The organism is Pseudomonas sp. UMAB-40 (assembly GCF_900095275.1).
Classification (GTDB): domain Bacteria; phylum Pseudomonadota; class Gammaproteobacteria; order Pseudomonadales; family Pseudomonadaceae; genus Aquipseudomonas; species Aquipseudomonas mandelii_B.
Genome location: NZ_LT607562.1, coordinates 82,911 through 138,834 on the forward strand (window position 1 = coordinate 82,911; position 55,924 = coordinate 138,834).

55 protein-coding genes, 3 tRNA genes and 3 pseudogenes (1 of these 61 running past the window's edge) are annotated in these 55,924 nt (G+C 57.9%); 37 read left to right on the plus strand and 24 right to left on the minus strand.

Annotation, left to right across the window (positions count from 1 at the left end):
* The first annotated feature begins 103 nt into the window (after positions 1–103).
* The 4 genes from K0F88_RS17750 to K0F88_RS17765 all read left to right on the plus strand — a co-directional run bounded on the left by K0F88_RS17750 (position 104) and on the right by K0F88_RS17765 (position 4,378).
* A tRNA-Asp gene (locus tag K0F88_RS17750) sits at positions 104–180 on the plus strand.
* Between the two features lie 250 nt (positions 181–430).
* Entirely contained in the window at positions 431–940 is a 510-nt protein-coding gene (locus K0F88_RS17755; RefSeq protein WP_094471622.1) for a sigma-70 family RNA polymerase sigma factor, read from the plus strand.
* The gene (locus K0F88_RS17760; protein ID WP_094471623.1) at positions 937–1,887 is read left to right on the plus strand and encodes a FecR domain-containing protein; all 951 of its coding nucleotides are present in this window, start codon (positions 937–939) and stop codon (positions 1,885–1,887) included. Before K0F88_RS17755 ends, K0F88_RS17760 begins: the two co-directional genes overlap by 4 nt.
* A 67-nt stretch (positions 1,888–1,954) precedes the next feature.
* Complete coding sequence (locus K0F88_RS17765) at positions 1,955–4,378, plus strand: TonB-dependent receptor (RefSeq protein ID WP_219095901.1); 2,424 nt, start codon at positions 1,955–1,957, stop codon at positions 4,376–4,378.
* A 142-nt stretch (positions 4,379–4,520) separates the two neighbouring features.
* On the opposite strand, the pseudogene aldA reads toward K0F88_RS17765, so the two are convergent.
* From aldA to K0F88_RS17785, 4 genes and pseudogenes are all read right to left on the minus strand, one after another.
* Positions 4,521–5,954 (minus strand): annotated as a pseudogene (aldA, locus tag K0F88_RS17770) (aldehyde dehydrogenase).
* A gap of 20 nt (positions 5,955–5,974) precedes the next feature.
* Complete coding sequence (locus tag K0F88_RS17775; RefSeq protein WP_094471625.1) at positions 5,975–6,775, minus strand: aldolase/citrate lyase family protein; 801 nt, start codon at positions 6,773–6,775, stop codon at positions 5,975–5,977.
* Positions 6,776–6,789: 14 nt separating this feature from the next.
* Complete coding sequence (gene rhmD, locus K0F88_RS17780; protein WP_094471626.1) at positions 6,790–7,974, minus strand: L-rhamnonate dehydratase; 1,185 nt, start codon at positions 7,972–7,974, stop codon at positions 6,790–6,792.
* A gap of 16 nt (positions 7,975–7,990) precedes the next feature.
* Positions 7,991–9,286 carry an MFS transporter gene (locus K0F88_RS17785; RefSeq protein ID WP_094471627.1) on the minus strand — a complete coding sequence of 432 codons (1,296 nt, stop codon included), beginning with the start codon at positions 9,284–9,286 and terminating at the stop codon, positions 7,991–7,993.
* A gap of 125 nt (positions 9,287–9,411) precedes the next feature.
* Here K0F88_RS17785 and K0F88_RS17790 point away from each other — a divergent pair, with 125 nt between their 5' ends.
* The 5 genes from K0F88_RS17790 (at position 9,412) to K0F88_RS17810 (ending at position 16,112) form a co-directional block, all read left to right on the plus strand.
* A complete protein-coding gene (locus K0F88_RS17790; protein WP_094471628.1) occupies positions 9,412–10,353 on the plus strand; it encodes a LysR family transcriptional regulator in 942 nt (313 codons plus the stop codon).
* A gap of 184 nt (positions 10,354–10,537) precedes the next feature.
* On the plus strand, positions 10,538–13,369 hold the full coding sequence (locus K0F88_RS17795; RefSeq protein WP_094471629.1) for a xanthine dehydrogenase family protein molybdopterin-binding subunit: 2,832 nt from the start codon (positions 10,538–10,540) through the stop codon (positions 13,367–13,369).
* Positions 13,362–13,901: a (2Fe-2S)-binding protein gene (locus tag K0F88_RS17800; protein ID WP_094471630.1), complete on the plus strand. Its 540-nt coding sequence runs from the start codon at positions 13,362–13,364 to the stop codon at positions 13,899–13,901. The genes K0F88_RS17795 and K0F88_RS17800 overlap by 8 nt, the downstream gene beginning before the upstream one ends.
* Before the next feature lie 2 nt (positions 13,902–13,903).
* Entirely contained in the window at positions 13,904–15,139 is a 1,236-nt protein-coding gene (locus K0F88_RS17805) for a cytochrome c (protein WP_094471631.1), read from the plus strand.
* Between the two features lies 1 nt (position 15,140).
* A complete protein-coding gene (locus K0F88_RS17810) occupies positions 15,141–16,112 on the plus strand; it encodes an XdhC family protein (protein ID WP_094471632.1) in 972 nt (323 codons plus the stop codon).
* A 118-nt stretch (positions 16,113–16,230) separates the two neighbouring features.
* On the opposite strand, the gene K0F88_RS17815 is transcribed toward K0F88_RS17810, so the two are convergent.
* On the minus strand, positions 16,231–17,514 hold the full coding sequence (locus K0F88_RS17815; protein WP_219095903.1) for an FAD-binding oxidoreductase: 1,284 nt from the start codon (positions 17,512–17,514) through the stop codon (positions 16,231–16,233).
* 183 nt (positions 17,515–17,697) lie between these two features.
* Here K0F88_RS17815 and K0F88_RS17820 point away from each other — a divergent pair.
* Positions 17,698–17,774: transfer RNA gene (locus tag K0F88_RS17820), tRNA-Val, on the plus strand.
* Between the two features lie 451 nt (positions 17,775–18,225).
* Here K0F88_RS17820 and K0F88_RS17825 read toward each other — a convergent pair.
* Positions 18,226–19,791 carry a PAS domain-containing methyl-accepting chemotaxis protein gene (locus K0F88_RS17825; protein WP_094471635.1) on the minus strand — a complete coding sequence of 522 codons (1,566 nt, stop codon included), beginning with the start codon at positions 19,789–19,791 and terminating at the stop codon, positions 18,226–18,228.
* A 191-nt stretch (positions 19,792–19,982) separates the two neighbouring features.
* Here K0F88_RS17825 and K0F88_RS17830 point away from each other — a divergent pair, with 191 nt between their 5' ends.
* The gene (locus tag K0F88_RS17830; protein WP_094471636.1) at positions 19,983–20,177 is read left to right on the plus strand and encodes a hypothetical protein; all 195 of its coding nucleotides are present in this window, start codon (positions 19,983–19,985) and stop codon (positions 20,175–20,177) included.
* Positions 20,178–20,244: 67 nt separating this feature from the next.
* Here K0F88_RS17830 and K0F88_RS17835 read toward each other — a convergent pair whose 3' ends face one another.
* Positions 20,245–20,997: a carbonic anhydrase gene (locus K0F88_RS17835; protein WP_219095905.1), complete on the minus strand. Its 753-nt coding sequence runs from the start codon at positions 20,995–20,997 to the stop codon at positions 20,245–20,247.
* A gap of 543 nt (positions 20,998–21,540) precedes the next feature.
* On the opposite strand from K0F88_RS17835, the gene K0F88_RS17840 reads away from it, so the two are divergent.
* Positions 21,541–21,996: a DUF2214 family protein gene (locus K0F88_RS17840; RefSeq protein WP_094471637.1), complete on the plus strand. Its 456-nt coding sequence runs from the start codon at positions 21,541–21,543 to the stop codon at positions 21,994–21,996.
* Positions 21,997–22,182: 186 nt separating this feature from the next.
* On the opposite strand, the gene csrA is transcribed toward K0F88_RS17840, so the two are convergent.
* Entirely contained in the window at positions 22,183–22,377 is a 195-nt protein-coding gene (csrA, locus tag K0F88_RS17845) for a carbon storage regulator CsrA (RefSeq protein WP_007938114.1), read from the minus strand.
* Positions 22,378–22,627: 250 nt separating this feature from the next.
* Here csrA and K0F88_RS17850 point away from each other — a divergent pair, with 250 nt between their 5' ends.
* The gene (locus tag K0F88_RS17850; RefSeq protein WP_094471638.1) at positions 22,628–22,993 is read left to right on the plus strand and encodes a penicillin-binding protein activator LpoB; all 366 of its coding nucleotides are present in this window, start codon (positions 22,628–22,630) and stop codon (positions 22,991–22,993) included.
* 100 nt (positions 22,994–23,093) lie between these two features.
* Positions 23,094–24,005, plus strand: coding sequence for a siderophore-interacting protein (locus K0F88_RS17855; protein WP_094471639.1), 912 nt, complete (start codon positions 23,094–23,096; stop codon positions 24,003–24,005).
* A 58-nt stretch (positions 24,006–24,063) separates the two neighbouring features.
* Here K0F88_RS17855 and K0F88_RS17860 read toward each other — a convergent pair whose 3' ends face one another.
* The 3 genes from K0F88_RS17860 to K0F88_RS17870 form a co-directional block, all read right to left on the minus strand.
* Positions 24,064–24,753 (minus strand): endonuclease, encoded by a 690-nt coding sequence (locus K0F88_RS17860; RefSeq protein WP_010455967.1) that lies wholly within the window; start codon positions 24,751–24,753, stop codon positions 24,064–24,066.
* A 4-nt stretch (positions 24,754–24,757) separates the two neighbouring features.
* Complete coding sequence (locus K0F88_RS17865; protein WP_042932723.1) at positions 24,758–25,048, minus strand: DUF1654 domain-containing protein; 291 nt, start codon at positions 25,046–25,048, stop codon at positions 24,758–24,760.
* 169 nt (positions 25,049–25,217) lie between these two features.
* The gene (locus K0F88_RS17870; RefSeq protein WP_219095907.1) at positions 25,218–26,306 is read right to left on the minus strand and encodes an asparaginase; all 1,089 of its coding nucleotides are present in this window, start codon (positions 26,304–26,306) and stop codon (positions 25,218–25,220) included.
* Between the two features lie 347 nt (positions 26,307–26,653).
* Here K0F88_RS17870 and K0F88_RS17875 point away from each other — a divergent pair, with 347 nt between their 5' ends.
* The 8 genes from K0F88_RS17875 to K0F88_RS17910 all read left to right on the plus strand — a co-directional run bounded on the left by K0F88_RS17875 (position 26,654) and on the right by K0F88_RS17910 (position 34,257).
* Positions 26,654–27,091 (plus strand): hypothetical protein, encoded by a 438-nt coding sequence (locus K0F88_RS17875; RefSeq protein WP_094471642.1) that lies wholly within the window; start codon positions 26,654–26,656, stop codon positions 27,089–27,091.
* Between the two features lie 188 nt (positions 27,092–27,279).
* A complete protein-coding gene (locus K0F88_RS17880; RefSeq protein ID WP_219095908.1) occupies positions 27,280–28,236 on the plus strand; it encodes a sugar ABC transporter substrate-binding protein in 957 nt (318 codons plus the stop codon).
* Between the two features lie 55 nt (positions 28,237–28,291).
* Positions 28,292–29,845 carry a sugar ABC transporter ATP-binding protein gene (locus K0F88_RS17885; RefSeq protein ID WP_219095910.1) on the plus strand — a complete coding sequence of 518 codons (1,554 nt, stop codon included), beginning with the start codon at positions 28,292–28,294 and terminating at the stop codon, positions 29,843–29,845.
* Entirely contained in the window at positions 29,842–30,819 is a 978-nt protein-coding gene (locus K0F88_RS17890) for an ABC transporter permease (RefSeq protein WP_010455954.1), read from the plus strand. Before K0F88_RS17885 ends, K0F88_RS17890 begins: the two co-directional genes overlap by 4 nt.
* 3 nt (positions 30,820–30,822) lie before the next feature.
* The gene (locus tag K0F88_RS17895) at positions 30,823–31,842 is read left to right on the plus strand and encodes a LacI family DNA-binding transcriptional regulator (RefSeq protein ID WP_219095912.1); all 1,020 of its coding nucleotides are present in this window, start codon (positions 30,823–30,825) and stop codon (positions 31,840–31,842) included.
* A 24-nt stretch (positions 31,843–31,866) separates the two neighbouring features.
* Positions 31,867–32,784, plus strand: a complete 918-nt coding sequence (rbsK, locus tag K0F88_RS17900; RefSeq protein WP_219095914.1) for a ribokinase — start codon at positions 31,867–31,869, stop codon at positions 32,782–32,784.
* Positions 32,781–33,185 (plus strand): D-ribose pyranase, encoded by a 405-nt coding sequence (rbsD, locus tag K0F88_RS17905; protein WP_094471648.1) that lies wholly within the window; start codon positions 32,781–32,783, stop codon positions 33,183–33,185. Before rbsK ends, rbsD begins: the two co-directional genes overlap by 4 nt.
* 43 nt (positions 33,186–33,228) lie before the next feature.
* On the plus strand, positions 33,229–34,257 hold the full coding sequence (locus K0F88_RS17910; protein ID WP_219095917.1) for a nucleoside hydrolase: 1,029 nt from the start codon (positions 33,229–33,231) through the stop codon (positions 34,255–34,257).
* Positions 34,258–34,289: 32 nt separating this feature from the next.
* On the opposite strand, the gene K0F88_RS17915 is transcribed toward K0F88_RS17910, so the two are convergent.
* Entirely contained in the window at positions 34,290–34,502 is a 213-nt protein-coding gene (locus K0F88_RS17915) for a hypothetical protein (RefSeq protein WP_094471650.1), read from the minus strand.
* 132 nt (positions 34,503–34,634) lie between these two features.
* Here K0F88_RS17915 and K0F88_RS17920 point away from each other — a divergent pair, with 132 nt between their 5' ends.
* Both K0F88_RS17920 and K0F88_RS17925 read left to right on the plus strand, forming a co-directional pair.
* On the plus strand, positions 34,635–34,940 hold the full coding sequence (locus tag K0F88_RS17920; protein WP_094471651.1) for a hypothetical protein: 306 nt from the start codon (positions 34,635–34,637) through the stop codon (positions 34,938–34,940).
* Between the two features lie 167 nt (positions 34,941–35,107).
* The gene (locus K0F88_RS17925; protein ID WP_219095919.1) at positions 35,108–35,428 is read left to right on the plus strand and encodes an I78 family peptidase inhibitor; all 321 of its coding nucleotides are present in this window, start codon (positions 35,108–35,110) and stop codon (positions 35,426–35,428) included.
* Positions 35,429–35,500: 72 nt separating this feature from the next.
* Here K0F88_RS17925 and K0F88_RS17930 read toward each other — a convergent pair whose 3' ends face one another.
* Entirely contained in the window at positions 35,501–35,713 is a 213-nt protein-coding gene (locus K0F88_RS17930; protein WP_007905882.1) for a cold-shock protein, read from the minus strand.
* 290 nt (positions 35,714–36,003) lie between these two features.
* A complete protein-coding gene (locus K0F88_RS17935) occupies positions 36,004–36,306 on the minus strand; it encodes a hypothetical protein (protein WP_094471653.1) in 303 nt (100 codons plus the stop codon).
* A gap of 373 nt (positions 36,307–36,679) precedes the next feature.
* Here K0F88_RS17935 and thrS point away from each other — a divergent pair, with 373 nt between their 5' ends.
* The 9 genes from thrS (at position 36,680) to K0F88_RS17980 (ending at position 44,135) form a co-directional block, all read left to right on the plus strand.
* Entirely contained in the window at positions 36,680–38,602 is a 1,923-nt protein-coding gene (gene thrS / locus K0F88_RS17940; RefSeq protein WP_010455934.1) for a threonine--tRNA ligase, read from the plus strand.
* Positions 38,602–39,153, plus strand: a complete 552-nt coding sequence (infC, locus tag K0F88_RS17945) for a translation initiation factor IF-3 (protein ID WP_176469887.1) — start codon at positions 38,602–38,604, stop codon at positions 39,151–39,153. The genes thrS and infC overlap by 1 nt, the downstream gene beginning before the upstream one ends.
* 60 nt (positions 39,154–39,213) lie before the next feature.
* Positions 39,214–39,408: a 50S ribosomal protein L35 gene (gene rpmI / locus K0F88_RS17950; protein ID WP_008145659.1), complete on the plus strand. Its 195-nt coding sequence runs from the start codon at positions 39,214–39,216 to the stop codon at positions 39,406–39,408.
* Between the two features lie 27 nt (positions 39,409–39,435).
* The gene (rplT, locus tag K0F88_RS17955; protein WP_007905879.1) at positions 39,436–39,792 is read left to right on the plus strand and encodes a 50S ribosomal protein L20; all 357 of its coding nucleotides are present in this window, start codon (positions 39,436–39,438) and stop codon (positions 39,790–39,792) included.
* Between the two features lie 109 nt (positions 39,793–39,901).
* The gene (pheS, locus tag K0F88_RS17960; protein ID WP_007905876.1) at positions 39,902–40,918 is read left to right on the plus strand and encodes a phenylalanine--tRNA ligase subunit alpha; all 1,017 of its coding nucleotides are present in this window, start codon (positions 39,902–39,904) and stop codon (positions 40,916–40,918) included.
* A 26-nt stretch (positions 40,919–40,944) separates the two neighbouring features.
* Positions 40,945–43,326 (plus strand): phenylalanine--tRNA ligase subunit beta, encoded by a 2,382-nt coding sequence (pheT, locus tag K0F88_RS17965; RefSeq protein WP_219095921.1) that lies wholly within the window; start codon positions 40,945–40,947, stop codon positions 43,324–43,326.
* 3 nt (positions 43,327–43,329) lie between these two features.
* Positions 43,330–43,632 carry an integration host factor subunit alpha gene (gene ihfA / locus K0F88_RS17970; protein WP_002553164.1) on the plus strand — a complete coding sequence of 101 codons (303 nt, stop codon included), beginning with the start codon at positions 43,330–43,332 and terminating at the stop codon, positions 43,630–43,632.
* Complete coding sequence (locus K0F88_RS17975; protein ID WP_219095931.1) at positions 43,613–43,969, plus strand: MerR family transcriptional regulator; 357 nt, start codon at positions 43,613–43,615, stop codon at positions 43,967–43,969. The genes ihfA and K0F88_RS17975 overlap by 20 nt, the downstream gene beginning before the upstream one ends.
* Before the next feature lie 89 nt (positions 43,970–44,058).
* A tRNA-Pro gene (locus tag K0F88_RS17980) sits at positions 44,059–44,135 on the plus strand.
* A gap of 353 nt (positions 44,136–44,488) precedes the next feature.
* Here the strand turns inward: K0F88_RS17980 and K0F88_RS17985 are convergent.
* Complete coding sequence (locus K0F88_RS17985) at positions 44,489–45,358, minus strand: NmrA family NAD(P)-binding protein (RefSeq protein WP_094467274.1); 870 nt, start codon at positions 45,356–45,358, stop codon at positions 44,489–44,491.
* A gap of 114 nt (positions 45,359–45,472) precedes the next feature.
* Here K0F88_RS17985 and K0F88_RS17990 point away from each other — a divergent pair, with 114 nt between their 5' ends.
* On the plus strand, positions 45,473–46,393 hold the full coding sequence (locus tag K0F88_RS17990; RefSeq protein WP_094467275.1) for a LysR family transcriptional regulator: 921 nt from the start codon (positions 45,473–45,475) through the stop codon (positions 46,391–46,393).
* Positions 46,394–46,482: 89 nt separating this feature from the next.
* On the opposite strand, the gene K0F88_RS17995 is transcribed toward K0F88_RS17990, so the two are convergent.
* From K0F88_RS17995 to K0F88_RS18035, 9 genes and pseudogenes are all read right to left on the minus strand, one after another.
* Positions 46,483–47,022, minus strand: a complete 540-nt coding sequence (locus tag K0F88_RS17995) for a cytochrome P460 family protein (protein WP_219095941.1) — start codon at positions 47,020–47,022, stop codon at positions 46,483–46,485.
* 135 nt (positions 47,023–47,157) lie between these two features.
* Positions 47,158–47,934: an alpha/beta fold hydrolase gene (locus K0F88_RS18000; RefSeq protein WP_219096011.1), complete on the minus strand. Its 777-nt coding sequence runs from the start codon at positions 47,932–47,934 to the stop codon at positions 47,158–47,160.
* Positions 47,935–48,222: 288 nt separating this feature from the next.
* Positions 48,223–48,884 (minus strand): annotated as a pseudogene (locus K0F88_RS18005) (carbonic anhydrase).
* 38 nt (positions 48,885–48,922) lie between these two features.
* The gene (locus tag K0F88_RS18010) at positions 48,923–49,171 is read right to left on the minus strand and encodes a DUF2790 domain-containing protein (RefSeq protein WP_219095942.1); all 249 of its coding nucleotides are present in this window, start codon (positions 49,169–49,171) and stop codon (positions 48,923–48,925) included.
* A 96-nt stretch (positions 49,172–49,267) separates the two neighbouring features.
* A complete protein-coding gene (gene cynS / locus K0F88_RS18015) occupies positions 49,268–49,735 on the minus strand; it encodes a cyanase (protein WP_219095944.1) in 468 nt (155 codons plus the stop codon).
* Positions 49,736–50,182: 447 nt separating this feature from the next.
* Positions 50,183–50,833 (minus strand): response regulator transcription factor, encoded by a 651-nt coding sequence (locus tag K0F88_RS18020; RefSeq protein WP_219095946.1) that lies wholly within the window; start codon positions 50,831–50,833, stop codon positions 50,183–50,185.
* A 35-nt stretch (positions 50,834–50,868) separates the two neighbouring features.
* Positions 50,869–52,206 carry an OprD family outer membrane porin gene (locus K0F88_RS18025; RefSeq protein ID WP_219095948.1) on the minus strand — a complete coding sequence of 446 codons (1,338 nt, stop codon included), beginning with the start codon at positions 52,204–52,206 and terminating at the stop codon, positions 50,869–50,871.
* 149 nt (positions 52,207–52,355) lie between these two features.
* Positions 52,356–52,499: pseudogene (locus K0F88_RS18030) on the minus strand (sulfite exporter TauE/SafE family protein); the annotation flags it as partial.
* Positions 52,500–52,569: 70 nt separating this feature from the next.
* A complete protein-coding gene (locus K0F88_RS18035; RefSeq protein WP_219095950.1) occupies positions 52,570–53,466 on the minus strand; it encodes an AraC family transcriptional regulator in 897 nt (298 codons plus the stop codon).
* 260 nt (positions 53,467–53,726) lie between these two features.
* Here K0F88_RS18035 and rclC point away from each other — a divergent pair, with 260 nt between their 5' ends.
* The 3 genes from rclC to gorA form a co-directional block, all read left to right on the plus strand.
* Entirely contained in the window at positions 53,727–54,302 is a 576-nt protein-coding gene (gene rclC / locus K0F88_RS18040) for a reactive chlorine resistance membrane protein RclC (RefSeq protein ID WP_219095953.1), read from the plus strand.
* A 257-nt stretch (positions 54,303–54,559) separates the two neighbouring features.
* Positions 54,560–54,793 (plus strand): hypothetical protein, encoded by a 234-nt coding sequence (locus tag K0F88_RS18045; protein ID WP_219095954.1) that lies wholly within the window; start codon positions 54,560–54,562, stop codon positions 54,791–54,793.
* Positions 54,794–54,839: 46 nt separating this feature from the next.
* Positions 54,840–55,924, plus strand: partial view of a glutathione-disulfide reductase gene (gene gorA / locus K0F88_RS18050; RefSeq protein ID WP_219095955.1) — the 5' portion only. It continues 277 nt past the right edge of the window; only the first 1,085 of its 1,362 coding nucleotides appear in the window; the start codon lies at positions 54,840–54,842; the stop codon falls past the right edge of the window.

Sequence of the window (55,924 nt, forward strand, 5' to 3'; positions counted from 1 at the left end):
TTTTCCGAGTCAGGCTTGCCCTGATTCGAGATTGAAAGAGAGATTGAAAAGTCTCGGAGCTTTCAGTCAGACGAGTTACTTGGACGCAAGTCCAAAGCGATACGCAGCGGTAGTTCAGTCGGTTAGAATACCGGCCTGTCACGCCGGGGGTCGCGGGTTCGAGTCCCGTCCGCTGCGCCATATCTGCCTCAAGGCCCACTGAGCGCCTTGGAGCTACGAAGAAAGCCGCTGGCAATCTTCGAGTCGATAGCAAAGACCCTGGTCGAAAGACCGGGGTTTTTTGTGTCTGCGATTTGGCTTTTCCTCTCCTCAATACCCTCCTCATTGAACCTTTCTGCTCAGTCGATGCATAAAGGGCTTCCTTCATACGCCCGACATTAATTAGAATCACTCTCATTTACGATAACTCCTTGGCACAGGGCTTCTTGAAATGAGCGATGCAGCGATGCCGGAGGAGCAAACCTTCCATGACTTGTACCGCGACCATCGCGGCTGGCTCGAAAGCTGGTTGAGACGACGCATGAGCAATGGTCATGATGCGGCGGACCTGAGCCAGGATACGTTCGTGCGCGTGCTTGCCAGCTCCCAGCACATTGCTGACCTGCAAGAGCCCCGCGCTTACCTGGCGACCGTGGGCAAACGGCTGCTGACCAACTTCTACAAGCGCCGCAGCCTCGAACAGGCTTACCTCAATGCACTGGCGCTGCTGCCTGAAGACTGCGTGCCATCCCCCGAGCAGCGCTGGATCCTGCTGGAAACCCTGCAAGCCCTCGACGAATTGCTCGATGGATTGCCGCCCCCGGTACGACGGGCATTTCTCTGGAGCCAACTGGAAGGCCTGGGTTACCAGGAAATCGCCGAGCGCCTGCAAGTCTCCGAACGCACGATCAAGCGCTACATGGCCCAAGCCTACGAACACTGCCTGCTGGTGGACCTGTGATCGGTTCAGCCCCTTCGGCAGACGCCCGCCAAGTCATACGGGCTGCCGCGCAGTGGCTGGCGCTCATGGAATCGGGCACTGCTAATGAGCGAGACCGAGCCGAGTTACAGAGCTGGCGCGACAGCCATTCCAGCCACGAGCAGGCCTGGCAGAAAGCGCAACGCTTGCGTCAACGTTTTGCTGACGTGCCGTCAGCCTTGGCGATGGCCAGTCTGGATCGGCCGCAGCCGAGCCGGCGTGCGGTACTCAAGCGCGCCATCGGAGCGGTGGCGTTGGTGCCGACCGCTTGGCTGATCAGTCGGCAGTTGCCTCTGGATGTCTGGAGCGCGGACTTCAGGACAGCGACCGGGGAGGGCAAGAAAGTCCGGTTGGCCGATGGCAGCTCGCTGCAATTGAACACTGCGAGCGCCGTCGATATCGATCTGAACAATCGGCTACTGAAGCTTGTGGAGGGCGAGATAGCCTTGAAAGTCCCCGGTTCGTCGCCGCTGACGATACAGACTCACTTCGGTCAGGTAGTCGTCAGTCAAAGCGAAGTGTGTGTTCGCCAGTGGCAGACGGGTTGCCGGGTGTCGGTGCTCAACGGCACGGTGCAGCTGCAGCCTTTGCGCGGATCGGTCTTTTCATTGCGCGCAGGCCAGCAAGTCAGCCTTCAGGCGGCAGGTGCCGGCGCTGTGGAACCCTTCGACGTGCTTGCTCCGGGCTGGCGAGACGGTGTGTTGATGGCACAGAACCAACCGCTGGGGGATTTTTTGCGCGAACTCAGCACCTATCGCCCGGGTGTGCTGCGCTGGGAGCCGGAACTGGAATCCCTGCGTGTCACCGGCAGTTTTCGCCTCGAAGACACCGATCGTATCCTGGCGCTGCTGGCGGCCAGCTTGCCGCTGGAGGTGCATTCGCGTACGCGTTATTGGGTCACGCTGCTGCCGCGCAAAAATAGTGTTTGAAGTGTGTCCCCTTTTTTCGCGTCGCTTGTCATTCAAGGCAAGTGAACGAATCAAGAGAGCTTCTTCAATGCCCGCAGTGTTCCCGTCGAGTCCGCGTCTGGCTTCATCCCGCCTGCGCCCGTTAATGCACTTGAGCCTGTTGCTGAGCCTCAGCGCCTGTCCTTTGTTTATCACCGCCGGTTGGGCCGAAGACGCGCCTCGACGCAGTTATCAGGTGCCGGCAGGCAGCCTCAGCGCAGCACTGACCCGTTTTGCCGGTCTGGCGGGCGTCAACCTTTCGGTTGACCCGGCGCTGGTGAGCGGGCGTAACAGCCCCGGTCTGTCCGGCGAATTCGCCGTGGAGGAGGGCTTTGCCCGGCTGCTGCAGGGTTCCGGCCTGCAATTGCAGCCAGTGGGCGAACAGGCCTACATCCTGACCCCGACTCCCGAAGGCAGCGGTCTGCAACTCGGCGCGACCTCGATTCTCGGCTCCATCGATCCGGTGGACGGCGATCCGTATGCTGGCGGCCAAGTCGCGCGTCGCGGTTCGCAAGGCTTGCTGGGCTCCAAAGATTTCATGGAAACGCCGTTCAGCATGACCACCTACACCAGCGAGGTGGTCAAGAACCAGCAGGCGCGGACCTTGGGCGACCTGATCGCCAACGATCCGTCGGTTCGTGCCACCAACCCGGCGGGCGGGCGTTATGAGCAGTTCACCATTCGTGGACTCAGCCTGTTCAACAGTGATGTGGCCTACAACGGTCTCTACGGCGTGTTGCCGACTTATACGATCGACATGGAGATGGCCGACCGCGTCGACGTCCTCAAAGGTCCGAGCCAGCTGATCAACGGCATCTCGCCGCGAGGCAGCGTGGGTGGCGGAATCAACGTGGTGCCCAAGCGCGCCACCGACACGCCCATCACTTCGTTTACCGGTATGTACGCTTCCGACAGCCAGGTCGGCGGTGCCGTGGATGTTGGCCGGCGCTTTGGTGAAGACAACAAGTTCGGCATTCGCTTCAACGGCGTCAAGCAGTCCGGCGACACCGAATGGGATCAGCAGAATGTCGACCGCGAGATGGCGGTGCTGGGCCTGGATTTTCGCGGTGAACACCTGCGTCTCTCCACGGACATCGGGCGTACCGAGCGTGACACCGACGCGCCGCAGGAGCGCGTGCAGGTCAACGCCAACGCACAGGTTCCACATGCCAGCGATGTGCGTCACAACTATGCGCAACCCTGGAGCAAGGCGAGTACCAACGACACCTTCGGCACGGTGAACGCCGAATTCGACGTCAACGATTCCGTCATGCTCTACGGCGGCGTGGGCGCGCGTAAAAGCAACCATGACTTCCTCCGGCATGCCGTGGCGGTCACCAACGACAAGGGCGATTTCAGCGTTCAACCCCGTGATTTCACCCGCGATGAAAACGTCCGGACGGCCACGGCTGGGGTGCGCAACTGGTTTCATACCGGTCCGGTGAGCCATGAGGTCAACCTGGCGGCCAGCTATTTCTACATGGACTTCGAAAATGGCGGCGCACGTTACGCGGCGGCCCCCAGCAACCTCTACAACCCTGTGGAAACACCTACGCCGGTGCGGCCGACGCGACAGGATCCGAAGGTCTATACCGAAAACCGCTTCAGCGGCGTGGCGTTGTCCGACACCCTGGGGTTCTTTGATGACCGGCTGTTACTGACCCTCGGTGCCCGCTGGCAACGGGTGAAGGTTGACGACTGGTCGGATAATGTCAAAGGCGACACCGCCTACGACGAGGAAAAGGTTTCGCCGTCGGGCGGCATTCTGTTTAAGGCCACCGATAAGCTGTCGCTGTACGCCAACTACATGGAAGGCCTGAGCCAGGGCAAGATCGCGCCGTCGACCTCAATCAACGAAGACGAGATTTTCCCGCCGTTCATCAGCCGCCAGGTCGAGGTCGGCGCCAAGTATGACGCTGGCGCGTTTGCCCTGACCGCTGCGGTGTTCCGGATCAAGCAGCCGGCCTATGAGACCAACGCCACAACGCGGGTCTTCGGCCCGAACGGCAAGCGTGAAAATACGGGTGTGGAACTGAGTGTGTTCGGTGAGCCGCTCGAGGGTTTTCGCCTGCTCGGTGGCGTCATGTATATCGACAGCGAATTGACCAACACCGCCAATGGCACCTTCGACGGCAACCGGGCGCCGGCCACGCCGAAATACAACGTCAACCTGGGCGCTGAGTGGGACGTGCCGACCGTGCAGGGCCTGACCCTCACCAGTCGCGGCATCTATTCCAGTTCGCAGTATCTGGACCAGTCCAACAACAAGGAGATCGATTCGTGGGAGCGTTTCGACGTGGGCGCGCGCTACGCGTTCAAGGTCGAGGAAAAGAACATCACATTGCGCGCCAACATCGAGAACGTGGCAGACAAGCGCTACTGGAGTTCGGCCGGGGCGTCGGATGACAGCGAGCCGGGTCTGACGCTGTCGACGCCGCGGACCTACCTGCTTTCTGCGACCGTGGATTTCTGACGGATAGCTTTGACTGACATGACGCCATCGCGGGCAAGCCCGCTCCCACAATGATCTGTGTTGTTCCACACATTGAGTGAACTCCAAGAACCCTGTGGGAGCGGGCTTGCCCGCGATGGCGGCGTCAGCAACACCGCCAGGCTCAGCCTTGCAAGTAAACCGCATGGGTATGGGTGTACTCATACAACCCATGCTTGCCATCCGCGCCGCCAATCCCGGATTTACGCACCCCGGCATGGAAGCCCTGCATAGCCTCGAAGTTCTCCCGGTTGACGTAAGTCTCGCCAAAATCCAGCTCACGCATCGCGTGCATGGTTTTACTCAGGTCGCGGGTGTAGATCGACGAGGTCAGGCCATAGTCGCAGTCGTTGGCCAGGGCGATGGCTTCGTCGAGGTCGTCGATAATCTGGATCGGCAGCACCGGGCCGAAAATCTCTTCGCGCATGATTTCCATGTCGGCGCTGCACCCGGCCAATACCGTGGGCTGGAAGTGAAAGCCGTTCGGTAGATCGGCAATCTGCCCACCGCTGACCAGACTCGCGCCCTGGCTCAAGGCCGTGCGCACTTTGCGGTTGACGCTGTCCAGGCCCTGACGGTTGATCAGCGGACCCATTTCCACCTCAGGCTGAGCAATCGGATCGCCATAACGGGTCGCGCTCATCGCCGCTGCGATGCGTTCGATAAACGGGTCGGCGACCTTGCGTTCGACGTACACCCGCTCGGCGCAATTGCACACCTGGCCGCTGTTGATGATCCGCGAATCGCGAATGGCTTTTACTGCCAGATCGAGGTCGGCATCCGCCAGCACAATGGCCGGCGCCTTGCCGCCCAGTTCCAGGTTGAGTTTGGTGATGTTCGGTGCGGCGGCGGCCATGATTCGTGAGCCGGTGTCGACGCTACCGGTGAAGCTGATCATGTCCACGCCCTTATGCGCACTGAGCGCCGCGCCCACTCGACCGTCGCCGCAGACCACGTTGAACACGCCGGGCGGCAGGTCGGTTTCGGCCACCAGTCGGGCGAATTCGAATCAGTTGTTCGGGGTTTCTTCACTGGGTTTGATCACGAGGGTATTGCCAGTCAGCAGGGCCGGCGCCATCTTGCGGGCGATCAGGAAGAACGGGAAATTCCACGGCAGAATCCCGGCGACCACGCCCAGTGGTTTGCGAAACAGAAAGATGTTTTCGTTCTGCCGGTCGCTGGTGATGATTTCACCTTCGATGCGCCGGGCCCACTCGGCCATGTAGTCGAGGTAATCGGCGGTGAAATTGACTTCCACCTCCGCCAAACCGCTGACCTTGCCTTGTTCCAGGGTGATGGTGCGTGCCAAGTGCTGGACGTTCTCCCGCAGCTTGGCGGCGATCCGGCGAAGATGCCCGGCGCGCTCAATCGCCGGTTTGCGCGACCAGTCCTTTTGCGCGGCGCGCGCGGCGGCAAGGGCGCGGTCGACGTCTTCGGCCGTCGAGGCCGGGACTTTCGACAGCACGACACCCGTGGCCGGGTTGATCACATCGAGATGGGTAGCGCTGGCCACGAACTGGCCGTTGATGAAGTTTTCGTACACAGGCACGGACGACATTGGGGCGACTCCTTGGCTGATCAGTAAGTGCGCGACGGCGCGTGTTCGGTGGCCGGTGCGCGGTAACGGGCGAGGGTGGTCATGGCGCTTTGGCGCAGCAGGCTGATGTCGATGGCCACGGCAATGAACTGGCAGCCCCAGCTTTGATAGCGGCGCGCGTCTTCTTCGTTTGGCGCGAGGATGCCGCAGGCCTTGCCGGCGGCGAGCGTTGCTTTCACCGCGTGCTGGATACGTTCCTGAACTTCAGGATGGCCAGGGTTGCCAGCATGGCCGAGGCCGATGGACAAATCCGCCGGGCCGATAAACACCGCGTCGACGCCTTCGACGGCGGCGATCGCTTCGACGTTTTCCACGCCAATCCGCGATTCCACCTGAACGATCAGGCACAACTGTTCATGGGCAGTGTTGAGGTAATCAGGCACGCCGTCCCAGCGCGTGGCGCGGGTCAAGCCGCCGCCGACGCCGCGAACGCCGTGGGGCGGGTAACGCATGGCGCGCACCAGGGCGGCCGCTTGCTCGGCGGTTTCGACCATCGGGATCATCAGCGTCTGCGCACCGATATCCAGCAGTTGCTTGATCAGGTTGGCGTCGCCCGTGACCGCGCGCACCACTGGCGCGGTGGAGTAGGGCGCCACCGCCTGCAATTGCGCGAGTACGCCGGGCACAGTATTTGGCGCGTGTTCACCGTCGATCAGCATCCAGTCGTAGCCGGTGGTGGCGACGATTTCGGCGGCGTAGCCGGTGGCGAAACCGGCCCAGATTCCGTATTGGGTCGCCGGATTATTCAGCGCGGCCTTGAAAGCGTTGTGAGGCATGTTCATGGCGGGGTCCTTTCTCAGCGGTTATACGGCCGATGCAGTTGGCATTCCGGGTTGAGGGTCACGCCGAAACCTGGCTGGTCGAGTGCCGACAGGCGCATGCGGCCATTCACCGGCACCGGCTCGCCGAGCAATTGCGGGTGGAACATCGGCACTACTTCGTCCGCCTTCGGCGCCATCATTAGAAACTCGGCGAACGGGCTGTTATGCCGGGTGGCGACGAAGTGGTAGCTGTAAACCGAAGAACCGTGGGGAATGACCAGCGCGTTATGGGCGTCTGCCAGCGCCGAGATTTTCACCAGCTCGGTGATGCCGCCGCACCAGCCAACGTCCGGCTGGATGATGTCGCAGCAGCCCATTTCCAGAAGCATGCGGAAACCCCAACGGGTCGCTTCGTGTTCGCCGGTGGTCACCAGCATGCCTTTGGGCACGTTGCTGCGCAGGGCCGCGTAGCCCCAGTAATCGTCCGGCGGCAGGGCTTCTTCGATCCACTTCAAGCCGTACTCGTGGGCGCCGACCGCCAGTTTGGTGGCGTAGTTGAGGTCCAGGCTCATCCAGCAATCAAGCATCAGCCAGAAGTCCGGGCCGACCCGTTCGCGCATGGTCGCCAGTTCTTCGAGGTTCTTGCGCAGGCCTTCCTCGCCTTCGGCCGGGCCGTGGTGCAACGGCATCTTGCCGCCGATGAAACCCATTTTCTGCGCCAGGTCCGGACGGGCGCCGGTGGCGTAGAACTGCAATTCGTCGCGCACCGCACCGCCGAGCAACTGATGCACCGGCTCTTTGCGGATCTTGCCGAGCAAGTCCCACAACGCCAGATCAACCCCGGAGATCGTGTTGATGACGATGCCTTTGCGACCGTAATACAGGGTCGATTGGTACATCTGGTCCCAGATTTTTTCGATGTCGGTGACCCGTGCGCCTTCGAGGAAACGCGCCAGGTGTTTTTCGACAATGTACGCGGCAGGCTCGCCGCCGGTGGTGACGGCGAAACCAACCGTGCCGTCGCTGGCTTCGATCTCGACCACCAGGGTCCCGAGCACGTTGATGCCGAAGGTGCGGCGGCTCTGGCGGTACTCGGGGTATTTGCTCATCGGCGTGGCAATGTGATCGTCGATCCAGTGACCGTCCGCCTGATCGTGATAATCCGCGCCGCCGCCTCTCAACGTGAAGGCGCGGACGTGTTTGATGGTTGGAATGCCCATGGTGTGACTCCTCAGGTTAAGCGGTGGCCGGTGTGTTGGAAGGCTTCTGGACGGGTGAGCGGATGCCCAGGACCAGCAACGCGGCGATGACAGTGGTGCCAGCCAGCACGTACAAGCCTGCGGCCGGTGAATGGAAGGCGCCTTCGGCCCAGTTCTTCAGGACCGGGGCGATGAAGCCGCCGAGGGCACCGAACGAATTGATCAAAGCGATCCCGGCTGCAGCGGCGCTGCCGGCGAGATAGCTGGAAGGGAAGGTCCAGAACACCGGTTGCACAGCGATGAAACCGGAAGCGGCGAAGCACAGGGCGACGATGCCGAGGAACGGGCTGGCAAAGGTGACCGAGCAGGCGATCCCGGCTGCGGACATCAGCAACGTCAGGCAGGCGGTGCGGCGACGTTCGCCGGTGCGGTCGCTGTAGCCGGGGATCAGGTACGCCGCGACGATCGCGCAGATCCATGGAATTGCCGTGACCAACCCGACCATCAGCCCGACCTTGGTGCCCAACAGCCCGCCGACCTGGGTCGGCAGATAGAACACCACGCCGTAGACGCTGGCCTGAATCAGCAGATAAATCAGGCACAAGTACAGGATTGAGGGTTGGCACAGAACGTTGAGCAAGCTGCGGCCGTGATTCTGTTTGTGGCTGTCTTCTTGATCCAGGATGCCTTGCACTTGCTGGCGTTCTTCAACCGTCAGCCACTTCGCGTCGGCCGGGCGATTGTCCAGATACCAATAGGCCCAGACGCCCACCGCCGTGGCCATCAAGCCTTCAACCGCGAACAGCCATTGCCAGCCGTGGACGCCGGCAAATCCGTCCAGCTCCAGCAGCAAGCCAGACAACGGGCTGCCAAAGATGAACGCCAGCGGTGCACCGAAGTAGAAAAAGCCCATGGCTTTGCCACGCGCGGCGCTGGGGAACCAGTAGGTGAGGTAAAGAATGACACCAGGGAAGAAACCGGCCTCGGCCACGCCCAGCAAAAAGCGCAGGACGTAGAAGCTGGTTTCGGTGTGAGCGAAGACCATGGCGGCGGAGACCAGGCCCCAGGTGACCATGATCCGGCACATCCACAGACGGGCGCCGACGCGGTGCAGGATCAGATTGCTCGGCACTTCGAGCAGCGCGTAACCGACGAAGAACACCCCGGCGCCGAAGGCGAAAGCGGCGTCGCTGATATTGGTGTCGGCTTGAAAGGCTTGCTTGGCGAACCCGACGTTGGCGCGGTCGAGGAAGGCCATGATGTACATCAGTAGCAGGAAGGGGAGCAGCCGCCAGGAAATTTTGGCGAGCAGAGGCGCGGGTAGAGTCTTCATCGCAGTTTTCCTTTGGTAGGGCATTTGTTCTTATGGGAAAGACTGTACGGCCGTGGATCGATGCGTTACAAATCGAATCTAGCTCACAACTGATACCTTGAAGGTATCGATAACAAAGGCCCGCCATGACCACGCCGATCATCTCCCGCAGCCTGCTCAACCGCCTGCGCTACAAGCATTTGCACATGCTGGTGACGCTCAGCAGCAGTCAGAACCTGCATCGCGCCTCGCAAAGCCTGAACATGTCGCAACCGGCGGCGACCCGAATGCTCCATGAGATTGAAGACATGTTCGGCTGCGATCTGTTCGAGCGACTGCCCCGCGGAATGCGGCCGACGGCGCTGGGCAGTGAGTTGATTCGTTTCGCCGAATCCGCCATCAGCGGCCTCGACCGCTGCGCCGAAGACCTAATCGCGCGGCAGCAGGGCGGTTACGGTTATCTGTCCATCGGCACCATCATGGGCGCTGCGCCGGACCTGGTGATGGATTCGATTGCCGAAATCAAGGCGCTCAATCCGCAGTTGCGCATTCGCATCATGGGCGACACCAGCGACCAGGTGATCCAGTTACTGGAGCAGGGCCGCATCGACCTCGCCATTGCCCGGCGCAACGCTGCCACCGACAGCGAACATTACGAGTTCGAACAGCTGGGCAACGAACGGTTGCTGGTTGTCGTTCACGCCGGTCATCCCTTGGCGCAACGGGAAACACTCGAACTCTCGGAACTGGTCAGCGGCTGGCCGTGGATCCTGCAACCGGAAACCAGCCCGGCGCGCATCGGGCTGGATCAGGCCTTGCAGCGCCTGGCCTTGCCGACACCCGCCGACATCATCGAATGCAGCTCGGTGTACTCGATGCAGCAACTGATTCAACTGACCGACGCCATCATGGTGCTCTCGGAAACCGCGTTGCGCGACTACCTGAAAATGGGTCTGGTGGTGGCGCTGCCTGTTGCGCTGGATGTGCAACTGGCGCCGTTCGGATTGCTGCTGCGCAAGGGCGAACACATCAGCCGGGAGTTGGGTTTGTTCATCGATTTGCTCCGCCGAAAAGCGGCGGTTTTTTGATTCTTTGGTCAGATTTTTGTTACCAGTTGTTTTCTAAAAGCCCATAAATCTATAAAGTTAACCTTTCGGTCAGCTTTGCACTGCCAACACAGCCCTTTGCCTCGTCAAAAAGGGCTTCTGCAAGACTCGAGATCCCCAGAACATAACCAGAAGGGCGGACCCATAACCGCCCAGAGGATGATCCATGTCCAACCGTGAAATATCCCGGCGCTCGTTCCTTCAGGGCGGGCTGGTGGCGGGTGTGAGCGTGACGCTCACGCCACTCAGCAGTCAGGCGCTGGCGGCCTTGATGGAAAACAGCGTGACCGTGCCGTCCGAGCAATGGCTTGGCAACAACGGCAAGGCGCGCTCGCGTAACGATGCCTTGTCCAAGGTCTGCGGCAGCAAAGTGTTTGCCCGCGACATCCGCGCCAAGGACATGCCGGGCTGGCCGCAGCAGCAAGGCCACGCCATGCTGCTGAAAACCACCAAGGCTGATCGCATTTATGCCGGTTACGACCTGACGTGGCTCGGCACCGACGTGCAGCCGGACCGCATCGTCACCGCCGCCGACCTGGACAAGGACGGCATCGCTTTCCCGGAGGAACACGCACCGGATCCTCTGCTGCCGGAGGGCAAGGTGCCGATGTTCATCGGTCACCCGGTGGCGATCCTGATCTGGAACGACTTCGAGCGTTTCCGTCAGGCCAAGGCCAAGCTCAAATTCAATGACAAAGCGATTCGTTACGGCGACAAAGTGCCGTTCTACGAAGGCGATCCCTACGGCAGTTTCCGCTACGTGCGCGTCGGCGGGGCGACCTCGGCGGACGAAGACGAATTCGCCAGCCTCAAGGATTCGATCCTGTTCCCGATGTTGAAAAACCGTCGCCCGGTGTGGAATTCCCAGCCGGACCTGCACGGCAACCTGACCGAGCGCGGTTTGTTCTACGCCGAGCGCATGAAGCAACAGATCGACACGCCACCCGACAACTGGCTGGTGTTCGACGAGCGCTACAAAACCCCTTCGATCGAACCGGCCGCGATGGAGCCGGACAACGGAAACGGCTGGTACGACCCCGCGACCAAGACCCTGCATTTCGTCGTTGCCACCCAGTGCCCGCTGGAAACCGCGACCGAGACCGCGAAGATGATCGCGCCGTCGCGTTTCGGCCTGGCCAACCTGAACATGCACCCGGGCTACACCGTCGGTTATGGCTCCAAAGACCACAACATTTTCGTGTACTACGCAGCGCTTGCGGCGTTGTACGGCGCCGGCGTGCCGGTGCGTCTGGCCAACGATCGTTATGAGCAGTTCCAGAGCGGCATCAAGCGTCACCCGTTCGATATCCGCTACCAACTGGCGGTGGACAAGACCGATCACAGCTTCAAGATTTTCCGCGCCGAGATGAACGTCGACGGCGGTGGACGGATCAACTACAGCCCATCGGTGGCGGCGGTTGGTGCCACGTCGGCGCAATCGATCTATTACATGCCGCAGAACGATTTGCAGGTCACCGCCTACCATTCCCGCGCCGTTGAAGCCGGGTCGATGCGCGGTTACGGCACGCTGCAAAGCATGGCTTCCACCGAGATGATGGTCGATGAAATTGCCGATCGCCTCGGCATCGACGCCATTGATCTGCGCAAGAAAAACGCCATGGTCTCGGGCATGAAAAACACCCAGGGCGCGGTGCCGGCAGGTGCGTTGCGCCTGCACGAGATTCTCGACAAAGCAGCCGTGCACGAAGTCTGGAAAAACCGCGACGCGATCAAAAAGCAGCGCGAATCCCAGGACCCGGACAACTGGTACGGCGTCGGTTTTGCCATCTGCCAGAAAGACTTCGGCACCGGTTCTGAAGCGCCGATGGCCAGCATCGAATTCACCGCTGATGGGCACATCAGCCTGCGCCACATCGGTATCGAAATCGGTACCGGCATGTCCACCTCGCAAGCCTTGGTCGTGGCGGATTTCCTTGGCGTCCCGGCGACTGAAGTGAAGACCGGCGAGACCGAATGGAAAGAGTTGCAGCTGATCACCGGCGGCAACCCGTACCTCATGAGCCAGGCCGAGCAGGACAATGTGCTGCGCAATCCGCGCTGGGTCGGCAAGCTCGCCTCGGCCTCATCGGCGACCAATTCCGCCTACTACTTCAGCCACGCCACCCGTGAAGCGGCGCGCGTGTTGTTCAACCACGGTTTGTGGCCGGCGGCGTTGCAGATCTGGGGCCAGGGCCCTTACGGCGGCCAGGCCAACCCGTATGTGGTGCGCCGTGAAGATGCGCATTGGGTCGATGGCCGACTCACCGCCAACGGCATGCAGCCGCTGAGCTTCGAACAACTGGCCAAACACGCCCACGAAAAAGGCTTGGTGACTGGCGCGACCGTGCACGGTTTTAACCGCTGGAGCTGGGCCGAGGCCGAGTTCAGCATCGACGGCGTGCGCGAACGTCTGCCGCTGGACGGCTTGGCGGTGAAGTACGGCGACGGTGCGCCGAGCGTGAAAAAAGCGCAGATGAACAGTGCCGGTTTCCACTTGCTGGATCGCCAGAACGTGCATTACCCGGACACGCAGTTGAACAACGCGGCGGTGACTTATTACAGCCCGGTCGCGACGCTGGTGGAGCTGAAAGTGAACAAGGGCTCCGCCGACGTGCAAGTGTTCAACCATCACTCGTGGGTCGAGTGCGGTCGGGTGCTGGTGGAAGAACTGGTCAAGGGCCAGCTCGAAGGCGGGATCGCGATGGGTATCGGCCATGCGCTGATGGAAGAGATGCCGCTGTACGAAGGCGGGCCGGGGGAGGGCGACTGGAATTTCAACCGCTACCGCTTGCCAATGGCGCGCCACGTGGCGGTCTGGAAGCAGACGGCCGAGATCCTGCCGCCGCTGTCGCCGAGCGATCCATCCAAGGGCATCGCCGAAGTGGTGATGATCCCGGTGGTCGGTGCCATCGGTAACGCCGTGGCGCATGCCATCGGCAAACGGGTCCGCGACCTGCCCATCACTTCTGCACGCATCAAGGAGGCCCTCAATGGCTAACCGTCCGCTTCAACTGACCCTCAACGGTCAATCCGTCGGCCCGGTGGACATCCCTGATGACCTGCCGATGATCGACTACCTGCACGAATACAAAAACCTCACCGGCTCGCGCCTTGGCTGCGGCCAGGGCATTTGTCACGCCTGCGTCGTAATCGTCGACAACCCGGACGGCACCAGCGAAGAAGTGCGCACCTGCATCACCGGTGCGCATTATTTCGAAGGCAAAAAGGTGCGGACCATTGAAGGCCACGCGACCCGCGATGAGCAGGGCCAGGTCGTCGAACTCAATCCGATCCAGCAACGCTTCGTCGATGAGTTCGCTTTCCAGTGCAGCTACTGCGCGCCGGGTTTTGTGAACGCCGCGACGGTTTTGGTAGAGAAGCTGCAGCGTCAGCCCATCGTCAAAAGCCAGCTGGAAAAAGTCATCGAGGACAGCCTCGGTCACCACATCTGCCGCTGCACCGGCTACGTGCGGTATTACAGCGCGACGCGCAACGTGCTGACCGATCTCGGCCTGGTCAAGGAGGGTTGAGCATGAAGCATTTACTGTCCCGCCTGGCGTTGGCGGTGGGTCTGGCAGCGCCTGTCTTGCTGGCTCATGCGGATGAGCAAGTCGATCGCGGCGCCTATCTTGCCCGTGCCGCCGATTGCATGGCCTGCCACACCGCGCCGGGTGGCGCGCCGTATGCGGGTGGTCTACCGATCGTCTCGCCGTTCGGCACGATTTACGGCACCAACATCACCCCGAGCAAAGAGCACGGCATCGGTTTGTACAACGATGACGAATTCTTCGCCGCGCTCACCGAGGGCAAGCGTCGCGATGGCGCGAACCTGTACCCGGCGATGCCATACACCTCGTATCACTTGATGCCGCGCGCAGATTCCGATGCGATTCACGCGTACCTGAAAACCGTCGAGCCGATCGAACGGGCAGCGCCGGTCACGAGCCTGAGCTTTCCGTTCAACGTGCGCCTGGGCTTGACGGGCTGGAACATGCTCTACGGCAAGGACGTGAAGCTGGCGCCGGCCGACGGCAAAAGCGAAGCTTTCAAGCGCGGTCAATACATGGTCGATGTGCTCGGCCACTGCGGCGAATGCCACACGCCACGTGGATTGCCCGGTTCGATGCAGCAGGACAAACGCATGACCGGCGGCGTGCTCAACGGCTATCTGGCGCCTAGCCTGCTGGCCAACGACCTGGCCGCTCGCGGCTGGAATCATCAGGACCTGAGCTCGTTCCTCAAACACGGCATGAGCGCCCAAGGCACGATGTTCAACGAGATGTTCCCGGTGTTTCACAACAGCACCCAAGGCCTCAATGACCCGGACCTGGCGGCGATGGCGACCTTCCTGCTCGGCGATCAACCGCCGGCCGCGAAGGTACTGACCGACGTGCCGCTGGACAAACTCAGTGCCAGCGCCCAGCGCGGTCGTCAGGATTACCTGAACGTTTGCGCCGGTTGCCACGCGGTCGGCGGCGAGGGCAAGCCGCACATCGCCGTGGCCATGCGCGGCAACACCACGCTGCGCCTGGAAGATCCGCGCAACCTGGTGCGGGTGATCGACGACGGCATTGGTGAGCAGAAATTCGCCGGGTTCGAACACATGCAACCGATGCCGGGGTTCGCCGAGAAGCTCAGCCACGAGCAACTCACCGATCTGCTGAACTACCTGCGTCAAGGGTGGGGTGGTCAGTCGGGTGATCTGGCCGTGAGCGACGTGCAGACGTTGCGGGCCGATGCGCCGCCACTCGAGCACAAGGCGCACTGACATGCAGCATCTCGATCTGCAAGTCGTGCGCCGGGCGCTGCAATGGTCGATGGCCGGGCAGCGCATCTGGCTGTGCACGGTGCTCGCCACTTATGGCTCGGCGCCGCGTGCGCCGGGCTCGTTGCTGGCGGTGAACAGCGACGGGCATTGGATCGGTTCGCTGTCCGGCGGCTGCGTCGAGGAAGACTTTCTCGAACGCGTCGCCGAGGGGGCGTTTGTTGATGCAGTCAGCATCGTTCGTTATGGCGAAGGCGATGATCCGCGTTCGCGCGTGAGTCTGCCCTGCGGCGGCGTGCTCGATGTGCTGGTGGAGAAGCTTGAGCCCGAGTGCGAGGTGCAGGCTCATCTGCGGGAGCTGGAGTCGGCGTTGCTCGGCCAGCGGCGGCTGATCCGCGAGGTTGATCTCGCCAGCGGTGCACGCAGTCTGTTCACTGATCGTGAGCAGGGCGTGCGCATCGAACGTGAGATTGACCGGGTGCGCGTGCGGATCGGCGCAGCTCAGCGCTTGCTGTTGGCGGGGTATTCCAGCGTCGCCCAGGCGTGCGCGGAGTTTGCGGTTGGCCTCGGGTTCGAGGTGATTCTCTGTGATCCGCGCGACGAGGTGCTGGAAGGCGTCGTGCTGGAAAACGTCGAGATTCGCCGTCAATTGCCGTCGGTGTTCATTGCTGACGGCGGCTGCCACAGCGACACCGCCGTGGTGGCCTTGACTCACGATCCACGCATCGACGATTTGGCGATGATGGAAGCCGTGCGCACCGAGGCGTTTTACATCGGTGTGATGGGTTCCCGGCAGACCTCGCAGAAGCGCTTCGAGCGATTGCGCAGGATCGGTGGTTTGGGAGACGCGGAGCTGGCGCGTATTCATGCGCCCATCGGGCTGAACCTGGGCAGCAAAACCCCTGCGGAAATTGCCCTCGCCGTACTCGCCGACATCCTGCGAATCCGCAGCGGCATCGCACGGGATCGGCTCTAAAGCCATGCGCTGATCCCTGTGGGAGCCGGGCTTGCCCGCGATGAGGCCATCACATTCGATATCTGTGTTGACTGACCCTCCGCGATCGCGAGCACCCGCAGTGGTTTTGCAGTGTCAGTCAGTACCCGAACTTGTCCCGCAACCCGTAATACCACGCACCCAGCGCGGCAAACGGTGTGCGCAGCAATTGCCCGCCGGGGAACGGGTAGTGCGGCAGATCGGCAAACGCGTCGAAACGCTCAGCCTGGCCACGCAGCGCTTCGGCCAGCACCTTGCCCGCCAGGTGCGTGTACGTGACGCCGTGGCCGCTGCAACCCTGGGAATAGTAGATGTTGTCGCCGATCCGTCCGACCTGAGGAAGGCGCGACAGGGTCAGCAGGAAATTGCCGGTCCAGGCGTAATCAATCTTCACGTCCTTGAGTTGCGGAAACGCCTTGAGCATCTTCGGCCGAATGATGGCTTCGATGTTTGCCGGATCCCGCGCGCCATAGACAACACCGCCCCCGAAGACCAGGCGCTTGTCGCCGGTCAGACGGTAGTAATCGAGCAGATAATTGCAGTCCTCGACGCAGTAATCCTGCGGCAACAGACGCTTGGCCAATTCATCGCCCAAAGGCTCGGTGGTGATGACCTGAGTGCCGCAAGGCATCGACTTGGCCGCCAGCTCCGGCACCAGATTGCCGAGATATGCATTGCCGGCCACGATAATGAACTTGGCCCTGACCTTGCCCTGTGGCGTATGCACCACCGGATTTGCGCCGCGCTCAATGCGGACCGCTGGCGACTGCTCATAAATAGTGCCGCCCAGCGACTCGACCGCGGCCGCTTCGCCCAACGCCAGGTTCAGCGGATGAATGTGACCGCCGCTCATGTCGAGCATGCCGCCGACGTATTGCTCGCAGGCCACCATCTCACGGATGCGCTTTTGATCCAGCAACTCAAGCTGCGTATGACCAAACCGTTCCCAAAGACGTTTCTGCGCTTCCAGATGGCCCATCTGCTTGGCAGTGATGGCGGCGAAAACGCCGCCATCCTTCAAGTCGCACTGGATATTATATTTGGCCACCCTCTCACGAATGATCCGCCCGCCCTCAAACGCCATTTGCCCCAGCAACTGAGCCTGCTTGGGACCGACACTGCGCTCGATCACATCAATGTCGCGGCTATAACTGTTAACGATCTGCCCGCCGTTACGGCCAGAAGCGCCAAAACCCACCTTGGCGGCTTCCAGCACCGTGACCTTGAAACCGTTCTCCAGCAAAAACAGGGCAGAGGACAGACCGGTGTAACCGGCACCGATCACGCAGACATCAGTCTCTACGTCATCCTGTAAGGCCGGGCGCGGCGGAACCGCATTGGCCGACGCGGCGTAATAGGATTCGGGGTAGGGGGTGTTCGCCATCCGGCTGCCTCTGTTTAATATATTTTACGAGTGCATCGATCCTACCCGAGTTAAAAATCGACCGCCAGCCACCGGAAAATCTTCTTAACCACCGCGAAATTAAATATTTTGCATATTCATAGGGTTAGCTCGAAAAAAGGTGTTGACACCCCTCCGGAATTCCGTAGAATGCCGCCTCACAGCAGGCACGTAGCTCAGTTGGTTAGAGCACCACCTTGACATGGTGGGGGTCGTTGGTTCGAGTCCAATCGCGCCTACCAAACAAAATCCGCTCTGCTGGGCGGTCTAGAAGGGCTCACCGAAAGGTGGGCCCTTTTTTGTTGTCTGCGTTTTGCAATTCCAGCCGCTCACCGACAGACGGTATAGTTCAGTCAGCGAAATTGTTAAGGAGATCTTTGCTATGGATAAGGCATTTCGAAATCCGATGTTTCTAACCGGCATCCCGCTGGCAATCTGCGGATTCAGCTTTGGCTTGAGCGGTCTATTAAACGAAGCTACGTTCGGTTACATGGCGCCTGGGTTGCTCATTCCGGGCCTCGCTTTTATGTTGATCGGCTGGATGCAGAGGAATAAGAGAGCTTCGGCCGTAGCGCACGTGCCCATACGCATACACCACAGCCAATCTTGAGCATCGAGCAGATAACTGACTTAAACAGCAGGATTGATCATCCTGCTTTTTCTATTTCGATCCCCGATCAGTAAGAGCAGGGCTTATCGGTTAAAGCGCTCAACCAGCGAATACTGAGTTTTAGCCGTCTGTGTTAATTCCTTAGTCACCTCGGCGGAATGCCTGGCCTGCTCAGACGTCTGATCGGCGAGGGTTGCGATGGTGGTGATGTTGCGACTGATTTCCTCTGCGACGGCTGATTGCTCTTCAGTCGCGGCCGCTATCTGGGTTGTCATATCGGTGATGTTGGCGACGGCTTCGCTGATGCCGATCAGGGCTTTATCGGCCTCCAGCACCCACGCAACGCCTTCTTCGGCCTGGCGCTGGCCGCTTTCCATAGTCTTCACGGCATTGTTTGAAGAGACCTGTAGCTTGGAAATCAAGCCGTGAATCTGGGTCGTCGACTCGGTTGTTCGTTGAGCCAATTGGCGCACTTCGTCCGCGACGACCGCGAAACCTCGACCCATTTCTCCCGCGCGTGCAGCTTCGATGGCGGCATTGAGTGCCAACAAGTTGGTTTGATCGGCGATGCCTTTGATCACATCGACGACCGTCCCGATTTCGTTACTGTCTTTGGCCAGTTGCGCGACGGTTTGGCCTGTCTCGCCGACCACATTGGAGAGCCGCTGAATGGCGTCACGCGTGTCACGGGCGACGTCGCGTCCACGGCCTGTCAGCACGTTGGCTTCCTGGGTGGCGTCGGCGGTGCGCTGGACGTGGCTCGCGACCTCTTGTGTGGTGGCTGCCATCTGATTGACGGCGGCCGATACCTGCTCGGTTTCGATTCGTTGGCGATCAAGTCCACGGGAACTGTCGGAGGCGAGGACGTCAGATCTCCCGGCCAGACCGGTGAGCTGCTCTGCGGTGTCTTGTAACCGCGTCAGGCAAGTCTTGAGACGTGATGCCTGGCTCACGAAGGCCGTTTCAAGACGCGCCTGATGACCTCGCTCGTCGCTGTACATTTGCGCAATCAATTGGTCGGAAGTGGAAGCCTCTGCCATTTCCAGCAGATGCAGTGCACCGCGCTTCTGCCGGCGCGAAGCAATCAGCCCCATCGGAGCCGATACACCTACGGCTACCAATGCTGCCAAGGGAGGGCTGAGGAAAACACCGCCCAAAGTCCCCGCTAAACCCATGGCCAGGAACGGCAGCCAGTCCATCAAGACGGGTTGCCATTTGTCGCTGCCAGGAACTGCTGACTTGCCCCGGCTGATTCGTTTATAGAGGGCCTCGGCGCGGCGGATTTGATCGATGCTCGGTTTCACCCGGACCGACTCATAACCAACGACTTGGCTCCCTTCAAAAATGGGCGTGACGTAGGCGTTGACCCAGTAGTGGTCGCCGTTCCTGGAGCGATTCTTGACGATACCCATCCAAGGGTTGCCTTGTTTGAGGGCACTCCACATATGGGCGAATATGGCGGATGGCACGTCAGGATGACGAACGATGTTTTGAGGGGCGCCTATCAGATCTGACTTGTTGAAACCGCTGATTTCTACAAAGGCGTCGTTACAGTAAGTAATGACCCCTCGTGAGTCCGTTGTCGAGATGAGTTTCTGTTGAGGTCCAAGGGCAACCTCACGTTGTGTAACGGGTTGATTATTTCTCATCTGTGTTGCTCCTATGCCCTGAGCTAGAGACATCGGCAAGAATTTGCAAAAGGTTAACGAGTCCTTGGAAATGAACCTGTCGTGCGTCGGAAAGTTTATGTGCCGGCGCGTTTGCGTTGGTCTCCAGCGACTGAGGTTGTCTGCGATTCAGGCGTAAGATACCGGTGCTACCTCACCAAAAGGAGCCGCATATGATCGCCGACCAAATGAACAAACAGGCGTCCGAGGATAAGGCTGTTTGGGATCAATACTTCTGCGCTGCGTTGATTGCGGAAAGCAATCTGACGGCCCCGGTTGTCGGGGGGGCTACTCACGAAGACAGGCAAAACCTGTTGATTGAAAGGGCCAAGGCGCTCGCTGACAAGATGATGGAAAACCGAAAATGATCAGAGCCCAGCCACGCGCTGGGCTCTTCACAACGGGCGTCTCAGTAACAGGTATGCGCCTGTCGGATCAGGCGATCAGGTCTACTTTGCCGCTCGCCAGGCGATAAATGCCGCCCACTATTTTCAACTTACCTTTGCCGAGGGCATCAGTCAGTAGTGGCGAGGCATTTTTGAGACGCTTGACAGAGTCTTTGACATTTTGCGCGACAGCGTTGTTAGGAAGATCCCCTGGCTCCTTGAGCACTGTCTCAATAGAAGCCTTTAATGCATCAGTCAGTTTTGGGATGTGGCCAGGGAAAACAGTGTGATCTTTTACTGCCTTTATCCCCGCGTTGATGGCGCCGCAGTCTTCATGCCCAAGCACGAGGATCAGTGGTGCGCCGAGCACTGCAATACCGTACTCAAGGCTTGCCAATCCCTCGTCGGTGACGAAGTTGCCCGCCACACGTATGGCGAAAAGGTCTCCTCGAGCCGTATCAAAGGCGTATTCGGGGGCGATGCGCGAGTCAGAGCAACTGAGCACCGCCACGAACGGGTTCTGACCGGAGACCAGGGCTTCTCGTTCGTCCTTGAAGTCATGAGTCTTGGAGGTGCCGGAAACATACCGTTCATTTCCCTCCATTAGCCTTTGCAGGGCCTGGTCGGGACTGATTGAGTTTTGCGGTTTTGGCGCAGATGCCGTTTTCTCGGCAGCGTGGAGGACTTGATTGGGCAGGGCGCCAGCCAGTAACAGAGCGCCTGCTCCGAGTCCGGCTAATCGAAGGAACTTTCGGCGATCATTTTCGGTTTGAATCGGGTTTGAATCACACGATTTACACATGGCTGTGTACTCAGGTGAAAAGGAGGGAGTTGCTGTCAAAATCGAGTGCTCAAGGAACCTTCAGCACTGGTGTGATGGAGTCTAGACGGTCTGTAACGTTATATTTCTTGCGCTGTTTCGAGATTACTTTTTTTGGCGCGCGCTGTCTTGGTGCTACTGGATGTTCGTCTAGGAACCATAAAAATAGTGTGGATATTTAATGAGTTACGATTATTATTAACCAGATAGTGATCTAAAATATATTGTTACAGATGAGCCGTTGAGCTATTATCGCCCCGCGTTCACCACCACGGTTTATGCATTTTTAAGTCCCAAGCGTCCATCAGCTGCTTGGGATTTTTTTTTGCCTGAGATTTGTCCTGGTTCGCTCGAACATCACAAAGACACATCAGCCGCTGCCTTCGCTCTGAATAATTCGCCTGTATGCCGTGCCGCTTCTATGGAGAAGCGCGGAACGCCTCCTGTGCAAACCCGGGCGAATCCCGGTTTTTTGGACTACTACTGACTGGCCAAACTCAAACTCAGTCTGATGGGAGTCTTTAGATGCTGGTTCACTGGTCGCTTGCGGCAATTCACCTGCTGGCTTTCGCCTTGGGGTTCTGGGCTGTACTGACGCGGGGAACCGCATTCAGCCGTCTGGCGGCCGGGGCGGGAGAGGCTCGCCGTGTGTTGATGGCCGATAATCTGTGGGGGATCTCTGCCGTCATCCTCCTGGTCTCCGGTGGGATGCGGGCCTTCGGTGGGTATGAAAAAGGTACGGATTACTACCTTCACCAACCTTTGTTCCATCTCAAAATGACGCTCTTCGTTTTGATCCTGCTGCTTGAGGTCGCGCCAATGATCACGCTGATCAAATGGCGGATCGCGCTGAGCCGTGGCGCGGCGATCGATACCGGGCGCGCGAAGCTGTTTGCACGGATCAGTCATGTCGAGGGGCTGCTGGTGTTGTTGATGGTCGTGGCGGCCACGGGCATGGCGCGCGGCGTGACGTTTGGTTAGCCGAGTCTGATCACGTTCTTCCTCGGGGATAATCCGAAACGTCTGACAGTCAGGGCAGGGGGCGTGCCGTTAATATCGGCTTCACGTTTTAGGCAGGAAGGGGCGAACGGATGGCGATACGACGCTTGAATCTTTAGCCAGCCGTTGTCCGGGACTGAACGGGCTGGCTACTGACTGCAACAGGATTCAGGGAGTTTGCGGCTTGTCTGGAGCGGTCAGGCCAGCCTGAATGCGTTGGTAGATTTCTTCGCGATGCACTGCGACGTCTTTCGGCGCGTTGATGCCGATGCGAACTTGCTGGCCGCTTACGCCCAGAATGGTGATCGTAATGTCGTCACCGATATTTATGCTTTCACCGACTTTGCGGGTGAGTATCAGCATGGTCTTCTCCTTGATTGCTTTGTAGGGCACCTGATTCGAACAGTGCAGAGGTCGGTGGTATGTATAGATTAGTGCGAAGTCTCACGGTTTGGGTGCCTCTTTCTGACGCGCAGATGCTGCATTAATTCCCAAGGCGTAACTATACAGAGGCCGCAACCATCATTCTCGTTGTTTTGCGCCCATTTTGCGGCACTCGGGAAGTATTCATGAATGCTAAAATCGCCGCTTTCAGCATTCAGAGGGACACGTTGTGCGCAAAATGGTCTTGGTAATCGCAGTACTGGCACTGGTTGGATGCGATCAAGGTAAGGGCGTTGATGCTCAAAAGCCGAAACCGGCAGTCGTTTCCGCACCTGCGGCAGTCACCGGGCCGCAATGGGATGTTGAAGTGCGAGGCGAAACGCCCCAGGCTGTCAGCGACTTGAGCGGCTGGCTGATCGAACACAGCTTTGTGTCCAGCATCGTCAAGGAAAACGGCAAGACCCGGATTCTGCTCGGACCATTCAATTCGAAAGCCGAGGCCGAAGCCAAGCAGGCCGAGGTGGCTGCGGCGCTTACCCGGGCCAAGAAACAGAACATCGAAGTGCTGGTGCTTGAGCGTCCCGCAGCCCAGTAACAGCCGTTTTCGCGCAAGCCTTCTGTCGAAGCCCCTTAAAGGGGATCCACATTGACTCGTCTCTAAGCGTGTCACTGTCGATTCCCAGAAGGAGCTCTCCATGGCCTCCGCCACCCCTTACAAAATATTCGACGCAGTCCTGGCGCACAAAAAGACCCTCAGCCCGCATTTAATGCGCGTGACCCTGGCCGGTCCGATGGTCACCGAAATGGCCACCTGGGCGCCGGATCAGCGCGTCAAACTGTTCTTTCCAGCCGAAGACGGGTCGCCTGCCAGCCTGGCCCATGACCAGTATTGGTATGCGCGCTACCGTTCAATGCCGGCCAACCAGCGTCCGGCAATGCGCACTTACACCATCCGGCATCTGCGGGCCGAGCAAGGCGAAGTGGACATCGACTTCGTATTGCACGGTGAAACCGGTCCGGCCTCCCGTTGGGCAATCCGGTCGGTAGCGGGCGAGCCAATCCAGATTGTGGCACCTGATCGTCAGTTTTCAGCGCAAGACGCGGGAGGTTTCGAATGGAAGCCGCCTCACACGCTCAAGCATCTGTTGCTGGTGGCCGATGCCACGGCATTGCCCGCCGCGCTCGGCATTCTGGACGAGATGGCTGCCTTGGCCGAGCCGCCAACGACTCAGGCATTTTTCGAGGTGGACAGTGCAGAAGAGGCATTGCCGGTTCCTGAATGGCCAGGGCTGTCAGTGCGGTGGCTGGTCCGGGATCATTCCAGCGGTAAGGCGGCAGGTGCGCTGATAGTCGAAGCGGTCCGTCGGGCGGAGCTGCCGGTGACTTCTTCACAGGCTCACGAAACAGTGGAGCTGGCCGAGGTTGACGTCGACAAAGAGACTCTCTGGGAAACCTCCGACTCGACCGGTAACGGTTTCTACGGCTGGATCGCCGGGGAAACGGTGGCCGTGATGAGCCTGCGCAAGTACTTGATCAAGGAGCGCGGCATCGCGCGCGAGTCACTCAATCTGATGGGTTACTGGCGCTGCAACAAAAGCGGCGGATAGAAACGTAAAAAGGCCTCGGGCATAAATACCCGAAGCCTTTTTGGTTTTCTGCGGTCGATCAGCCGCAGGCTTTCATGTCCACAGGCCCGACAAACTCGTTGCCGCGACCCATCACGCACGCCACGCTCTGGTTGCGCTGACGTTCCCAGGCTTCAACCGGATAGGTCTTGTTCCACGCATCGTACAGTTGGCGATCCTGTTTCGACAGGCGCAAACCGTACTGTTTGCTCATGTAAAAATACGTCCGGGCGATCATTCCGCGAATGGAAGGGCGGGGCATGACCTTCTTCGCCTTGAAGTCGACCTGGGTCAGGCACGAGCCATATTGACCCGATTGCACCGGCAGCCAACCGAAACTGAAGTTACTGCGATCACCGTTCACCTCGCCGATGCTCGGCACCAGGTTGTGCAAATCAGCCTCGGCCTTTTGATAGACCGGATCGTAGCGCGTGCAGTTCTTGCGCCCGCCTTCTTGCCAGCACTGACGCTGATGGCCGATCTGCCAGGCGGGAACGATGTGCTCCCACTCAATGCGGGCAGCGCGCTTGGCATTCTTGCGGGGTACATACCCACAGGCTGCGAGGTTGACCTTGTTGCCGGTGTATTTGCAGCCGCAATAGAACTCGGTGGATTGCGGCGCGTACAGCTTCCAGGCAACTTTCTTGGCTTCGTTGAAGGTGCGGGGGGCGCCAGCCTGGGCGCCTAGGGTGATGAACAGAAACAGCAGAGCAAACCAGCGGACACTCATTGACTCAATCTTCCTTCGGCACAACCCAGAAAATCTGCACGCCGCCATCGTCGCGATAGGCGAGGGTGACGTTGTCGTTCTCATCAATTTCTTCGAGCAATTGCTCCCACTCATCCACAGGTTCGTCCGGTAAACGGAAGATCAGTGCGGCTTTGGCTTTCTGAGCGGTGGGGGAATTGATGATTTTCTGAACACGTATGCCCATGCGTTGATAGGCATCAGGAGAAGCAGAGGTGGAGGCCACGGAATTATCCTTATTAAGCTGTACGTGCATACAGTATTTAACTGTAGGCATTTTCGCAACTGCTTAAAATTCAAGAAAATCCTCTGACAGCAGTTTTTTCCGTTTGGTGTAGGAAGAAGGGAAAATTTTTATCGGAGTATCGGACAGGGTATGAACCACTCGCCCAGGCTGGCGAGTGGAGAATGCAGTGCCCGACCGGAATCGGTCGGGCGAGGGCGAATCAGTATTCCCAGAACATCCGTTGCAGCTCTTTGCTGTCGTTGGTCTTGGTCAGCGCGACCATGGCCAGGATGCGGGCTTTTTGCGGGTTCAGGTCATGTGCCACGACCCAGTCGTACTTGTCGTCAGGCTGTTCGGCATTGCGCAGGACGAAACCGCCGGCGTTGACGTGGGACGAACGAATGATTTGCACGCCGTCCTTGCGCAGGGCTTGCAGCGCAGGGACTACACGCGAAGAGACCGAACCGTTGCCAGTGCCCGCATGGATGATCGCTTTGGCGCCGGATTGAGCCAGTGCCTTGTAAGCGGTGTCGCTGACGTTGCCGTAGGAATAAGCGATTTCGACGTCAGGCAGGCTCTTGATGGTTCTGATGTCGAATTCCGAATCCATGGTGTGACGCTTGGCTGGCAGGCGGAACCAGTAGGATTTGCCTTCAACCACCATGCCGAGCGGACCCCAGGCACTTTTGAATGCCTCGGTTTTGATGTTGATCATTTTGCTGACGTCGCGACCCGACTGGATCTCATCATTCATGGTCACCAGCACGCCTTTGCCTCGGGCTTCTTTGCTGCTGGCGACGGCGACGGCGTTGTACAGGTTCAGCATGCCGTCAGCCGACATTGCGGTGCCCGGGCGCATGGAGCCGACGACGATGATTGGCTTGTCGGTTTTCTCCACCAGGTTCAGGAAGTACGCGGTTTCTTCCAGGGTGTCGGTGCCGTGGGTGATCACGATGCCATCGACGTCTTTACTGTCGGCCAGTTCGGCGACGCGACGACCCAGTTGCAGCAGGTTGTCGTTGGTGATGCTTTCCGAGGCGATCTGCATGACCTGTTCGCCGCGAACGTTGGCCAACTGGCTGAGCTCTGGAACCCCGGCGATCAGTTGCTCGATACCGACTTTCGCCGCCTGGTAGGTCGCGCTGTTAGCAGCGCTCGCACCGGCGCCGGCAATGGTGCCGCCGGTGGCGAGGATCACCACGTTGGCCAGTTTCTGTTGGGTTTCGACTTCTTTTGCCTGAAGAGCGGTAGGCAGGAGCAGCAGGAGGGCCAAAGCGCCCGGAATAAAGGTGTTGAAGGCAGATTTCATTATTTTCTCTCTAGTAGTGAGACGGTGCTGATGCAAGTTCATCTAGATACGCCCCAGGCAGATCTGAACGCTTGGGGTCTAGGTGAAGAGCAGGATCTGTACCAGCCCTACGTTGAATGAGAAAAACTTTTAACTGGATGATTTATATCAATATTTACCCAATGGGTTACCCGCGTTAAACAGTCTCGTGTCCGGGTTTCCGAATAAGTTGAGGTTTCGCGTTCGGCTCTCCGAAAAGGACTACGACCTCTGGTGAACTCATCGCCTTGCCAGATAGAAAATCAGTGCTAAAGAAACCCGCGCACAGGTCGATGCCTCTTCAAGGGATTTTTTTTCCGGGAGTGCACATGTCTTTTTCTGTCGGTTTTCCAAATGCGGGCGCAATCACCATTGGTGGCAAGACACCGTCGACGATCAATGCCTTGAGCGAAGCGACGGAAGAGGCGTCGACACCGCTGACTGGAAAAGAAGAAAACCAGGTCAGAACCGGAGGGGCTGCTCAGGACGAAAGCAAATCCGAGAGCAAAAGCAGCCAGAGTATTGTGGTTCAGGTGTTGCTCAAGCGTATGCAGGAACTGCAACAGCAGCTGCGCGAACAACAGCAGCAACTGGCGGCCGCTCAGGCAGCGTCCTATCCAACCGAGGAGGCCAAAGCCACAGCCGTCATGTCGATCCAGGGGCAGATCGCCGCCACTAGTGGCGCGCTGGCGCAAGTCTCCGGGAATCTGGTGAAAGAACTGGCCAAGGGCTCCAGTACGGGTGGTCTGGTCAGCACGACTGCGTGATGGGGTGGGTTGGTTTTTGCCAGCCGAGACACAAAACAGGTCGTTGACAAATCACAGCAGGGTTCGCATAGTTCGGTCTACGCAAACGTTTGCGCGCTATTCTTGATGGCTCGGTCCCTCGACGGACGCCATGAAGCTTACGCCAGCGCAAGCGTTGCTCACAATAATCATAAGATCGGAGTGAACCCATGAAGCTGCCATTCGCTGGACGTCTTCTTGCTGTCGCTATGCTGGCCGCCGCATCCGCCGCGCTGCCTGTCTGTTCGGCATTCGCCGAAACCCCTGAAAAACCCAAAGTCGCGCTGGTCATGAAGTCCTTGGCCAACGAGTTCTTCCTGACCATGGAAGACGGTGCCAAGGCGTATCAGAAAGACCATTCCGGCGATTTCGAACTGATCTCCAACGGCATCAAGGACGAAACCGATACTGCGGGCCAGACACGCATCGTCGAGCAAATGATTCTGGCCAAGGTCAATGCGCTGGTCATCGCGCCGGCTGACTCCAAGGCCATGGTTCCCGTGATCAAGAAAGCCATCGATGCCGGTATCACCGTGATCAACATCGATAACCAGCTCGATCCGGCTGTGGTCAAAAGCAAGAACATCACCGTCCCGTTCGTAGGCCCGGATAACCGCAAAGGCGCACGTCTGGTCGGCGAGTATCTGGCCAAGCAGCTGAAGGCCGGTGACGAAGTCGGCATCATCGAAGGTGTGTCCACCACCACCAACGCCCAGGCCCGCACCGCAGGCTTCAAAGACGCGATGGAAGCGGCGCAGATCAAGGTTGTTTCGTTGCAGTCCGGTGACTGGGAGATCGACAAGGGCAACAAGGTTGCCGCCTCGATCCTCAGCGAGTACCCAGACGTCAAAGCCCTGCTGGCCGGCAACGACAGCATGGCCGTCGGTGCCGTTTCCGCTGTGCGTGCGGCAGGCAAGGCTGGCAAGGTGCAAGTGGTCGGTTACGACAACATCAACGCCATCAAGCCAATGTTGAAAGACGGCCGGGTCCTGGCGACCGCTGACCAGTTTGCCGCCAGGCAAGCCGTGTTCGGTATCGAGACTGCGCTGAAAATCATCAAGGGCGAGAAGGTCGACAGCGGCGCCAACGGCGTGATCGAAACGCCGGTAGAACTGGTCACCAAGTAACCCTTCTGGCGACACAATGGTGCTCGCCCGACCGGGCGAGCGCATGGAGAGTTTTATGTCAGTTTCCGCCCCGAACGCTGTCCTCTCGGTCAGCGGCATCGGCAAGACCTACGCCCAACCCGTCCTGACCGGCATTGACCTGACGCTGATGCGCGGTGAGGTGCTGGCGCTGACCGGCGAGAACGGCGCCGGCAAAAGCACACTGTCGAAAATCATTGGCGGGCTGGTCACGCCGACCACCGGCCACATGCAATTCCAGGGGCAGGAATACCGCCCAGGCAGCCGCACCCAGGCCGAAGACCTGGGCATCCGCATGGTCATGCAAGAACTCAATCTGTTGCCGACCCTGTCGGTGGCGGAAAACCTGTTTCTCGACAATCTGCCCAGCAATGGCGGCTGGATTAGCCGCAAACAACTGCGCAAAGCCGCGATCGAGGCCATGGCCCAGGTCGGGCTCGATGCGATCGACCCGGACACCCTGGTCGGCGAACTCGGCATCGGCCATCAACAAATGGTCGAGATCGCGCGCAACCTGATCGGCGATTGCCATGTGCTGATCCTGGACGAACCGACGGCCATGTTGACCGCCCGTGAAGTCGAGATGCTGTTCGAGCAGATCACTCGCCTGCAAGCGCGTGGGGTGTCGATCATCTATATCTCCCACCGGCTCGAAGAGCTGGCGCGAGTGGCCCAGCGCATTGCGGTATTGCGTGACGGCAATCTGGTCTGCGTCGAGCCGATGGCCAATTACAACAGCGAGCAACTGGTCACGTTGATGGTCGGCCGTGAACTCGGCGAACACATCGACCTGGGGCCGCGCAACATTGGCGCTCCCGCCTTGACGGTCAAAGGGCTGACTCGCTCGGACAAAGTTCGCGATGTGTCCTTTGAAGTCCGCGCCGGTGAGATCTACGGGATTTCCGGATTGATCGGGGCAGGGCGCACCGAGTTGCTGCGTCTGATCTTCGGTGCCGACACGGCGGACAGCGGCACCGTCGCGCTGGGTTCGCCGGCTCGGGTGGTGAGTATCCGTTCGCCGGCCGATGCGGTCGGTCACGGCATCGCCCTGATCACCGAGGACCGCAAAGGCGAAGGCCTACTGCTGACTCAATCGATCAGCGCCAATATCGCGCTGGGCAACATGCCGGTGATCTCCAGTGGCGGCATCGTCAATAACGCTGACGAAATGTCCCTGGCCCAACGTCAGATTGACGCCATGCGCATCCGCAGTTCGAGCCCGACGCAATTGGTCTCCGAGCTGTCAGGTGGTAACCAGCAGAAGGTCGTGATCGGCCGTTGGCTGGAGCGTGACTGTTCGGTAATGCTGTTCGATGAACCAACCCGCGGCATCGATGTGGGCGCCAAATTCGACATCTATGCGTTGCTCGGTGAGCTGACCCGGCAGGGCAAAGCGCTGGTGGTGGTGTCCAGCGATCTGCGTGAACTGATGCTGATTTGCGACCGGATCGGCGTGTTGTCGGCGGGGCGCCTGATCGACACCTTCGAGCGCGACAGCTGGACCCAGGATGACTTGCTTGCTGCCGCGTTCGCCGGCTACCAAAAACGTGATGCGTTGCTCAACGAAGCAGCGCCTAGGGAACTTCCATGAAAACTGCATCTTCTGCCGGCAAACGTAGTGGCAATTTCTACGGCCTGGGCACCTATCTGGGCCTGGCCGGTGCCTTGCTGGCGATGGTTGCGCTGTTCTCGGTATTGAGCAGCCACTTCCTGTCCTACGACACTTTCAGCACCCTGGCCAACCAGATTCCCGATTTGATGGTGCTGGCGGTCGGTATGACGTTCGTGCTGATCATCGGCGGTATCGACCTGTCGGTCGGCTCGGTATTGGCGCTCGCGGCGTCGGCCGTCAGCGTGGCGATTCTCGGCTGGGGCTGGAGCGTCTTGCCTGCAGCGCTGCTCGGGATGGCGATTGCGGCATTGGCCGGGACCATCACTGGATCGATCACCGTGGCGTGGCGAATTCCGTCGTTCATCGTGTCCCTCGGCGTGCTGGAAATGGCCCGTGGCGTGGCGTATCAGATGACCGGTTCGCGCACGGCCTATATCGGTGACGCCTTCGCCTGGCTGTCCAATCCGATTGCCTTTGGCATCTCGCCGTCGTTCATCATTGCCTTGCTGATCATCATCATCGCCCAAGCCGTGCTGACCCGTACCGTGTTCGGTCGCTACCTGATCGGCATCGGCACCAACGAAGAAGCGGTGCGTCTGGCAGGGATCAATCCAAAACCCTACAAGATCCTGGTCTTCAGTCTGATGGGGCTGCTGGCCGGTATTGCCGCGCTGTTCCAGATTTCCCGTCTGGAAGCGGCGGACCCGAATGCCGGCTCCGGGCTTGAGTTGCAAGTGATCGCCGCCGTGGTGATCGGCGGCACCAGTTTGATGGGCGGCCGTGGTTCGGTGATCAGCACCTTCTTCGGGGTTCTGATCATTTCCGTACTGGCGGCGGGCCTGGCGCAGATCGGCGCGACCGAGCCGACCAAACGCATCATCACCGGCGCGGTGATCGTGGTGGCGGTGGTGCTTGATACTTATCGCAGTCAGCGCGCAAGCCGGCGGACCTGAGTCATGGCAACGATCAAGGATGTAGCGGCACTCGCGGGGATTTCCTACACCACGGTTTCCCACGTGGTGAACAAGACCCGGCCGGTCAGCGAAGAGGTGCGCATCAAGGTTGAGGCGGCGATCAAGACCCTGGACTACGTGCCGAGCGCTGTGGCCCGTTCTTTGAAAGCCAAGACCACGGCGACCATCGGTTTGCTGGTGCCCAACAGCCTCAACCCGTACTTCGCCGAGCTGGCGCGGGGCATTGAGGATTACTGCGAGCGTAACGGCTATTGCGTGATCCTCTGCAACTCCGACGACAACCCGGACAAACAGCGCAGTTACCTGCGCGTGCTGCTGGAGAAACGCATCGACGGGCTGATCGTGGCCTCGGCCGGTGGCGACGCGGGGCTGGCAGAAGGTCTCGCCGGCGTGCGCACGCCGATGGTCATCGTAGACCGCGGGCTGGAAGGTGTGAACGCGGACCTGGTGCGTATCGATCACGAATACGGCGCCTACCTGGCCACCCGGCATCTGCTGGAACTGGGTCACCGGGACATCGCCACCATCGGTGGCCCGGCAGGTACCAGCGTGGCGCAGATGCGTCTGGCCGGTTATTGCCGAGCCTTGCAGGAGGCGGGGGTGGAAGTGCATCCCGAACGCATGCTGGAAAGTGACTTCACCAGCACGGGCGGTTACAACGCCGCCGCGATTCTGCTGGAAAAGAACCCGCCCAGCGCGATCTTCGCCGGCAACGACATGATCGGCATCGGCGTGTTGCGAGCGGCTGCCGAGCGCAATGTGCGTGTACCGACCGAGCTGTCAGTGATCGGCTTCGACGATATCCAGATGAGCCGTTATGTCTACCCGGCGCTGACCACTGTGGGCCAGTCGATCCTGCAGCTCGGTGAGATGGCAGCCGAGGTTCTGTTACGACGAATCGCAACACCCGACATGGCCACCGATCAACGGATCGTGACCCCCAGTATTGTCCTGCGAGAATCGACTGCGCCGCTTGCCGGTGTGTTCGACGAATACCGCTGAAACCGAATTGACGAGTAGTGATGTATGCCAGCAAAAGTAGTGGTGATAGGCAGCCTGAACATGGACCTGGTGACCCGGGCTCCACGGTTGCCCCGTGGCGGTGAGACGCTGATCGGGCAGTCGTTTGCCACGGTTTCCGGCGGCAAGGGCGCGAACCAGGCGGTCGCGGCGGCGCGGCTGGGGGCCCAGGTGTCGATGGTCGGTTGCGTCGGCAGCGATGCTTACGGTGAAGAACTGCGCGGGGCGCTGTTGGCCGAGCAGATCGACTGCCAGGCCGTCAGCACTGTCGAGGGTTCCAGCGGTGTGGCCTTGATTGTGGTCGATGACAACAGCCAGAACGCAATCGTGATCGTCGCCGGTGCCAATGGTGCGCTGACGCCACAGGTGATCGACCGGTTCGATGCCGTGTTGCAGGCGGCGGACGTGATTATTTGTCAGCTGGAGGTGCCGGATGCCACGGTGGGTCATGCCCTCAAGCGCGGCCGTGAGCTGGGCAAAATCGTGATCCTCAACCCGGCGCCGGCCAGTCGTCCGCTGCCAGCGGATTGGTATGCGTCCATCGATTACCTGATTCCCAATGAAAGTGAGGCCTCGGCTCTGAGCGGTTTGTCGGTTGACTCCCTTTCGTCCGCCGAAACCGCCGCAACCCGGTTGATCGCGCTGGGCGCCGGTAAGGTCATCATCACCCTGGGTGCTCAAGGGTCAATGTTCGCCAACGGCACAGGCTTCGAACATTTCCCGGCACCGAAGGTGAAGGCTGTCGATACCACGGCGGCCGGCGATACCTTCGTCGGCGGTTTTGCTGCCGCGCTGGCGTCCGGCAAAACCGAAGCTGAAGCGATCCGTTTCGGCCAGGTCGCTGCGGCGCTTTCAGTTACCCGTGCCGGCGCGCAACCCTCTATTCCCACCTTGTCCGATGTACAGGCGTTCAAAGCACCATGAAAAAGACACCTTTGCTCAACGTCGCGCTGTCTCGGCTGATCGCTTCCCTGGGGCACGGCGACATGGTCGTGATCGGCGATGCCGGCCTGCCCGTACCGCCGGGCGTCGAACTGATCGACCTGGCCCTGACCCAGGGTATTCCGGATTTCGTCAGCACCTTGAACGTCGTGCTCAGCGAAATGCAGGTTGAGCGCCATGTGCTGGCCCAGGAAATTCTGGACAAGCAACCACCCGCCTTGAGCTCGCTGGATGAGCTGAACGCCAAAGGCGCGCTGGGCCAGCGTGAGCTGCTCAGCCATGACCAATTCAAAGTCCTCAGCCGTCAGGCGCGAGCGATTGTTCGTACAGGCGAATGCGCGCCGTACTGCAACATCGTGCTGGTCTCGGGGGTGACGTTCTAACGCGCTGTACTCAAATTTGTTCCCCACGCACAAGGAGTGCGATATGCACCGCTATGCTCAGAAACTGCACCACCTGCTTCGGAGTCTGCTGCTTTTGTCCCTGATTACTGCAACGAGCGCCCAGGCGGCGGAAAAGATCGACTTGATCATCGACACCGATCCGGGTGCCGACGATGTCGTCGCCTTGCTGTTTGCGTTGGCGTCGCCGGAAGAACTGAATATCCGAGCGCTGACGACCGTCGCTGGCAACGTGCGTCTGGACAAGACTTCGCGCAATGCGCGACTGGCCCGTGAGTGGGCAGGGCGCGAGGAGGTGCCGGTCTACGCGGGCGCACCGAAACCGTTGATGCGCACGCCGATTTATGCCGAGAACATCCATGGCAAGGAGGGTCTGTCGGGCGTCACCGTGCACGAGCCGAAGAAAGGCCTGGCTGAAGGCAATGCGGTCAATTACCTGATCGACACGTTGAAGGCCGCCAAGCCCCACAGCATCACCATCGCCATGCTCGGTCCACAGACCAACCTGGCCCTGGCGCTGATCCAGGAACCTGAAATCGTTCAGGGCATCAAGGAAGTGGTGATTATGGGCGGCGCGCATTTCAACGGCGGCAACATTACCCCGGTGGCCGAGTTCAACCTGTTCGCCGACCCGCAGGCTGCGGAGGTGGTGCTCAAGAGCGGCGTGAAGCTGACGTATCTGCCGCTGGACGTGACCCACAAGATTCTCACCAGTGAGGCGCGCCTGAAGCAGATCGCCGCAATTAACAATAACGCCAGCAAGCTGGTGGGCGACATTCTCAATGAGTACGTCAAAGGCGACATGGAGCACTACGGTATTCCGGGTGGCCCGGTGCATGACGCCACCGTCATCGCCTACCTGCTCAAGCCTGAATTGTTCACCGGTCGTTCGGTCAATGTGGTCGTTGATAGCCGCGAAGGCCCGACCTTCGGTCAAACCATCGTCGACTGGTATGACGGCCTGAAAGCGCCGAAGAACGCGTTCTGGGTGGAAAGCGGCGACGCCCAGGGGTTCTTCGACCTGCTGACCCAGCGTCTGGCTCGTCTGAAGTAAACCATGCACCCGCAGGTGCCAGCCTGCGGGTTTTAAGCCCGCTCGTTCTCTGTCAGGCCCATATAGTCGGCGGGGTATTTTTCGAATATCTGCGCGATGAATTTCCTGGCGGCTTCAGTTCCCAGTTCCTTGACCAATAGATCGATGCCAATGATTGCGAACTCTTCCGGGCTGCCCGGGCTGTAAGAGCTGTGACCCTGCGGCCACTTGACGGTGATGTTGGCGTCGATGCTTATGGTGGACATGATGGCGCTCGTGAAGTCGGGAAAGTCTGAGTGTCGAGTTAACCATTTTGCGCGGCGTTTGGCTCTCCGACTTAGGCATGAGAAGAGGGCTATGCGACACTTGGTCTTTGACGAATTTTCAAGGACAGCGCTGTGCAGATCGATTTGAACACACCCGACGGCTTGACCCTTGAGGCGGTGCGCCAACTGCTGGCCTCTGCCAGTGATGATGAACACACGCAGCTGCGGGTGACCAAGGGCGGAATGGCCTACATTTCATCAGGTGTTGTAGGCGGCACCGATATCAGCGGGCTACTGTTTCGTCTGGAGACGTGGGCCAAGGGTTCCGGTTATGTAGGATTGGTCGCGGCCAGCGACGAGGTCTGGGTCATGCAGATCTTCAATGCGCTGAAAGAGAATTGGCCGAATCCGCCGTTCGATTACATCGACGTCTATTGAGGGCTGTTCATATTCAGTCACGATTGAGTGATGAACGACTGGGCGCGGCTCAGGCAAACTCGCCGCTCGCGCGGTTCGAGGGCAGGGTGGTGGCACTCACCTTGAAACCAAATGCCGGATTGGCGGTCGCAAGATCTCAGCTTAACTATTGGAAATAAGGAGGCTTCATGCCTTGGAAGCTCGCGTCATTGGGTACTTTGTTCTCCGTCACTCTGTTGGCTGGTTGCAGCAGCACGCCTTCCGAGTCGGCAGCAGGCCCTGAAGCGACGACTGACACAGGTCACAGCCGTTGTGAGGCAAAGGCAGCCGAATTCGCCATCGGCAAAGCGGCTTCGCCCGCGCTGCTGGAGCAGGCACGTACGCGCGCAGGTGCACAGAACGCACGGTTCCTGTCGCCTAACGATATGGTGACGCTGGAATACCGCTCCGATCGCTTGAACCTGAACACCGATGCCAGCCGGGTGGTCACCCGCGTCAACTGCGGCTGATCGCTTCAGTCTTTTGCTTCGCCCATAAAAAACCCCGTCACATGGACGGGGTTTTTTTAGTGCGGCTGAAAATTACTCAGCGCGGACTTGTGCAGCTTGCATACCCTTTTGGCCTTTCTCAGCCACGAAGGAAACGGTCTGGCCTTCTTTCAGGCTTTTGAAACCGTCGCTTTCGATAGCTTTGAAGTGTACGAACAGGTCGTCACCGCCACCTTGAGGAGTGATGAAGCCGAAGCCTTTTTCATCGTTGAACCATTTAACGGTGCCGGTTTGGCGATTAGACATGGTGTATCTCCAAGAAACATATATTTTCAGTAGTGCTGTGCTGCTCAGGCCAACTGGGCACACCGGGGTATCATAGTCGAAATGTTCGCTTTGGGAGCCCCCCGGACGTGCTGTTTGCCCTGCAGTCGCGTTCCGTTTGCTGCTTGATGTAGCTGAAAGCCCCGTTTTACAAGGCTTCCAGCCGAAAGTAAAGACGATAAAAAAACCTGTAAAACCTGCATAAATTGTACGAAAAGGCTCAAATGCAGCGCTTTTTATCAGTGATAAGTCGAGTCAAAAGGACTTTTTTGTCACTTTTTCGCCGGTACATTGGCCTTGCATTTGGCTATCTGACCCAGAGCTTTCTGCTGCAATTCCGGGCTGGCCTTATTGTCCATCAATGCCTGGATGTCAGCCGCCGGATAAGACTTGATCGAATCAGCGCCGCAAGCACAGTGAGCCTTCGCTGCTGCAGCACCGATCTGCGGAGTGGCCGCTTCTGTGCACTGAGCCATGTATTTTTCGCGCTCGCCCTTTGGCCAGTCGGCATGGGCGGCCAGTGGCAGCAGCAAAACAATGGGGGCGACTACTGCGAACAAACGATTCAGACGCATGCTGGGATGCTCCTTGTGGGTCAATGTCTTGTTATCTGAGGGGTAAAGCGGTGTTCAAGTTCAGCACTCTGGCATAAATTGCATGATTAGCCCCAGCACAAAGCCTCGTTGCATCGACGACCGTTCATCTGTGCTAGCATGCCTCGCTCGGGCTTTTGCAGGCTCCGGATGACCTTCAGTCCCGGTGGCGGCAACGGCGCGAATAACCCTGATTTGAATCCCAGTCACTCTGGTTCGGTTTTCCGGTTGGCCGCAAGGCTCCTGCCGCTGTAAGGCAGGCGTTCGTCATTGAATGGCCTGGATCGGATCTTGTACTGGCTCATCCCAACCCACGTGACCTTTGGTAGGGGTCACCACTAGGAGAGGAGGCGCCATGCCAACTATTACTCTTCCCGACGGCAGTCAACGTTCATTCGATCACCCGGTTTCCGTAGCCGAGGTCGCCGCATCCATTGGTGCAGGTCTGGCCAAGGCCACCGTGGCCGGCAAGGTCAATGGCAAGCTGGTCGACGCCAGCGATATCATCGACAGCGATTCCACGCTGCAAATCATTACGCCAAAGGATGAAGAGGGGCTGGAGATCATTCGCCACTCTTGCGCCCACCTGGTTGGCCATGCGGTCAAGCAGTTGTACCCGACGGCCAAGATGGTCATCGGTCCGGTCATCGACGAAGGCTTCTATTACGACATCGCCTTCGAACGTCCTTTCACCCCGGACGACCTGGCTGCGATCGAACAGCGCATGCAGCAGCTGATCGAAAAAGATTACGACGTGATCAAGAAAGTCACTCCGCGAGCCGAAGTGATCGAAGTGTTCAAGGCCCGTGGCGAAGACTACAAGCTGCGCCTGGTCGAAGACATGCCGAACGAGCAGGCCATGGGCCTGTACTATCACGAAGAATACGTCGACATGTGCCGTGGTCCGCACGTGCCGAACACGCGTTTCCTGAAATCCTTCAAGCTGACCAAGTTGTCCGGCGCCTACTGGCGTGGCGATGCCAAGAACGAGCAATTGCAGCGCGTTTACGGCACCGCATGGGCGGACAAGAAGCAGCTGGCGGCTTACATCCAGCGCATCGAAGAAGCTGAGAAGCGCGATCACCGCAAGATCGGCAAGCGCCTTGGCCTGTTCCACACCCAGGAAGAGTCGCCGGGCATGGTGTTCTGGCACCCGAACGGCTGGACTTTGTATCAAGTGCTCGAGCAGTACATGCGCAAAGTACAGCGCGACAACGGCTACCTGGAGATCAAGACTCCGCAAGTCGTTGACCGTAGCCTGTGGGAGAAATCCGGGCACTGGGCCAACTACGCTGACAACATGTTCACCACGCAGTCGGAAAACCGCGACTACGCGATCAAGCCAATGAACTGCCCTTGCCACGTGCAAGTGTTCAATCAGGGCCTGAAGAGCTACCGCGAGTTGCCGATGCGTCTGGCCGAATTCGGTGCTTGCCACCGTAACGAGCCATCGGGTGCGCTGCACGGCATCATGCGCGTGCGTGCATTTACTCAGGACGATGCCCACATCTTCTGTACTGAAGAGCAGATGCAGGCCGAATCCGCCGCTTTCATCAAGCTGACGATGGACGTTTATGCCGACTTCGGCTTCAAAGACGTCGAAATGAAGCTGTCCACTCGTCCGGAAAAACGCGTCGGTTCCGACGAGCTGTGGGATCGCGCTGAAGCTGCGTTGGCTGCAGCCCTTGATAGCGCTGGCTTGCCTTACGATTTGCAGCCGGGCGAAGGTGCGTTCTACGGTCCGAAGATCGAGTTCTCGCTGAAAGATTGCCTCGGCCGTGTCTGGCAGTGTGGTACCCTTCAGCTCGATTTTAACCTGCCTGTCCGTCTGGGAGCCGAATACGTCTCCGAAGACAACAGTCGCAAGCACCCGGTGATGTTGCACCGGGCGATCCTCGGATCCTTCGAACGTTTCGTCGGAATCCTGATCGAGCACTACGAGGGTGCATTCCCCGCGTGGCTGGCTCCGACCCAGGCAGTGATCATGAATATCACTGATAAACAGGCCGATTTTGCCGCCGAGGTCGAAAAAACCCTCAACGAAAGCGGATTTCGTGCCAAGTCTGACTTGAGAAATGAAAAGATCGGCTTTAAAATCCGCGAGCATACTTTGCTCAAGGTTCCTTATCTCTTGGTTATCGGAGATCGGGAAGTCGAGATGCAGACTGTCGCTGTGCGTACTCGTGAAGGTGCTGACCTGGGCTCGATGCCCGTCGCCCAGTTCGCTGAGTTTCTCGCGCAAGCGGTTTCCCGGCGTGGTCGCCCAGATTCGGAGTAATTACTATTAAGCGTGAAATGAGACAAGATAAACGAGCTGCACCGAAAGCCCCGATCAACGAGAATATCTCGGCACGCGAGGTTCGGTTAATTGGGGCTGAAGGTGAACAGCTTGGGATTGTGTCAATTGAAGACGCGCTTCTTAAGGCTGAAGAGGCCAAGCTGGATCTGGTGGAAATTTCCGCCGATGCAGTACCCCCTGTTTGCAAACTGATGGACTACGGCAAATCGATCTTCGAGAAGAAGAAGCAGGTTGCCGCAGCCAAGAAAAACCAGAAGCAGATTCAGGTTAAAGAAATCAAGTTTCGTCCAGGGACGGAGGAAGGGGATTACCAGGTAAAACTGCGCAACCTGGTACGTTTCCTGAGTGATGGGGACAGGGCCAAGGTATCCTTGCGATTCCGCGGCCGTGAGATGGCCCACCAGGAGCTGGGGATGGAACTCCTCAAGCGAGTTGAAGGTGACTTGCTCGAGTACGGTTCGGTCGAACAGCATCCTAAGATGGAAGGACGCCAGCTGATCATGGTCATCGCCCCGAAAAAGAAGAAGTAATCATCAGGGCACGGCAGGCCTTCTGATTATGTTTATCAACTGAATGCGGAGTATCCGAACATGCCAAAAATGAAAACGAAAAGTGGTGCTGCTAAGCGGTTTCTGAAAACTGCTAACGGTATCAAGCACAAGCACGCTTTCAAGAGCCACATCCTGACTAAAATGTCGACCAAGCGTAAGCGTCAACTGCGCGGTAGCAGCTTGCTGGCACCGTGTGACGTGGCAAAAGTCGAGCGCATGCTGCGCCTTCGTTAATTTAGTCAAGAATAGAGGAAGTAACTCATGGCTCGTGTAAAGCGTGGCGTCATTGCCCGTAAACGTCACAAAAAAATTCTGAAACTTGCTAAAGGCTACTACGGCGCTCGCTCGCGCGTATTCCGTGTTGCCAAGCAAGCGGTAATCAAGGCAGGCCAATACGCCTACCGTGACCGTCGTCAGAAAAAACGTCAGTTCCGCGCTCTGTGGATTGCTCGTATCAACGCTGGTGCACGTATCAACGGTCTGTCCTACAGCCGTTTCATCGCCGGCCTGAAAAAAGCGTCCATCGAGATCGACCGTAAGGTTCTGGCTGATCTGGCAGTGAACGAAAAAGCGGCGTTTGCTGCGATTGTCGAGAAAGCTAAAGCCACCTTGGCTTAAGTACCCCCGACAGTCACCCGGCCTCACCTTTGTGGGGCCAGGTGTTAAACGTCATAAATAGGGGAAGAGCCTTCAAGCTCTTCCCCTATTTTGTATCTGGAGTCTGTACATGGAAAACCTGGACGCGCTCGTCTCTCAAGCACTAGAGGCTGTGCAAAGCGCTGAAGATATCAATGCCCTGGAGCAAATCCGGGTTCACTACCTTGGCAAAAAGGGTGAATTGACTCAGGTGATGAAGACCCTGGGGAATTTGCCGGCAGAAGAGCGTCCGCAAGTCGGCGCCCTGATCAACGTTGCCAAGGAGCGTGTCACAGAGGTTCTCAATGCCCGCAAGGCACTGTTTGAAGAGGCCGATCTGGCCGCCAAACTGTCTGCCGAGTCCATTGACGTGACCCTGCCTGGCCGCGGCCAGACCTCGGGTGGTCTGCATCCGGTTACTCGTACTCTGGAACGTATCGAACAGTTCTTCACCCACATTGGCTACGGCATCGCCGAAGGCCCTGAGGTCGAAGACGACTACCACAACTTCGAAGCGCTCAACATCCCAGGCCATCACCCGGCCCGGTCGATGCATGACACCTTCTATTTCAATGCCAACATGTTGCTGCGCACCCATACCTCGCCGGTACAGGTCCGCACCATGGAATCGAAACAACCGCCGATCCGCATCGTCTGCCCAGGCCGTGTGTACCGTAGCGATTCCGATATCACCCACTCACCTATGTTCCACCAGGTCGAAGGCCTGCTGGTCGACCGCGACATCAACTTCGCCGACCTCAAAGGGACCATCGAAGAGTTCCTGCGCGTGTTCTTCGAAAAAGAACTGGCCGTGCGTTTCCGCCCTTCGTACTTCCCGTTCACCGAGCCGTCCGCTGAAGTCGACATGGAATGCGTGATGTGCAGCGGTAAAGGCTGCCGCGTCTGCAAACAGACCGGCTGGCTGGAAGTCATGGGCTGCGGCATGGTTCACCCGAACGTGCTGCGCATGTCCGGGATCGACCCGGAAGAGTTTTCGGGCTTTGCCTTCGGCATGGGCGTTGAGCGTCTGGCGATGCTGCGTTACGGCGTGAACGACTTGCGTCTGTTCTTCGACAACGACTTGCGGTTCCTCGCGCAATTTCGCTAGTCGTAACGAATTCTTAGGAGAGCAGGATGAAATTCAGTGAACAATGGCTGCGTGGCTGGGTAAGCCCGCAGGTAAGTCGCGACGAGCTGGTTGCCCGTCTGTCGATGGCCGGTCTTGAGGTCGATAGCGTTACGCTGGCCGCCGGTGAATTCAGTGGCGTGGTCGTGGGCGAGGTGCTGAGCACCGAACAGCACCCGGACGCCGACAAGTTGCGCGTTTGCCAGGTCAGCAATGGCTCGGAGACCTTCCAGGTTGTGTGCGGTGCGCCAAACGTGCGCCCGGGCCTGAAGATCCCGTTTGCCATGATCGGTGCCGAACTGCCAGGCGACTTCAAAATCAAGAAAGCCAAGCTGCGTGGCGTTGAATCCAACGGCATGCTGTGCTCGCAAGCCGAGCTGCAAGTCGGCGAAGGCAACGATGGCCTGATGGAGTTGCCGGCGGATGCGCCAGTGGGTCTGGACATTCGTGAGTACCTGAGCCTGGACGACGCCAGCATCGAGGTCGACCTGACCCCGAACCGCGGCGATTGCCTGTCCCTGGCCGGTCTGGCTCGTGAAGTTGGCGCGCTGTATGACGCTGAAGTCGCTCGTCCGGTGGTGGCTGTTGTGCCCGCCGTGCATGACGAAGTGCGCTCGATCGAAGTGCTGGCGCCAGCCGCTTGCCCGCGTTACCTGGGGCGTGTGATCCGAAACGTCGATCTGTCCAAGCCTACGCCGCTGTGGATGGTCGAGCGTTTGCGTCGTGGCGACGTGCGCAGCATCGACGCTGCCGTCGACATCACCAACTACGTGATGCTGGAGTTGGGTCAACCGCTGCACGCGTTCGATCTCGCTGAAATCAATGGCGGCATCCGTGTGCGCATGGCCGAAGAAGGCGAGAAGCTGGTATTGCTCGACGGTCAGGAAGTCAGCCTGCGTAGCGATACGCTGGTGATTGCCGACCACACCCGCGCCTTGGCCATCGCCGGCGTCATGGGGGGCGAGCACAGTGGCGTCAACACCACGACCACTCGTGATGTATTCCTGGAAAGCGCTTTTTTCGATCAGATTGCCGTCGCTGGCAAGGCCCGCTCCTATGGCCTGCACACCGATGCCTCGCACCGCTACGAGCGTGGCGTGGATTGGCAACTGGCCCGTGAAGCCATGGAGCGCGCCACTGGCCTGCTGCTGGAAATCGCTGGCGGCGAAGCTGGCCCGATCATCGAAACCGTCAGCGAACAGCACCTGCCCAAGATCGCACCGGTCACCCTGCGTGCGCAGCGCATTACCCAGATGCTGGGCATGGAAATGGAGTCGGCCGAAGTCGAGCGTCTGCTCAGCGGCCTGGGCCTGAAGATTTCCGCCGACGGGGCAGGGCAGTGGCGTGTTGAAGTGCCAAGCCACCGCTTCGACATCAGTCTGGAAGTCGACCTGATCGAAGAGTTGGCCCGTCTGTACGGCTACAACCGTCTGCCGGTTCGTTACCCGCAAGCTCGCCTGGCGCCGCAAGCCAAAGCCGAAGCGCGTAGCGATCTGCCTGAACTGCGTCGCCTGCTGGTGGCGCGTGGTTATCAGGAAGCAATCACCTACAGTTTCATCGATCCGAAACAATTCGAGTTGTTTAATCCGGGGGTCGAGCCACTGCTACTGGCCAACCCGATCTCGAACGACATGGCGGCCATGCGCTCGTCCTTGTGGCCCGGTCTGGTCAAGGCACTTCAGCACAACCTGAACCGTCAACAGGATCGCGTCCGTCTGTTCGAAAGCGGCCTGCGCTTTGTTGGTCAGCTGGAAGGCCTGAAGCAAGAACCGATGCTGGCGGGTGTTGTTTGCGGTAGCCGTCTGCCGGAAGGCTGGGCTCAGGGTCGCGATGTCGTGGATTTCTTCGACGTCAAAGCCGACGTGGAAGCGGTGTTGGGCTTTGCTGGTGCACTGGACTCGTTCACGTTCGTGCCGGGCAAACACCCTGCGTTGCACCCGGGTCAAACCGCGCGCATCGAACGTGAAGGTCGCCTGGTCGGCTTCGTCGGCGCTATCCACCCTGAATTGTCGAAAACCCTTGGTCTCGACCGCCCGGTTTTCGTCTTCGAGCTGGTTCTGGCCGAAGTGGCATTGGGAAAAATGCCAAAATTCCAGGAGTTATCACGCTTTCCTGAAGTGCGTCGTGACCTGGCACTGATTGCGTCCACGGACGTTGCGGCCAGTGCCGTACTGGATGTAATCCGTGAAAATGCAGGCGAATGGCTCACAGACCTCAGGCTATTTGACGTGTATCAGGGTAAAGGCATTGATCCTGATAGAAAAAGCCTTGCAGTCGGCTTGACCTGGCAGCATCCATCGCGCACTCTTAATGACGATGAGGTGAATACCACGACGCAAAACATCCTCACCTCGCTCGAACAAAGGTTGAACGCCACGTTAAGGAAGTGACGTATGGGGGCTCTGACGAAAGCTGAGATGGCGGAACGTCTGTATGAAGAGCTGGGCCTGAATAAACGGGAGGCCAAGGAATTGGTCGAACTGTTTTTTGAAGAAATCAGGCACGCTCTTGAAGACAACGAACAAGTCAAATTGTCCGGTTTCGGCAATTTCGACCTTCGGGACAAACGCCAGCGGCCTGGCCGCAATCCGAAAACGGGTGAAGAAATCCCGATCACGGCTCGCCGTGTGGTCACCTTTCGTCCAGGGCAGAAGTTGAAGGCCCGAGTTGAGGCTTATGCTGGAACCAAGTCATAACGACGAGCTACCCGTCATCCCAGGCAAACGCTACTTCACCATTGGTGAAGTCAGCGAGCTATGTGCGGTAAAACCGCACGTGCTGCGCTATTGGGAGCAGGAGTTTCCTCAACTCAACCCCGTCAAACGCCGCGGAAACCGCCGGTATTATCAGCGACAAGACGTGCTGATGATCCGGCAGATCCGCGCGCTTCTTTACGATCAAGGGTTCACCATCGGCGGCGCGCGCCTGCGTTTGTCCGGTGATGAAGCCAAAGACGACACCACTCAATACAAACAGATGATTCGGCAGATGATTGCTGAGTTGGAAGATGTGTTGGTTGCCCTCAAGAAATAATTTCCTGCATTTGAATACTTCCAGTTTTCAAAAGCTTGCGATATATTCTTGAGCGTTCTTCGAGGAGAGGAACAGGTTTCACGCCTAGTCGGGGCGTAGCGCAGTCCGGTAGCGCACTAGCATGGGGTGCTAGGGGTCGAGTGTTCGAATCACTCCGTCCCGACCATATTTCCTGAGTAAAATCAGGCAGTTAAGCCGATCAGATAGATCGGCTTTTTTGTGTCTGCGCAAAACCTGAGGGAAACGGAACAGAGCGCGGGGATGGCGCATCTATTCGAATTGATTGCTGACGGGCTGTGGGCCTTCTCAAGACCCGTTGATTACAAGGCCCAAGGGCCGATTTGGAATCAAACCATCGCGTCCGAGAGCCTGACCGATACCTCCCAGTGCCGCTGAACCCTCGAAAGATCCGTCGGCCGCGGCTTCTAGCGGTCAGCTCGGAATCTCTTGCAAGATCCTGGTCGGTGCCAAATCCGCTGCTAACTCACAACTGCATGGGAGGGATCGAAGGATGAATACTTATAGAGAGAAGGCTACCCGTAGAATGCCCTCAAGATCTTTCGGCTTGCGTCCCAGCAGTTTTTCAAGGGCAGGACTGCTCTGATCGAAAGCGCCTTTATCAATGGCATTACCCCAGCCGCTGAGAAATTTCGCGACTGAGGCTGGCCAGCCGTCAGCCTCTCGAGCGGCGATGAATGCTTGAGTGGAAATTGGCTGGTAATCAATCGGCTTTCCCGAGAGTCGAGCCAACTCATCAGCGATGTCCTGGAATGACCACGTCTGTCCCGCATTCAGCAGGCAAGTGCGGTTTTCATACCCTGTTTGGGTTAATAGTGCGGCACCGGCCTCTGCCAACTCGGCGTATGTGGCGAAGCTAGCTCGACCTTGACCTGTTGGGGCACTGAAGCCTTCTTTTGCCGCGTCGGCGCCGATGAGGAAGGGCAAATCGTTAGCGTACAGCGGATGTTGAACAATCGTGTACGTGAGGCCCGACTTTTCAAGCAGTCGCTCGGTCGCTATATCGCTCTCCGTCACTCCTTCAATAGGTGCCAGCTCATCGTTGATCCGTTGAATACTGGTGTAAACCACATGGCGAACACCCGCCCGGCCGGCGGCATCGATCACGTTTTTATGTTGGGCAAGACGATCACTGAACGCTACGGCTGACACCAAGTAGATTTTTTCTACGCCTTCGAATGCCGCAACCAACGAATCGTAATCGGTGTAATCCCCGTAGCGCACTTCTATACCTAATGCAGACAGAGGCTCAGCCTTTTCAATATCACGTGCCATTGCCAAAACATCTGACGCCGGGATTTTTTGTACCAGTGAACGCAAGACTGCATTGCCCAATCTGCCTGTCGCGCCAGTAACGAGAATTTTAGCCATGATGCTTGCTTTCCTATCTAGGTAATCAGGAGGAAGCCCATCATGACCAAAGCATCAAGGTTTAATTAGTCTTCAATGGGTAGAATCAGCTTCAACCAAAAGTTGGAGATGATCATGGAAACCCTGGGTAATCTTGAATCCTTCGTCCGTGCCGCGGAAGCCAGCAGCTTTTCCGAAGCGGCTCGGCGGATGGGGGTTTCCTCTGCTGCCGTGAGTAAGAATGTGGCGCGGCTTGAAGCCAATCTGGGTACGCGGTTGTTTCACCGCAGCACGCGAAGTCTCACCCTCACCGAGGCGGGAGAGTTGTTTTACCAACAGGTAGCGGAAGGCCTGGAAACCATCCAGGGCGCCATCCATCAGATAGGCGAAGCCCGAGAAGTCCCCGCAGGGCGATTGCGGGTCAATTTGTCACCGTCATTCGCTTACGATTATGTATTGCCATTGCTCAAGACCTTTAAGCAGCGTTACCCCGCTGTGGTGCCGGATTGGCATTTAGAAATCCGTCGCGTGGATTTGATCGGTGAAGGGTTTGATGTCGCTATCGGTGGTGGCATGGAATTGTCACCTGGCGTCGTGGCACGAGAACTGGCCAAACTTCATCTCGTGGCTGTCGCTGCTCCGTCATGGCTGGAAGGCAAGCCGCTACCCGCTGTGCCCAGCGAGTTGCAGGGGGTTGATGGCATCGTAATGCGTTCGACCAACTCAGGGCGTTTGCTGAACTGGACGCTTCGTGATCATGGGGAAGGGCGGTTCGACCTCAACCTAAAACCAACAGCCATCATGAACGACCCGGAAGCGCTGTGCAGCTGTGCTGTGATGGGGCTAGGCGTCGCGTTGCTTCCTTTGGACCGCGCGTGGCCCTGGTTGCAACGCGGTGAGCTGATTCGCTTATTGCCAGATTGGTATGTAGATCTAGGCGTGGTCTCGGTTTACTACTCTTCCAAAAAATCGTTGCCGGCCAAAACACGGGTGTTCATCGATTTTCTGTTGGCGCATTTTCAAGAATCGCTTTGCCAGCGCTTCCGTGCCGATTGACGGCTACGGAAATTGAGCCAGCATCATTGAAGCAATCCTCGCATCGGTTTGCAGCAGTCTGCTGAAGGTTGTTTCCGTGCCATGAACGGTTATTCGGAATACTTCGTGAAAATCAGGTCCGTTGCAGGAGGCAATTTCGTATGGCAAGCCAAGCAGCCATTAATGATCTTTTCACTGGGGTTGGGCTTGCCGATTTCAAACTGCCCGTAACCCCATCCGCCGGTGCTGGCGTAGCGCTTGGAGTCTTTGACTTCGATCTGGACGTTGGTGGGCTCGCCCGCGATGAAAGACTGCTCCCGACCAAACACCGCGTTGTTTTGCGCGGAGGATTCATATTTATAAGCGAGCCGGGCGATGATCGCGCCATCCGGAAATGGCAGTGTCCCGTCCCTGAACGCTTTCATGGCGACGTCATTCCCCAGAATCACACGGATGTCAGGTTTATCACCTTCTTCATGAGCGATGCTGACAAATTGCCAGTTTCGGTAGCCCGGTGGGAGTGTCACACCGAAAACCGGCGATCCTTCTGCAACTGGGCCGGGGGTTGAATCAGCGTATCCGGCAAGCGAATAAATCAGCCCGCAGAGAAGGCTGGCGGTCGTGGTTAGAACAAGCAATTTTGAAGTCATCACACATTCTCCGGCGTTGCGTGAGTGCAGTGTTGTCGACGACGTTGTCGAGAACCTGCCAGAGCATCCGGCCTTGCCGCCGGATGCGGGTTGAACGAATGCCGCGACCGTTCATATGACGGTTGCAAGCAATCGTCATTTGGCACTGGCAGCCGCTTCAATCAGGCTGGCAACGGCCTTCGGATTGGACACCATCACGACATGAGACGCGCCTTTGACCGCAACGGTCTTTTTGGCATGGGCTCGTTCAGCCATGAACACTTGGGCTTGCGCAGGAATGTTCTTGTCCTTGTCACCGTAAACGAACCATGAAGGGATGGTTTTCCACGCCGGCTCGCTCGACTTTTCGTTGAGCGCCTCTACGGTCACAGGGCGTTGGGTCGCAGCCATCACCTTGGCGTCGGCGTCCGACACATCCGCAGCAAACTGATCGTGAAACTTGTCCTGTTGGATGTAGAGGTCCTTACCACCGTCGGCCAATTCAACCGGTGGCGCCAGGGTTGGGCCAAGTGTGTTACCTGGGAAGCGACCCGCCAGGTCTGCGGTGGACTCACCTGCATCGGGTGCAATAGCAGCGACGTAAACCAGGGCTTTGACGTTGGCATTTCCGTAGGCAGCTTCGCTGATGACCGGACCGCCATAAGAGTGTCCGACCAAGACAACGGGTGTCTTGATACTCGCCAACACATCAGCTACCGACTGTGCGTCGCCCTTGAGCGAGCGAAGAGGGTTGGAGGCCGCGATAACCGGATAGCCATCCTTTTCCAGAATCTTGACCACACCGTTCCAACTGCTGGAATCGGCGAAGGCACCATGCACCAACACAACGGTCGGTTTGATCGGAGCGGCCATTGCAGCGGTCGTACTGATCATTGTTGCTGCGAGAGCAAGGCCTGCAAATAACTGTTTCATCGAATGTTCCTGTGTATAGAAGATTGACGCAGTCAGGTTGATTTGAAACGGGTGCAGAACCGTCTGTGCCTTCATTGGCAGGGCATTGGTGCAACGTCTATGGAGCGTTCAGAGCTTTTTTTGCGCCATCGAGAAGCCCACGGGTCATCGAGCACAGACATCTGTTACCTGTTACGGATCGATCGACTGCGTGGATCATGGTCTGCTTGTATCAATGGCGTGAGAACGATCAAAAAGAACAATCTAATATTTCACTCTCTGAAATAGTCGAGATTTGCGGGTTGATATTTACGCAGCAGCGCTGTCAGGGCGAGCGGGTACTGCACAAGTAGTTGGGTGTGCAATCAGCGATTTGAAGTTGCGGTTGTCGGTATCCAAGGCATCGATAGATCCAGACTCGATGTCGTATACCCAGCCATGGAGATTCACCAGGCCCTTTTCTTGTGCCAGGCGAACGCTTGGATGGGTCTGGATATTGGCCAGTTGGGCGATGACATTTTCCGCACCATGGAACTGATTTTGGCCGCGTCATTCGCATGAGACCGTGAATCGTTGATGACCTTTGCTGATTCGGCATGTTGTAACCAGCCGGCGACTGCGGGCAGGTGATCCATGCATTTGCATTTCGCTACCGCAGTCATGGCGCCGCAATCGGAATGCCCGCAGATTACGATATCGGTGACGCCGAGTACCGCGACGGCATATTCAACCGTTGCTGTTACACCGCCTGGATGGGGGCTGTAGGACGGCACGATGTTGCCGGCATTACGGATCACGAACAGTTCGCCAGGCTCTTGCTGTGTCAGCAGTTCCGGTACGACGCGGCTGTCAGAGCAGGTGATGAACAACGTGCCGGGATGTTGGGTGGTTGCCAGGTGTTTGTACAGGTCTGAGCGTTGTGGAAATGCTTCTCGCTGAAATTTCAAAAAACCTTCAATGAGTGTTTTCATTTTTTTATCCTCGAAAAAACTGATGACTGGATTACGACTCAATTAGTGCAGCCTGTGCCAATAACGCGGTATTCCAAGATATGTTTTTTGCCGTAAGAGTCGTTGTATGTCATGCGCACTGGTGTGGGTCCGCAGACATCCGCTGGCGGTGATATTTCGACCACGTGAGCAACGTCCAGATGCATTCCGTATTTATAAGTGTCAACTACCGGAGTTGCGTTGGCTTCTTGCGTGTATGTTGATAAAGAAGCCGTAACGGACAAGACGAGAAACAGGAATTTTTTCATGAGAGTGATCTCCAGTTTAACGGGTGTGAACTCGTTACGTTTGAGTGGTTTTCAGTTGGCCCGCACGGACCACGGGCCGTTATGCCTGTTGCACTATCAGAATGGACGCAGTGGCAGGAACTTACCGTCGAGGGTAATCACCGCGCGGTGGCCACCTTCAGGATCTTCAACTTTCTGCATATTCAGCTTGAAGTTGATTGCGCTGATAATGCCGTCGCCGAATTGCTCGTGAACCAGCGCTTTCAGCGTGGTTCCGTATATTTGGATCATCTCGTAAAAACGGTAGATGGTGGGGTCAGTCGGGACACCTGACAAACTTCCACGCAGTGGAATGATTTGCAGCAACGCCACGATCTCGGCGTTCAGGCCCAGTTTTTCGCCGATGATCCTGGCTGCGTCAGCTGGCAGCGGTTGCTGACCAAGAAGTGCGGCGGTGACGTATGCCAGTCCCAGCCCTGTACCGTCAGACAGGTCCTGCCATGACAGGTTTCTGCTTGCTTTGGCTTGCAGAATTTCGGCCGTTACTGCAATGCTGACTTCGTTGTAAACGTGGGACTGTTTCACAGTGCTTCTCCAGTTTGACTGATAATGTCGATTAGTAACTTTTAGTGGATGGTGGTCATTGTAAAAACTATAGGTAGTGTCTGAGGTTTCATGCAGTTATGTATCTATTGGAGCTGTTGTTTCTGTCACTGGTGTCTTTGGTTCAGCGTTTCCGTTTGCTTGAACACAGAATAGGGTTGCCGCCGCTGATAAGCACTTCTACATAAGGTCGAATTTTTTAGTGCGTGAGTGCTAACGGCTAATACTGGAGTATTAGTGGCGGGCATCAAGACGTTAAATTGTTTGAATTGTTCTGGTGGTTTGCTGACGTTCAACTGAGCAAGATTTGTAGGAATATGAGGGGGAGTAGTATGAGAGGGGAAAGCGGGGCTGATGCAGATGGGCGTGAGCCTGAGACGCCAAGAGCGTATTGCTTCAAAAGACACCGTACATACGCATGGAATTGATTCAGTGCTTCCCTCCTATGCCTAATGATTCAGCCATTCGGACCAGATCAGCAAACGACTTCGCCTGCATTTTTTTCATCGCGTTGCCACGGTGAATTTTGACAGTGACTTCACTGATACAGATCTCGCTGGCGATCTGTTTGTTCATCAGGCCTTTCACGGCATAGGCCATGACTTCGCGTTCCCGCGCAGTCAGTGACTGATAACAGGCATGTAATCCGGCATCCTCCTTGACCAGTTCACGGCGCTTTGCATCTGTCCTGAGTGCAGCCGATACCGCGTCAAGCAGGTCCTGGTCGCGAAATGGTTTGACCAGGAAGTCCAGGGCGCCAGCCTTCATCGCTTTAACAGACATCGCGACGTCGCCATGTCCGGATATGAAGATGATGGGTAACTTATTTGCCGCCTCAAGCAATTCGCGCTGGAAGTCCAGGCCACTGGATCCTTGGAGGCGCACATCCAGCACCAGGCAGCACGGCGCTTGAGGATCGGGGCGTTGAATGAATGCGGCCGCAGAGGCGAACGTCTCGACCCGCACATCCATAGAGCGGAAGAGACTGCTTAACGCGGTGCGCACGGACTCATCATCATCAACAACGAAGACTATTGGTCCTTTATCGAGAGTTAAGTCCGAGAGAGAATCTTGATTCACATGTACTCCTCCCAGGTAGGTAACGCTGTGGGGATCTACAAAGAATGGCTGTAGTTGAAAATCAGTCGGGTCTGATCCTGGTTTGCAACTGCAGCGTTGTCACTACGATAGGTGCCATGGCGCAAGGTTGTCCCAAAGCCTTTCAACGGTCCTGCCTGGATGACGTAGTCGACCCTCATGTCACGCTCCCATTCCGAAAGATCGCCTCCACCGTTTACATCTTTGATGTTGTCGCCTTTGAGGTAGGCTACCGACGCTTTCAGCCCAGGCATATTCAGTTTTGAGAAGTCATAGGAGTACTGACCAAAACTGGTTTGCTCACCGGCCCGGGAAAAGTTGCCGACAATGGCATCGGTAAACAGATAGAACGCCGTACCTCCGTTCCCCTCCGGTCGATTTCGACCATCTACGACGTTGCCCTGGTTAAGCCAAACAAACCCTCCGTCGTCGCTGACACTTTCGTGGCCCAGCATGAACGCATGACCTCCAAGGCTGTAGGTGAACATGGCACTCCAGGTCTTGTTATCCACCTCTCCAGGTGTCTTGGCATAACCTCCGTTGTTATTGAAACGGTATCCGGCCTCGCCATTTTTTCCGTCGGAACTACTGTCGAAGTAGCGCAGATCGGTTTTGAATGACTGCTCATTGCCTAACGGAAGTACGTGAACCAGGCCAAGGAAGTCCTGCTTGTAGTAGTTCTCAAGTTTGGCGAAGTAGTACTGAAGCATCAGATCCTTGGTGACTTTCCAGTCACCGCCCGCGAAGCGGAAGTCGTTTGAATCCTTCGTGCCGCCTGCAACTGCCAGCCCGGTAGGGTTGCTTGTAGCTCTACCGGAGGACTGATCAATTTTGCCAGCGGTGAGCGTAAGGTCGTCGATTTCCTTGGTCGTGATGATGCCGCCGCCGAAGTTTTGAATGACCAACCGCGAGTCCGTGGCAACGAGTATCGGCAGGCTGGGCGTGAATACATTGCCGACGGCGACCTCGGTCTTTGAGAAGCGTGCTTTGACATTGGCACCTGCTCTGCTCCACGAATGGGAGGCGGAGCCATCGGTATCGCTGGGGAAGAACGTGTTGGCATCAGGGTGATGGCCTTTACCCCCATCCAAATGAATGGCAACCAGCGATGACACGTCGAGGCCAAAGCCGACGGTGCCTTCAGTAAAGCCCGATACGAACCCGAACTTGAGCGCGGTGGCCGCTTCGCGCTGATCGGCTCCGCCGTCGTGATTGTCATTGGCGTAGTACATGGTGCGTGAACTGACAGTTGTCTGACTGTCCTCGAAGAACCCATGCGCTTTGGTTTCTGCCGCATTTGTTCCGAATGAGAGGCTCGCGAGCATGATCGCGACGGGCAAAGTTTTTCTTTTCATAAAAGCACCTGAGTCGTCGGCGCTGATTGAAAACTGATCCGCTCTGCCGTTATGAACCTGACACGGGACGGATGACCGTTTTTTTCAATAGTGAAAAGCGTAGCAGCTCAAATGATGGGCAGTGCCGAGCATGCTCACAAGCAGACGAATCACGTCAAAAAGCCTATTCCCACCAACACCAGCATCAGGGCGAACAGCAGCCTCAGGATCCTGGGTGGCAGTCGATGTGCCAGCTTCGTTCCGAACGGGGCGAAGACCATACTGGTCAATGCGATGCCGATCACTGCCGGCACGAGGTGAATTTCGCGAGAGAGACCGCGATGTCGACCGCTTTGTTTTCCGGCAGATGGAGATGCCGGAAAACTAAATCTCGCGGCGCAGTTTTCCCGGCGCTTCCCCGTAAAACTCCTTGAATTTCTTGCTGAAGGCCGACTGCGACTGGTAGCCGACCTGCACGGCAATATCGCTCAATCCCAGATGTGAGTGGCTCAGCAGATTGAACGCCATTTCCATGCGAACCTGAGTCAACAGCACCCAGGGTGATGCGCCTGCCACGCGTGCAAAGGCGCGCAGAAATGTTGCTCGGGACATGCTCGCCATTTCCGCCAGTCCTTCAACGGTCCACTCGAATGCAGGGTCGGCCAACATGGCCTGCCACGCGCGTCCAAGGCGCTTATCGCTGAGCAAGGCGAGTGAACCGGTGGTCTGGCCATCGCTCGCCAGGTGCGCTCGCAGGATCATGGTGAACAACGCCTGGGATAGTGCGTCGAGCATGAATCTGGAGCAGACCTGGTCGCCGTCCGCTTCACCGCGCAGCATTTCCACCAGCGCAGGCAACTGCCCACTGGCGGTGGGCGGGATGACCAGATATTCAGGCAGCGCGGAAAACAGCAGTGAAGTGCGATTGAAGTGAAACCCGCCACAAAGCATGTCGAAGTCGCGACTTGCCCCGCCAATACGATGCATCGGCACAACACCACCTTTGGTGACTTTCGGCACAGTCGGCACTACGGTTTTACCAGGGCTGTGCATGACATGCGGCGCGCCCCTTGGCAGCAGCAAAATGTCCCCGGCCTTCATGGGAACGCGTTGGCCATCGGGAAAGTCTACCCGGCACTCTCCGGCCAGCACGATGTGATAGGGCGCCTTGCCCAGGGCCTCCTGCTCATGCTCCCGTGCCCAGTCCCCCTCGAACTGGCAGCGCAAATCCAGGCTGCCGCGAACATTGGCCAGGCTGATGAGTTTATCGATTGAATTCATTTTTGAGTCTTTCGCAATAAAAGCTGAGCCGATTGAACATCTATTCGCTACGCACGCTTAAGGCGTTTGATACGTTGAAGCACTAATCCGACATCGCGTCCACCACAGCCCCGGCACCGCAAAGTGCCAGGGCTTTTTTTCGTCTTTGAAATGTGAAGGTCACGTTGAGACGATCAAGCAACAACTTGAGCATGACGAACAAAAGCACCGTTCGCCAAACCCGCAGACTAGCTCCACATTCAACGTTCTGGAGAAGTCTCATGCTCACCTCATTTACCACCTGGTTACGGTTGCTCAGCAAAGTGGATACCTTTGGCGCTTCGCTCATGCGACTGGCAATCGGCGTCGTTTTCCTGTGGATCGGCGCACTCAAATTCGTCCCCTACGAAGCCGATAGCATCACACCGTTTGTCGCCAACAGCCCCTTCATGTCGTTCTTCTACGAACACCCGCAAGAGTACAAGGCTCACCTGACACATGAAGGCGAACTGAACGCGGACAAGCGCGCCTGGCAGACAGCCAACAACACTTACGGGTTCTCGACCGGCCTGGGCATTGTCGAACTCCTGATTGGACTGTTGGTGCTGTCCAATCCGATCTCACGACGCACCGGATTACTCGGTGGTGCGTTGGCCTTCGGTACGCCGCTGGTGACGTTGAGCTTTCTGATCACCACGCCCGAAGCCTGGGTGGGGGCTCTGGGTGAAGCTCAACACGGTTTTCCCTACCTGTCCGGTGGCGGTCGCCTGGTGCTCAAAGACGTCTTGATGCTGGCAGGCTCTCTTACCGTGATGGCCGACTCAGCTCGTCAGCTGCTGCGGGAAAGTCGCGCATGAATCGCTTATCGGAGAACATTTAAACCCATGGTTGTTCTGGCGTTTGCCACTTTGAGGTGATCAATGACCTCGCCCAAGACGCTGATGCGGCGCTTGATCAGTATGTTCAGAGCAACACCTCCCTGGATTATTTCACTCAGCACAATTAAGTCATGACATCCCTGCTGGTTCTCTTATTGCCCATGGATGGTGAGACTGAACCCAGAAGCAATTGACCCATTTCGGGTTAATGCAGTGTCCATCCAGGGAGTCCCCACATGATTGATGTCGCTCATTCCTGCGACGGTAACCCATGGCTGGATACTCCAGCCATGGCCGATACCGAATACGAAGGCGGCTTTTTGCTGCCCCACTTGATGGGAGCGCTGGCTAGCGAATCCAGGGCGGTATCTGTCACGCACCGATCCGGCACGCATCAGCACAAGACTTCGGTCTTGAAACTGTGCGCCACGATTTTGCGTGCATTGAAACTTCGTTTCTCTCCCCTTTAACGATATTTGGCTGCACATGTGTTGTGCGACTTTGCAGAGAATTGAGATGACCTACGACTTCGATTTATTTGTGATTGGTGCAGGTTCCGGCGGTGTACGTGCAGCGCGGTTTGCCGCAGGGTTCGGCGCGAAAGTGGCGGTCGCCGAGAGTCGCTACCTCGGTGGCACCTGCGTCAATGTCGGCTGTGTGCCGAAGAAACTGCTGGTCTACGGCTCCCATTTTGCCGACGACTTCGAACAGGCCGAGGGCTTTGGCTGGACCGCCGGCAAGGCGCAATTCGACTGGGAAAAATTGATCTCCAACAAGAACCGCGAGATCGAACGACTCAACGGCATTTACCGCAAATTGCTGGTCGACAGTGGCGTGACCTTGCTCGAAGGTCATGCACGGCTGACCGATGCCCATCACGTCGAAATCAACGGCCAGCGTTACAGCGCCGAACGCATTCTGATTGCCACCGGTGGCTGGCCCCAGATTCCGGATATTCCAGGTCGCGAGCACGCCATCACCTCGAATGAAGCATTCTTTCTCAAGCAGCTGCCCAAGCGCGTTCTGGTGGTCGGCGGCGGTTACATCGCCGTCGAATTTGCCGGGATCTTCAATGGCCTGGGTGCTGACACCTGCCTACTGTATCGCGGTGACCTGTTCCTGCGCGGGTTCGATAAATCGGTTCGTACGCACCTTGTGCAAGAGCTGACCAAACGCGGTCTGCAATTGCAGTTCAACACCGATATCGTGCAGATCGACAAACAGCCGGACGGCAGTCTGCTGGCGACGCTCAACGACGGTCGTCAACTGGAGACCGACAGCATTTTCTACGCCACTGGCCGCCGGCCCATGCTCGACAATCTGGGCCTGGAAAATACCCGCGTCGAACTCAATGACAAGGGTTACATCGACGTCAACGACAACTTCGAAACCCGCGAGCCATCGATTCTGGCATTGGGAGATGTGATCGGCCGAGTGCAACTGACCCCGGTCGCCACGGCGGAAGGCATGGCGGTCGCGCGTCGCCTGTTCAAACCCGAAGAGTATCGCCCGGTGGATTACCGACACATCCCCACCGCAGTGTTCAGCCAACCCAATATCGGCACCGTTGGACTGACGGAGGAACAGGCGCTGGAGAATGG

Excerpts from the sequence above, each read along its gene's own strand:
- K0F88_RS17755 (WP_094471622.1), top strand. The coding sequence starts at position 431 with ATGAGCGATGCAGCGATGCCGGAGGAGCAAACCTTCCATGACTTGTAC.
- K0F88_RS17765 (WP_219095901.1), top strand. The coding sequence starts at position 1,955 with ATGCCCGCAGTGTTCCCGTCGAGTCCGCGTCTGGCTTCATCCCGCCTG.
- K0F88_RS17775 (WP_094471625.1), bottom strand. The coding sequence starts at position 6,775 with ATGAACATGCCTCACAACGCTTTCAAGGCCGCGCTGAATAATCCGGCG.
- rhmD (WP_094471626.1), bottom strand. The coding sequence starts at position 7,974 with ATGGGCATTCCAACCATCAAACACGTCCGCGCCTTCACGTTGAGAGGC.
- K0F88_RS17785 (WP_094471627.1), bottom strand. The coding sequence starts at position 9,286 with ATGAAGACTCTACCCGCGCCTCTGCTCGCCAAAATTTCCTGGCGGCTG.
- K0F88_RS17790 (WP_094471628.1), top strand. The coding sequence starts at position 9,412 with ATGACCACGCCGATCATCTCCCGCAGCCTGCTCAACCGCCTGCGCTAC.
- K0F88_RS17795 (WP_094471629.1), top strand. The coding sequence starts at position 10,538 with ATGTCCAACCGTGAAATATCCCGGCGCTCGTTCCTTCAGGGCGGGCTG.
- K0F88_RS17800 (WP_094471630.1), top strand. The coding sequence starts at position 13,362 with ATGGCTAACCGTCCGCTTCAACTGACCCTCAACGGTCAATCCGTCGGC.
- K0F88_RS17805 (WP_094471631.1), top strand. The coding sequence starts at position 13,904 with ATGAAGCATTTACTGTCCCGCCTGGCGTTGGCGGTGGGTCTGGCAGCG.
- K0F88_RS17810 (WP_094471632.1), top strand. The coding sequence starts at position 15,141 with ATGCAGCATCTCGATCTGCAAGTCGTGCGCCGGGCGCTGCAATGGTCG.
- K0F88_RS17815 (WP_219095903.1), bottom strand. The coding sequence starts at position 17,514 with ATGGCGAACACCCCCTACCCCGAATCCTATTACGCCGCGTCGGCCAAT.
- K0F88_RS17825 (WP_094471635.1), bottom strand. The coding sequence starts at position 19,791 with ATGAGAAATAATCAACCCGTTACACAACGTGAGGTTGCCCTTGGACCT.
- K0F88_RS17830 (WP_094471636.1), top strand. The coding sequence starts at position 19,983 with ATGATCGCCGACCAAATGAACAAACAGGCGTCCGAGGATAAGGCTGTT.
- K0F88_RS17835 (WP_219095905.1), bottom strand. The coding sequence starts at position 20,997 with ATGTGTAAATCGTGTGATTCAAACCCGATTCAAACCGAAAATGATCGC.
- K0F88_RS17840 (WP_094471637.1), top strand. The coding sequence starts at position 21,541 with ATGCTGGTTCACTGGTCGCTTGCGGCAATTCACCTGCTGGCTTTCGCC.
- csrA (WP_007938114.1), bottom strand. The coding sequence starts at position 22,377 with ATGCTGATACTCACCCGCAAAGTCGGTGAAAGCATAAATATCGGTGAC.
- K0F88_RS17855 (WP_094471639.1), top strand. The coding sequence starts at position 23,094 with ATGGCCTCCGCCACCCCTTACAAAATATTCGACGCAGTCCTGGCGCAC.
- K0F88_RS17860 (WP_010455967.1), bottom strand. The coding sequence starts at position 24,753 with ATGAGTGTCCGCTGGTTTGCTCTGCTGTTTCTGTTCATCACCCTAGGC.
- K0F88_RS17865 (WP_042932723.1), bottom strand. The coding sequence starts at position 25,048 with ATGCCTACAGTTAAATACTGTATGCACGTACAGCTTAATAAGGATAAT.
- K0F88_RS17870 (WP_219095907.1), bottom strand. The coding sequence starts at position 26,306 with ATGAAATCTGCCTTCAACACCTTTATTCCGGGCGCTTTGGCCCTCCTG.
- K0F88_RS17875 (WP_094471642.1), top strand. The coding sequence starts at position 26,654 with ATGTCTTTTTCTGTCGGTTTTCCAAATGCGGGCGCAATCACCATTGGT.
- K0F88_RS17880 (WP_219095908.1), top strand. The coding sequence starts at position 27,280 with ATGAAGCTGCCATTCGCTGGACGTCTTCTTGCTGTCGCTATGCTGGCC.
- K0F88_RS17885 (WP_219095910.1), top strand. The coding sequence starts at position 28,292 with ATGTCAGTTTCCGCCCCGAACGCTGTCCTCTCGGTCAGCGGCATCGGC.
- K0F88_RS17890 (WP_010455954.1), top strand. The coding sequence starts at position 29,842 with ATGAAAACTGCATCTTCTGCCGGCAAACGTAGTGGCAATTTCTACGGC.
- K0F88_RS17895 (WP_219095912.1), top strand. The coding sequence starts at position 30,823 with ATGGCAACGATCAAGGATGTAGCGGCACTCGCGGGGATTTCCTACACC.
- rbsK (WP_219095914.1), top strand. The coding sequence starts at position 31,867 with ATGCCAGCAAAAGTAGTGGTGATAGGCAGCCTGAACATGGACCTGGTG.
- rbsD (WP_094471648.1), top strand. The coding sequence starts at position 32,781 with ATGAAAAAGACACCTTTGCTCAACGTCGCGCTGTCTCGGCTGATCGCT.
- K0F88_RS17910 (WP_219095917.1), top strand. The coding sequence starts at position 33,229 with ATGCACCGCTATGCTCAGAAACTGCACCACCTGCTTCGGAGTCTGCTG.
- K0F88_RS17915 (WP_094471650.1), bottom strand. The coding sequence starts at position 34,502 with ATGTCCACCATAAGCATCGACGCCAACATCACCGTCAAGTGGCCGCAG.
- K0F88_RS17925 (WP_219095919.1), top strand. The coding sequence starts at position 35,108 with ATGCCTTGGAAGCTCGCGTCATTGGGTACTTTGTTCTCCGTCACTCTG.
- K0F88_RS17930 (WP_007905882.1), bottom strand. The coding sequence starts at position 35,713 with ATGTCTAATCGCCAAACCGGCACCGTTAAATGGTTCAACGATGAAAAA.
- K0F88_RS17935 (WP_094471653.1), bottom strand. The coding sequence starts at position 36,306 with ATGCGTCTGAATCGTTTGTTCGCAGTAGTCGCCCCCATTGTTTTGCTG.
- thrS (WP_010455934.1), top strand. The coding sequence starts at position 36,680 with ATGCCAACTATTACTCTTCCCGACGGCAGTCAACGTTCATTCGATCAC.
- rpmI (WP_008145659.1), top strand. The coding sequence starts at position 39,214 with ATGCCAAAAATGAAAACGAAAAGTGGTGCTGCTAAGCGGTTTCTGAAA.
- rplT (WP_007905879.1), top strand. The coding sequence starts at position 39,436 with ATGGCTCGTGTAAAGCGTGGCGTCATTGCCCGTAAACGTCACAAAAAA.
- pheS (WP_007905876.1), top strand. The coding sequence starts at position 39,902 with ATGGAAAACCTGGACGCGCTCGTCTCTCAAGCACTAGAGGCTGTGCAA.
- pheT (WP_219095921.1), top strand. The coding sequence starts at position 40,945 with ATGAAATTCAGTGAACAATGGCTGCGTGGCTGGGTAAGCCCGCAGGTA.
- ihfA (WP_002553164.1), top strand. The coding sequence starts at position 43,330 with ATGGGGGCTCTGACGAAAGCTGAGATGGCGGAACGTCTGTATGAAGAG.
- K0F88_RS17975 (WP_219095931.1), top strand. The coding sequence starts at position 43,613 with ATGCTGGAACCAAGTCATAACGACGAGCTACCCGTCATCCCAGGCAAA.
- K0F88_RS17985 (WP_094467274.1), bottom strand. The coding sequence starts at position 45,358 with ATGGCTAAAATTCTCGTTACTGGCGCGACAGGCAGATTGGGCAATGCA.
- K0F88_RS17990 (WP_094467275.1), top strand. The coding sequence starts at position 45,473 with ATGGAAACCCTGGGTAATCTTGAATCCTTCGTCCGTGCCGCGGAAGCC.
- K0F88_RS17995 (WP_219095941.1), bottom strand. The coding sequence starts at position 47,022 with ATGACTTCAAAATTGCTTGTTCTAACCACGACCGCCAGCCTTCTCTGC.
- K0F88_RS18000 (WP_219096011.1), bottom strand. The coding sequence starts at position 47,934 with ATGAAACAGTTATTTGCAGGCCTTGCTCTCGCAGCAACAATGATCAGT.
- K0F88_RS18010 (WP_219095942.1), bottom strand. The coding sequence starts at position 49,171 with ATGAAAAAATTCCTGTTTCTCGTCTTGTCCGTTACGGCTTCTTTATCA.
- K0F88_RS18025 (WP_219095948.1), bottom strand. The coding sequence starts at position 52,206 with ATGAAAAGAAAAACTTTGCCCGTCGCGATCATGCTCGCGAGCCTCTCA.
- K0F88_RS18035 (WP_219095950.1), bottom strand. The coding sequence starts at position 53,466 with ATGAATTCAATCGATAAACTCATCAGCCTGGCCAATGTTCGCGGCAGC.
- rclC (WP_219095953.1), top strand. The coding sequence starts at position 53,727 with ATGCTCACCTCATTTACCACCTGGTTACGGTTGCTCAGCAAAGTGGAT.
- K0F88_RS18045 (WP_219095954.1), top strand. The coding sequence starts at position 54,560 with ATGATTGATGTCGCTCATTCCTGCGACGGTAACCCATGGCTGGATACT.